This is a genomic window from Marinobacter sp. (assembly GCF_014859525.1).
Classification (GTDB): Bacteria; Pseudomonadota; Gammaproteobacteria; order Pseudomonadales; family Oleiphilaceae; genus Marinobacter.
The window spans coordinates 1-57,671 of the sequence record NZ_JACUUB010000005.1 but is presented as its reverse complement, the minus strand read 5'-3'; the positions used below and the strand labels follow the sequence as shown (position 1 = coordinate 57,671).

Below are 57,671 nucleotides of genomic sequence, written 5' to 3'. Positions count from 1 at the left end.
TGATGGAAGTCCGTGAAGACTATATCGCCAAGATCGAAGCTGCTGATTCCCAGCAGGAAGCTCAGGAACTTCAGATGGAAGCCAACGATCATATGGTGTCTGTTATTGAGGATGCCGGTATGGACATCCCCACCTACAACGCCATCGCTACGGCTTACAGCAGCGACCCCGAAGTACGGAACCGTATTGACGCCCTGATGTAAATCCCGAGCCAATCCGGTTCGTCCTTCAGCCCCGCACAGAGCGGGGCTTTTTTATGTTTGAAAGAGCGGTCTCAACATACGCGAGGATCCACCAACGGCATCATCTTGTGTTACCGTTTCAGATAAAGAAAACGCACCCTTTGCACTTCTGTTCCGGAGCGGAGCCCGTCAGTCATGATCAAAATACACCACGGCCTATGGCCCGCGCTGGCGATGCTGGCGCTGCTACTTTCCGGATGCTCTGAGGACACGCCTTCATCCGACCAGAGCAAGGCTCAGACCGGCGCTGACAAATACCCGACCACTTGGCGTTTCGCGCTGGAAGAAATCGAAGGCAGCGTACAGCATCTTTACGCAGAGGCCTTCCGGGAGCATATCGAAAAAGTATCCGAAGGCCGCATTGTGGTCGATGTATTTCCGTACGGCTCCCTGGGCACATCCACACAGCTTACAGAGCTGGCCCGCAATGGTTCGATCAACCTGGCCTTTGCTTCTCCCGGCCACCTGGCCGACAACGTACCCGAAGCCGGGTTGTTCAACCTTCACTTTCTGCTCCCGGATAACCCCGAAGAAACACGAGACCTGCTACAGGACCCGGCGTTTATCTCCCATTTTCAGCAGCCGTACCGGGAGGCCGGCTTGCAGCTGCTCGGGTTTGTTTCTGAGGGCTGGATGACCTGGACCGCCAACCAGCCGCTCCGCTCTCTGGATCAGTTTCAGGGCCTGCGCATTCGCACCATGACCTCCACCATGGCGGCAGAAAGCTACCGAGCCTATGGTGCCGAGCCGGTTCAGACGCCTTTTTCCCAAGTCTACAGTGATCTGCAACTGCGAAAAATTGACGGTCAGACCAACCCTGTCTTCGCCGTTGAGGAAATGGACTTTAATGAAGTACAGTCCACATTAACCATGGGCCGGGCGTCGCAGTTTGTGGCTTCGGTTGTGGCAAACGATGACTGGTACGACGAACTTCCGGAGCAGGAGCGCACCTGGTTGAACCAGACCATCAGGGACTTGGCAGAACACGCCTGGAAAAGCCAGGAAAGGCTGAATCAGCAGCGTCTCGAACGCATGGTAGAGAAAGCCGATATTCAGGTCATTCGCCTGAACGATGAAGAGCGTGAGCGCTTCCGGCAGGCCAGCTTGCCCGTGCGGGAGCGCTTTCTTGAGATGACCGGAGCACAAGGCCAGGTGTTGCTGGATTACGTTGAAAACTGGCCTCAGCCCTAAACCGGCTTGGTCACCCGTTTTGACACCATACGCACCCCCTCATTGGCACAGACCGCGGCTGCGCGAGCGGTAAGGTCGGAAATAAAGCAACTTTGCTCTTTCGGTTCCAATGGGTAGGCTTTTAGACGGTAACGCATTGCATCATCCGTCGCAGACACGGTCACGATCACCGGCTGATAGGTTTTGGTCAGCGGGCAGGTGAACACCGCATCCCGAAAAAGATTCTGCATTCGCGCCACATCGTGATTCGGGTCAAGAAACAACTCGGCAACACACATCAGGTTGTCTGTGCCGTCGTTACCATTGGCCAGTAGTGTGGTCCACAACAAGCTGTGGGGAATGACCACCACGGTGTCATCCAGCGTGACCATTTCCGCAGCTCGGGTGCCGATCGAGCGCACCTCGCCATACTGACCGTTCACCTCAATCCAGTCTCCGGGACGGTAGGGCATCTCATAAAGCGTGACGATCCCGGCAATCAGGCTATTGGCGTAATCCTTGAACGCAAAACCCAGGGCCAGGCCCAGTGCCCCGAAGACGGCCACCATGTTCTCAAACGACGGCTCTACCAGAATCGGCACCACCGTCACGATGGTCAGAACAATGATCAACAATCTCAAAAGCGGCACGGAGGCGAGCAGATACCGCCGGATCTTGCCGCTCAGTTTGCTGGCAAACGCCGGTATCAGCTTCTGGACCAGCATGATCAGCAACCACGCGACAACCACCACTACCAGTGCCTCCAGCAGGGCGTCCGTGGTGATGGATGAGAAGGTATCTTTAAAACCAAAACCGTCCATTGTGCTCTCCTAGAAGCCGTCCACCGGATAACCGCAATCCTGCAGATGTTTACGCACGGCCGGGTAGCCCAGCGGCGTCACTTCATACGTCCCAGACGCCTGATTCAGGTTGACCAGATCTGCCCGCAAAAGCTTGGCCAGCGTCAGGCAGACTTCCTGTTCTGGCAAGCTGGTAACCAGGTGCAACTGCTCCGTGGTGAGGCCGCCATGCAACAGCAGAGCATGCAGAACATGACCGGGTTGCCGGCCCACACTGTGGGGCGCCGAAGGCAGGCTCAGTTGATCCAATGCCACCACCCAGCATTGTCGCCCTGCAATAATGGCAGGCTCTTTCTCTTCTTGCTCACCGTCTTTTTCAGGCCTCGCTCGCAAGGTACGCTGCCAGATGGCCAGGGCAACACCCCGATTGCCCCTGGCCAGCGTGGCAAGGTCTTGGGTAAAGCTGCTGTATTTAACGGTGGTTTTTCCCTCTGGGGCGGGCAATACATACAGCCCGTCGTGGGTCATTCTTGCAGCTACTTTGTGCCCTTCCCGATCGGACGCCAGGTAGTCAAACCAGCGGGTCATTTGCTCTCCGGTGAGCGGGGCCAACGTATAGGGCACCAAACTTAGCTCCGGCAGGTACTGAACCCAGAATTGCCAGCACCAACTGGAGCAGCCAACAACACCATTGCCGGCTTTATCCAGAGCTATCCGGGCAAAAAACTCCCGCAACAGGTTCAGCCCCGACTGATGGCGCAACCAGAAGTCCGCCAACTCCGGCACCACCCAATCACCACCCGCCAACTGCTCATTCCACCACGCCGCTGCATCCTGCTCTGTCATAAACAGGTTATCCGGTGGCGTCAGTTTCCGGCGTTGGCTGTGACGCAACGCCTCCGCCACTCCGGAAAATGGCGGGGCCACCAACAAACTCACGTTGCGGCGCTGCGTGCCAGCCTGCTGGAGCTGACACAACTGCTCGTTAAGTGCCGTTGCCAGCAGACCGGGATCAGGCTCTGGCGCAAACGCCCGCAGTTTTTCACCCGCCAGCACCGGCAAGTCATCCAGACTCTGGAAAGCCTGCTCTTCCGGGCTGACCCCAACCCGAAGCTGCATCACAATATCATTCAAGGCGCCCCTAACGGATTTCCGCACCGAGGTTTCCGGGGTCTTCCACTGGTCCAGTAATATCAATCCGCCGGGCAGATAAGGATGATCCTGAGCCGTTTCGTTCGTCAATGCTGCCACTCCCACCAATTCATTCCGGAACCAACCAGGTCTGGGATGCCGTCAGCCCAAGCCTGGCGCTTCCCTGCAGATCTTTCATCATAGCCTCAAACCGTGATTCAAACCCCCAGGGAGGGTTCACCACCAGCATGCCGGAGCCCACCATGCCGCGTTCAGGCGGCTCATCAAGCATCACCTCGCTGCGCAGTATCTTGCGCACAGAGCCTTGCTCCAGAGCATCAATCAGTCGTTTTTCCAGCCCACTGGTGAGTATGGGATACCAGATAAGATAGACCCCATGGCGGCACTTCTGCCACGCCCGCACCAGGGTATCTGCCACCTGAGCGTAGTCGTCCTTGATTTCATAGGAGGGGTCAATCAGGGTCAGCAATCGGGGCTGGGCTGGCGGCAACCGTTTCAGCAGGCCTTGCAGGCCATCTTGCTGCATCACCCGAACACCCGCCCCGACCGCCCAGGTTTCGAGGCTGCGCCCTTCAGACGGATGCAACTCAAAGGCGGTGACGGCATCGCCGGGCCGCGCAAGCTCGGCCAACCAGGCGGGCGACCCGGGATAGCTCTGCAACTGGCTACCATCAACCGTATGCCGGCTCAGAGTATCCAGCATGAGCTGCCAGTCTGCCGACGCCAGGCTTTGGCGAACCCGCCACAGCCGATGAATGCCGCCATCGGCCTCGGCGGTTTTTCTGGCACGCTCACTGGTCAAATCATAGAGCGCGCTGCCGGCATGGGTATCAAAACAGGCGATCGGCGATTGTTTTGCCTGCATCATGGTCAGCGCCAACGTTAACGCGGCGTGTTTCTGGACATCGGCATAGTTTCCAGCGTGGAAGGCATGAAGGTAACTCAGCATATCGGGCTCCTGATCTCAGGTGCTCATTAGGCATGACTCGCTGAAGACAGGCAACCTCCTCAGCGCGACGCTGGCGTCTGCGTGATGTTGAATAGCCACTGGGCCTGCTATGCTTGCCGCCGACGCCCGAGGAGGATGCATGTTGTCCAGCCAGAACCAAACCAAAATCGACCGCCTTTACGGCCTGATTGCCAACGAAGAAGACGCCAGAATCTGCAAAGACATTCCCGACGAAGCCTGCCGGGAAGTGCCAAGAAATTTCTTCCTGATTTTGGCCGCCAATGTGCTAACCAAGCTGGGTGATTTACTGATCAGTCCTAAAACCGTGCTGGCCTGGATGATGAGCGCGGTTGGCGCACCTGCACTGGTCGCCTGGCTGGTGCCAATCCGGGAATCCGGCTCTATGATTCCGCAAATGGTGATCGGCGCCTGGGTTCGGCGCAAAGCGGTGCGCAAATGGTTCTGGACGCTCGGCAGCTTTGGCCAGGCGGTCAGCGTGGTGGGCATGGCGGCCAGCGTGTGGTTTCTGGAAGGTTACGCCGCGGGCCTTGGCATTGTGGCAGGCCTGATCGGATTCTCCCTGGCCCGGGGGTTCTGTTCCGTGGCGATGAAGGATGTGCAGGGCAAATGCATTCCCAAAACCCGGCGTGGCCGTCTCTCCGGACTGGCCACCACCCTTGGCGGTTCCCTCACGGTGGCCATGACCGCGCTCTTGTTCTGGGATCGCGGCGACCCAACCCTTGGCTTCTATACTTTGTTGCTGTTACTGGCGGCGTTGCTGTGGATCCTTGCCGGACTGCTGTTTGCGGGAGTTGAGGAGTTGCCCGGCGAAACCGGCGGCGGCAACAATGCCATGACCGAGGCCATCCAAAGCCTGTCCCTGCTGCGGGATGATGCGCCCTTCAGACATTTTGTCGTCACCCGTGCGCTGCTGCTCTGTTCCGCTCTGGCGTCGCCCTACTTTGTGGTGCTTGCCCAGCGGGAGTCTGATGCTGGCTGGATGCTGGGCGTGTTCTTGCTGGCCAGCAGCCTGGCCAGTTCAGTCAGTGCCAGTTTCTGGGGCTGGGCGGCAGATACCTCTAGCCGCAGAGTGATCATTCGGGGGGCGACCATGGCCAGCCTGATTTGCCTGCTGGTCGGAACAGCCGCGCTGGTGTTCGGCACCGGGGTTGGCGGCGCCTGGTTCTATCCGATTGCGTTCTTTGTTCTGAGCATTGCCCATGCCGGCGTGCGCCTGGGGCGAAAAACCTATCTGGTGGACATGGCGGGCGGCAACAAACGCACCGACTACACCGCCGTCAGCAATACGGTGATCGGGGTTCTGCTACTGATTACCGGTGGCCTGACCGCGGCTTTGTCGCTGATTTCAGACATTGCGGTCATTATTGTACTTGGCTTGATGGGCCTGGCCGGCACCCTCAGTGCCGTGCGGTTGAGAGAGGTCACTGCTGACTGACCGTCGGCCACGGCCCATTACTCGGGAGCCTTGCCGTCATTCAGGGCCAGGGCACCTTTGACGATGCGATAAATAACCCAGATGGCCATACCCAGAAGAATAAACCAGCCGATGATCAGCGCCAGAGTAATCGTGCCGATCACCAACCACAGCAGGCCGATCCAGAAGGTACGGATTTGCCAGCGAAAATGGGGCTCAATCCAGGTGCCGCGAACCTCGTCCAGTTTGACGTAGTTGATGATCACCCCGACCAACGCTGTGATCCCGCCAAGGAAGAACGAAAGCCCCTGGAGAATGTAAACGAGAATGGCCAAATTACGGGCAGGGCCGGCCCCCTGCGGCTTGTTCTGCTCAGATTCGACGGGAATAAACTCGGGTTCAGCCACACGCGACTCCTTTAGGCAAAACCCGAAGCATAGCAGCCAACCTCAGTGCCCGGAAGGCCGGTAACCAACCCGGAAACCACCCCAGTGCTTGCCATTAACATAAATGGGCACAGACAGGTCGTGCATGATTTCACCGGTATCTCGCCGATAGGTTTGTAGCAGCATATCCTGGGTGTGGCTGCCGCAGCGAATACCCGTGCGATCATTGAACAGGCGCTTGCTTCGGCTTTTCACCAGATCCACTTCCGGGTTACCAGTGGGCGGGTGAGCAAAATCCCGGTTGTGGGTTGGCACGTAGCCGTCCGGGGCGCAGGCAATGGAGAACACCACCGCATCGTGGGAATTCTTGATGCTCTCCTGCACCGTTGGCAACACCTGATCGGTAAAGCGGTCGAAGGCGCTGCTGTATTGCTGGGGGTCGGTATTCGGAATCGGGTTACGTTTCTTGTCAAACAACGCCGACTCGCTGAGTTTGCCGTCTTGAATGGCCTGCGCAAACAGCTTGCCGATCTGTTGTGCGCCGGCCTGGGCCTGATCATAGAAGGACCGGTGATAGCTCTGGCGGCTGTTCAGTGCGAAAGCCGCATTGGCGTTTTCTGCCAACTCCATCAGCGTGGCCGCCTGACCCGCCAGTGACGCCACACTGCTGTCGCTCTCGGCCATGTGATCGCGCACCGATTCGATGGCCGAGAACACCTGCGCCAGACTCTGCTCGTTGGCCTGGTCAATCTCCGCAATGCGGGCGACCTGTTGCTGCACCCGGTCGGACTGGTCACGAATCAAGTCCAGCTGGGCCCCCACACTCTCCACCGACTCCAGGCCCTGCTCCACCGAGCGGGCCAGGTCTTCAATGCGGGCAACGATCCGTGAGGTATCGCCCTGAATCTCCTGCAGGGTTTCTGACACCTCGCCGGTCGCCTGGGCAGTCCGCCCGGCCAGCTGACGAACCTCATCGGCCACAACCGCGAAGCCCCTGCCCTGATCACCAGCCCGGGCGGCTTCGATGGCCGCATTCAGCGCCAGCAGGTTGGTCTGCTCGGCGATGCCCTGGATGGTACTGGTCACGCCCTGAATCCTGGTGGATTTTTCATTGAGCGCCTGGATCAGGCTCAGGTTTTCAGCCGACTGCTGATGCACAATCCGCACACTGTCAATCGCAGACACCAGCGCCTGGCGCCCCTCCACACTTACTTCCCGGTTTTGCAGAGCCATCGTCGCGGCATTGGTGGCCTGCTCGGAGGATTCCCGGACAGACTCGGTGATCTTGCCGGCGTAATCGGCCATCTGGGCGGTTTCTTCCACCTGGCGGTCCAGGCGCTTTTTCACCTGATCAGCGGCATAGGACACTTCGGCGGCCGAAATCGCATTCTTGTCTGCGCTACCAGACAGGGTTTCCACCAACGCCTTGCCAGCACGGGCATGCTCCAGCAACTGCTGGCACTGCACGCTCAAAGGGTGGTCATCCGGAAGTGAGCCGTCGTTCAACCCGGCAATGCCTTTCTCGGTCGGTTCCAGCACGCGCACGATCAGATAGCCCGCCGCCACCGCGAGGCCAAGCACCAGGCCGATCAACAGTGACGCCGTATCCAGCCCTAACAACGGAGCCACCCACAGGCAGACGATGGCAAGCGCAACGGCAATGCCCACCCCCCAAAGAATTGCAGCGCGATCGAGTAAACCCATGGTGCCCTCTTCTTTATCATTGCGTACGCAAACATTTTGTTATTTAAGGCCAGCGTTGAGAGTAAAGAATTGATACAGGTTAATAACTGCTACTTTAGTGGATTCTGGATGCCACTATTGTCCTCTTGACCGGGTTATCGGCATTTTTAACGAAAACTGTAGCAAAAAACCCGCGCCACAAGGGCGCGGGTTTTCGGGCGAGAGGCCTGACGGAGCGTTAGCTGCCGATCTTGCCACCGTCATCCTTGGTGATCACCACCGTGGCAGAGCGCGGAATGTTGTTTCCGCCAAACGGCCAGCTGCTGTTGAAGTTACCCGCCGCAAACGCTTCGGGTGTGGTCGTTGCACCCGGGTGCTGCACGTTCATGAACATGGTGCGCTGATCGGGCGTGGTGATCACACCGGTGATTTCCTGCCCAACAGGCCCGGTCAGGAAGCGGCGCAGAACACCGTTCGCCGGATCGGCCGCCAGCATCTGGTTGTTACCAAACTCTGCGAACTCACGCTGATTCTGCGAGCCCTCACCGATGTCGGTCTGAATCCAGAGGCGGGCATCGGCGTCAAACCAGAGACCGTCCGGATTGACGAACTTCTGATCTTCATCCAGACCCGCCTGATTGAACTCAGAATCATCCTGCGGTCCGCACAACAGGAAGATATCCCAGCTGAACGATGTCGCAGTACCAGACTCATTACCTTCCTGCCAGCGAATGATATGCCCCCAGCGATTGTCAACACGGGGGTTGGCGGTATCCGCTTCGGTGCGGCGGGTGTTGTTGGTGAGGGCAAAATACACTTCCCGTGTTGTCGGGTGAACAGCGCCCCACTCTGCACGGTCCATCTTGGTGGCACCGACGGCATCGGCAGACTCGCGGGTACGAACCAGAACGTCAGCCTGACTGGTAAACCCGTTCGCCGGCGTCAGTGCACCCAGGCCAAATACCAGCGGGAGCCACTGGCCGGAACCATCTTCATCAAACTGGGCAACATACAGGGTGCCAGAGTCCAGCAAATGGCCGCCCGCCGTCGCCGCATGGTAAGGCTGGGCACTGACGAACTTGTAGATGTATTCGAAGCGGGCATCGTCACCGGAGTAACAGACAACCGGCTGGCCTTCAACAGCAGGAGCAAACACAACACCCTCGTGGGCGAACCGGCCCAGGGCTGTGCGTTTTACAGGCTTGTAACTGGTGTTGTAAGGATCGACCTCCACCATCCAGCCAAAGCAGTTCGGCTCGTTACGGAAATCGTCCGTTGCCGTCGTGCCAGTGGGCGTAACGTTAAAGCGGGTGTACTGCTCTTCGCCGCTTTCCGCCTGCTCCCAGGCGTAGCGCGTTGTGCCGGAGGCGCGAACGCCGTAACGGCTTTGCGCCACTGTGCGCTCGGTATTCACAAAATACCCGGCCCAGTTTTCTTCAGACATCAGGTAGGTATTCCACGGCGTCACCCCGTGGGCGCAATTGTTCAGGGTGCCACGGGTTTCAGTGCCGGCCGGGCTGTACTTGGTTTTAACATAATCGGAGCCGCGAACAGGCCCGGACAGCTCCATCGGGGTCAAAGCAGTGATTCGGCGGTTGAAGGCATCGCCGGGGATACGCGCCCACTCGCCGGCGGCATCTTTACGGACACGGTAGATGGACACGCCATGCGCGTTCATCTCGCGGAGTACCTGGTCCGTCTCGCGGGTGTTGTCATCATTAATCGGGAAGGTACCCCGGCCAAACGCCTGCCCCTGAGCCGCCTGATGCATGTAACGAGGCTCAATGTACTCATGGTTCAGCACCAGCAGGCCGTCTTCAGAGCTGTCTTCGATCGGGAAGTAGTGCAACCCGTCGTGATGCGAGCCGATCTGGGCAGCCTGATCCGCTCCAGTGTTATTTAATGAAAATTCCGGGAAGTTTCCGTTATTGGCAAGAATCGGATCCCCCCAGGCACCGATGGCCTTGGTCGAGTAACCCTCCGGCACAACGATTGAATCGCCCTCACCGATCGGCACCGCCCGGAAACCGATCAGATCTGCCCCGCCATTGCCGCCTTCGGCACCCACTGTGCTGCCGGATGAACTGGAGCCACCGCATCCGGTGAGGGCCGCGCCGCCAAAGATGCCCGCCACCGCCGCAGCCAGGCCGCCTTTCAACACACCACGGCGTGCCAGACGGGCTTCAAGAATTGAACCGAAGGTGCGGTTATCAGATATATTGCACTCAGGTTCGTAGTTGGGATCCTGATGCACGGGGTTCAGGTTACGTTCGTCCATGGTTTTTCTCTCTTCGCGAGTTGTGGTTTGGAAACCCGATGGTCGAACATCTTCATTGCGGTTGATTGACGGTTGTGTGGCAAATACAGGTCATGTTTGTGACAACGATTGCAAAGACCCTGTCACATACAGACAGGAAAATGCGAACCACTAAAGCCCGGCCAACATTTCAGGAGTTTTCATGAATCTACGCGCTGGCATGCCATTCCCGGATTTCGTATTACCGGCGGTCAATGGCGTAAATGCCCTGTTCTATGAACAGTACTGCGGGAAACCCGCCTTGCTTGTTTTCAGTAGTTCTCCTGGGAGCTTTGGAGACCTTGAAAAAGTGAACAGCGCCCATCTGAATGTCATAGTGTTTGGTAAATCCTGTGCGGACCCGAACGGCAGAGTCATCATTCATGCACCTGAGCGCCTCAGTGACAGGTTGCGCAGCAATGACCCCTTGTCAACAACAGCCGTGTTACTCGACTCTTCGCTCAGAGTGGAACAGATAATTAACAGGCCTTCGCCCGAGTATCTCGCTGATCTCGCAACAGAAGTGCTGCCTACAAACAACGTTGGTCGCACAGTAACGAGCACTGCGCCGGTTCTGATCGAGGATTCCATCATTGAGCCGGGCATGGCCCGGGAACTGATTAGTGTGCACCAATCTGAAAACTTCCAGAGCGGGATGGATCGCGGTCTCGGGGGCGAGCAGCAGCTCAAAGTTGACGCCCGTCTGAAGTCCCGCTGGGACCACCCGCTAACGGATCAAACCTTGGTGAGAGAGCTGAATAATGAACTGACTGAACGGTTGATACCCATCATTACCCGGACCTTCCATTTCAGGCCATCACAATTTGAAGGCTATAAAATCGTGGCTTATAGGTCGAGCGATAACGGTCGTTTCGAGCTGCATAGGGACAATGTTGCCAAGGCAGTCAGGCACCGGCGGCTGGCATTGTCGGTCAACTTGAATGCTGAATTTGAAGGTGGCGAATTGATTTTTCCAGAATACTCAACCGATCGTTACCGACCTGGCACAGGAAGCGCTATCGTATTTTCAGGGTCTCTATTGCACGGAGTAAACCCGGTAACAGCCGGGGTCAGGTATGCGCTTATCACCTTCTTGTGGTGAGTCAAACGCGACAGGCAGCGAGCCGGCAGGATCGGCAAGGCACACAGGTACCCTGCCCACCAGTGTCCCGTAACTTACCGGGTCATGTCCTCATAGCCCTCTTCCATGGCATCACCGGCGTCATCAGCCGCTTCACCCATTTCTTCGCCGGCATCTTCAGCGCCGTCCTTCATATCCTCCCAGGCGCCCTGGTCCTGGCCGGTTGCATCTTCCCAGGTATCTTTGGCGGCATCGGCGGCATCATCCATCATTTTACCGGCGTTCTCGCCAGCCTGCTCAAAGTCGGCACCTTCGTCGCTGTCAGAGCTGCAAGCTGCCAAACCCAGAGTGGCAACCAAAGCCAGGGCACTTAACGTGAGCTTGTTCATAACATATCCCTCTGTTCATCAATGTTTACAGCTCACAAAGAGTAGAGCTGATCACAGGTTAATGGCAATTACCTGCTGATTACTCTTTGGTTAGCCGCTGCCCATCCACCATGATCACATGCTCTACACCCACCATCTTGCCTTTCCCTATAACCAGAAAATCGTGCCCGGCCCGGCTCAGGATGTCCCGGATCACTTCGTGCACTACACAAATCTGGCCGGCAGAATCCTGATAAACAATCTCAGCAATGCGCTGTGAGCCCGCATACTCGCGAAGCATATTCTGCACCGACCAACAGACAGTAGACGGCGAGGAATCGGAGGCGCTCATAATGTCTTCCCTGCTTTTTGTTTGGGAGAAGTCTGGACCACAAATGCCAGTATCGCCACCGAGTGGACGACTTTGACAGGCTCGCTTTGTCATTAGAGGCCAGAGTAGCTTCCACTTTTGATCTTCTGTTGAATTGCCAGATTGTCCGACATAAATTGAAAGAACAATAACTCACATGCACAACGGAGAGCCTGCCATGAACGCCAAAGTGAACGAGCCCAAGCGCTCACTCAAAGTCGATGAGCCCGTCAGCGAGGCGAGTTCCGGTAGCGACGCCGCTCAAACCACCTGGAAAGATCCCAAGCGTTATCTGTGGCTACTCGGCCCCGCTCTGCCTGGTATCGGCTTAGCCGCGCTCACCGGCTATGCCATTGCACCGAAAAAACTGAAAGCGCTGGCCTGGACCGGACCGGCGCTGGTACACGGTGTCATTCCTGCCCTCGACCGCGCCATCGGTGAGGACCAAAGCAATCCGCCGGAATCAGCGGTGCGGTCACTGGAGCAGGACAAGTATTACGATCGCATCGTGAAGGCCTTCATTCCCACCCAATACGCGATGACCGTACTGGGCGCCTGGCTGGCCAGCCGCAAGAACACCCCCCTTGAAGACAAGATCGGGCTCACCCTGACCGTGGGTGCCATTAACGGGGTGGGCATCAACACCGCCCATGAGCTGGGCCACAAATCGAACAAGTTCAACAAGCTGATGGCGATGGCGGCGTTGGCGCCGACTGGCTACACCCATTTTGTGGTGGAGCATAATTTCGGCCATCACAAGCGAGTGGCGACGCCGGAAGATCCGGCCAGCAGCCGGATGGGCGAGAGTTTCTGGAAGTTTCTGCCGCGTACGGTGTTTGGCGGCATGAAGTCGTCGGTAAAGATCGAGAAGGCGCGACTTGAGCGCAGGGGTAAGAGCTTCTGGAGTCTGGAAAACGAGTTGCTGCAGGGCTGGGCCATGAGTGCCGGGTTCTTTGGCGCGACCACGCTGCTGTGCGGTCCACGTGCGGTACCGTTCCTGGCGGCGCAGGCGGTTTACGGCGCCAGCTTGCTGGAGAGTGTGAACTACATTGAGCACTACGGTTTGCTGCGTCAGAAGGATAAGGCGGGCAAGTATGAGCGTACGCAACCGGAGCACAGCTGGAACAGCAATCATGTGGTGACCAATCTGTTCCTGTATCAGTTACAGCGGCATTCGGACCATCATGCGCATCCGACCCGGAGTTATCAGGCCTTGAGGCATTTTGAGAATGCGCCGCAGTTGCCGGGTGGCTATGCGTCGATGCTGTTGCCGGCGTACTTGCCGCAGTGGTGGTACGAGACGATGGATAAGCGGGTGATTGATCACTACGAGGGAGATCTGACGAAGATCAACTGGGATCCGGATCGCAGGGAGGAGCTGATGGCCAGGTACGCGGACTACGCTGCAGGCGTGGCGGCTGAGGCTGCTGCCCGTAAAGTAGGACAGAAGACGGAATCTGAGGCTGCCTGAAATCTGACTATGGCGGTGACTTGACTGCCGACCCCAGCCTTCTGGTTTTGGTGCCGGCAGCCGACCGGGGAACCCCTCCCGGGAGACGCCGTGAACCCATCCCTGGGGGCTTGAGCGCAGCATCCCTGCTGCGCACACTCCCGGGAGGGGTTCCCCGGCCGTCCGCTTCGAGCCGCGCTGAAATAGTCAGCTGCACGCGTCTGAAGCCAGCAGCAAAGTCTACAGACCGCCGCACCTACCACGGCATTCGGACTGTGCTGCCCTCTACTTTCCTTTGAACACCGCCTCTCTTCTTTCCAGAAACGACTGAATCCCTTCTTTGACGTCTTCACTGGCCATCACCGGACGAAGATCCGGGAACAGGCTCTGCTTGGCGGCTTCCTGGCCTTCGCTGACGGCGATTTTTGACGACTTCAGGCTGCCTTGAACGCCCAGAGGTGCGGCTTTGGCGATTTTCTCGGCAATTTCCAGGGCTTTGCTGAGCTGTTCGCCGGGCTCAACGAGCTCCTGAATCAGGCCCCATTGATAGGCTTGTTCGGCGGTCCATTCGTCGCCGGTGAGCAGGTAACGCTGGGCGTTGCCCCAGCCGATTTCCCGCTGCAGGCGGATAGTGGCGCCGCCGCAGGCGAAGATGCCACGTTTGACTTCCAGCTGGGCGAAGCGGGTACCTTTGGCGGCTACGCGGATGTCGGTATTGAGCATCATTTCGACACCGCAGGTGAAGCAGATGCCCTGAGCGGCGAAGACGACGGGTTTGGTGAGGCTGTCACCAGTGATGTCGAAGGGGTCGAGTTCGCCGTCGCCGGGCTCGATGCCTTTACCGTTGGCGAATACGCCGGCCCAGTCATCCAGTTGCAGGCCGCTGGTGAAGTGGTCGCCGTTGGCGTACATCACGGCCACGCGCAGTTCCGGGTCGTTCTGGAGTTGATAGTAAGCTGCGGCGATTTCGTGGTACATGGCCCGGTTCATGGCGTTCATTTTTTCCGGGCGGTTCAGGCCGATCAGCAGGATGTGGCCTTGTTTTTCTATGTTTACCAGTGACATGCACTTTTCCTCTTAATACGGCCCTAGCCTGTCTATGTGGGTGCAGGCATGGTCAACGGGGAGGTCTTTCCAGGACACGCCCACGAGTACGTCCCTGTAGGCTCGTTTCGGGCCGTCCATGGCCCTCAACGGTCCTGGAAAGACCTCCCCATTGCCCATGCTCGGACTTATGCAGAAATACCGTTCAAAAAAACTTGCTCTCCCGTCCCCTAAGGATTCTACGACCGGCGGCCAGCACATTGCCTGGGCGCGAGCGGCTGGGAGCCCTTCCAGGGACCGTCTGTGGCCATGGATGGCCACAGCCGAGCGCACAGGGACGTGCTCGTAGCGTGTCCCTGGAAGGGCTCCCAGCCGATTGCGCCATCACCAATATTCGCAGGCTAGGGCCGGAAGAGCACCGAAACTAAAACCAATCGGCCTTCATGTTCAGGCACGTATCATCTTGATTCCGGAGCAAAACCAGATCCTGGGCGACGGTCGGCAGCTCCCAGTGGAAGAAGTACTGGGCGGCCTGGAGTTTGCCCTGGTAGAAGTTGCGTTCGCTGTCGCTATTGGCAGAAGCCAACGCATTGGCTGCCGCGTTGGCCTGGCGCAACCACATCCAGGCGACGATGATGTGGCCGAACAGGTGCAGGTAGCAGCTGGCGTTGGCCAGGGTTTTGTCCACTTCGCCGCCCATCAGGGATTTGCCCAGGCTCTGGGTAACTTTGACGGCCTGTTGCAGGGTTTCGCTGAGAGACAGCGCCCACTGCTGGCAGCGGTCGGTGGTGGCGGCTTGCAGGTCGACCTGCATTTCCTGCATCAACAGTTGCAGACCGTGGCTCTGGTCCTGCCAGATTTTGCGACCGAGCAGGTCAAGCGCCTGGATGCCGTTGGTGCCCTCGTGGATGGGGTTCAGGCGGTTGTCACGCCAGCATTGTTCGACCGGATATTCGCGGGTGTAGCCGGCGCCGCCATAGACCTGGATTGCCAGGTCGTTAGCCTTGAGACCAAATTCGGAAGGCCAGGCTTTGATCACGGGCGTGAGCAGGTCCAGCAGCTTGCCGGCTTCCATCCGCTTCTGCTCATCCGGGTGGGTGTGCTGCTCGTCCATCAGGCGTGCGCCATACAGGCACAGGGCCAGGCCGCCTTCGCTGTAGGCTTTCTGGGCCAGCAGCATTCGGCGCACGTCGGCGTGGTCGATGATGGGCACTTGCGGGCTTTCCGGGTCTTTTTCGCTGGCTTTGCGGCCCTGCAGGCGGTCTTTGGCGTACTCCAGGCTGTGCATGTAACCACGGTAGCCGATCACGGCGGCGCCGAAACCGACCCCGATGCGGGCTTCGTTCATCATCTGGAACATGTATTTCAGGCCTTGATGGGGCTCGCCCACCAGATAGCCGTGGCAGGGAGCGTCGTCGCCAAAGCTCAGGGCGGTGGAGGTGGTGCCACGGTAGCCCAATTTATGGATCAGACCGGCGAGGCTGACGCCGTTGCGTTCGCCCGGGTTGCCGTTGTCGTCCACGTGGAACTTCGGGACGATGAACAGGGAGATACCTTTAACCCCGGCCGGTGCGCCTTTGATTTTGGCCAGCACCATGTGAACGATGTTTTCGGTGATGCTCTGCTCGCCGCCGGAGATGTAGATTTTGGCGCCTTTGATCAGGTAGTGGCCGTCGTCTGAAGGTGTGGCGGAGGTGCGGATGTCGGCCAGGCTGGAGCCGGCATGGGGCTCAGTCAGAGCCATGGTGCCGCTGTAGCGGCCGCTGAGCATGTGCGGCAAAAATCGGGTTTTCTGTTCCTCGTTGCCGAACACGCGAATCAGGTTGGCAGCGGCGGTGGTCAGGAATGGATAGCCTGCGGTGCCGGGGTTGGCGGCGGTGAAGAAGCCGTTACAGGCCGCCATGACGGATTCCGGTAGTTGCATGCCGCCCAGATCGTAATCGTAGCGGCCAGCGAGGAAGCCGGCTTCGGCGTAGGCGTCGAAGGCTTTCTTGACGTCCGGGAGCATGTCGACCTGGCCATTGACGAACTTGGGTTCGTCTTTGTCGGCGGCGCTGTTGTGGTTGGCGAATTTTTCTTTCGCCATTTTGTCGGCGGTTTCGATGACAGCGTCGAAGGTTTCTTTGCTGTGCTCGCTGAAACGCTCACGCTGGGTGAGGGTTTCGGTGTCCATAACCTCGTACAGTTGGAATTCGAGGTCGCGGCGGTCGATCAGGGTGTCGGTCATTCTGGCTCTCCTGTTTATTGGCCCTAGCCTCTCACAACCACTACACTGGTTGGAATTGTCATTTCTGACTTATTCTTGGTGAAAATCGCCAGCATAATATGATCGGCCACCCGGGGCCTGCTGCGGGGCGCTGGTTCCGGGAGACGCCGTGAACCCATCCATGGGGGCTTGAGCGCAGCTTCCCTGCTGCGCACACTCCCGGAACCACCGCCCCGCAGCAGCCCCCTATTCTGGCGCTAGCTGTTCAGCATTGGAGGAACGCCACGTTGAAAACCGTCACCATCATCGGCTTTAACGGCGCCCTGGCCAGCGCGATTACGGGAGTAATCGATCTGTTTAGGATGGCAGGGGTCACCTGGGCGCGGATTCATGGGCAGCAGCCTCAGGTTTATTTCAGAACTCGCCTGCTGACAGAGGCTGGCGAGCCGTGTCGGTGTATCAACGGGCTGACGTTGCTGGCAGACGGCTCCTGGCGGGAGGCCGACGCGTTCGGGGTTGACGATTTGGTGATCATTCCAACGATCGGTGCACCCATTGATCACACTTTGGCGAGCAATTCAGAGTTGATTCGGTGGCTTGAGCAATTTCACGGTGCCGGCGACGGCGGGGTTAGGGTGGCCAGCAACTGTACCGGCGCGTTTCTGCTGGCGGCAGCGGGGTTGCTGGATGGTCGCCAGGCGACGACGCATTGGGGCTTTAGCAATCCGTTTCGGGAGCAGTTTCCGGCGGTGGATCTACAACCTCAAAAACTGGTAACGGTGGATGGGCCGGTTGCCTGCGCAGGGGGCGGCATGGCTTGGTGGGACCTTGGAGTGTATCTGGTGGAGCGGCTTGCAGGCCCGCAGGTGGCCCGGGAGCTGGCGAAAGCGTTTGTGATTGATGCCGGGCGAACCAGTCAGGCGCCCTACAGCGCCCTGCAGGCCAGGCGCTACCACTCGGACAGCCCGATTCTCAAGGTTCAGGATTGGCTTGATATTCACTTCAGTCAGCCTGTGACACTGCCGTCTTTAGCCACGCTGAGCGGGCTGACGGAGCGCTCTTTGATTCGCCGGTTCAAAGAGGCCACTGGCGATACACCCACAGGTTACCTGCAAACGCTTCGAATTGAGGCAGCTCGCCAGCATCTGGAAAATTCACGGGTGTCAGTGGAGGAGATCACCCGCCTGGTGGGCTATGAAGACGTCAGTTCTTTCAGCCGTCTGTTCCGGAAGCACACCGGTATGGCGCCCGGTGTGTACCGGTCCAGGTTCGGGCGCTGACATATGACTGTACGATAGATTCAGAGTGTCGCCGCCACTTCTGTGCCTTGCCGGATGGCACGTTTGGCATCGAGTTCTTCTGCGAGATCCGCACCACCGATCAGGTGTGCTTTAACGCCTGACTCAGCAAGTTGATCATAGAGTTCCCGGAAAGGTTCCTGGCCGGCGCAGATGATCACATTATCCACCGGTAACACCCTGCTTTCCTGAGCTTTACCGTTTTTGTCCGTCAGTGTGATGTGCAAGCCTTCGTCATCAATACGGTCGTAGCTGCAACCTTTCAGCATTTCAACGTCGCGGTGTTTCAGGCTGCTACGGTGAACCCAGCCCGAGGTCTTGCCCAAGCCACCACCAACCTTGCCGGTTTTCCTCTGCATCAGATAGATCTTGCGCGGCGATGGGGTCGGCTCCCGCTCAGCCAGGCCGCCAGGACCGTCAAAGGTTGAACTAACCCCCCACTCTGCCTGCCAGGCCGCAACACTGGCTTGTTCACCCTCCGGATGCTGGCTGAAATCATGGGTCAGGAATTCGCTGACATCAAAACCAATACCACCAGCGCCAATCACGGCCACTGTCTTTCCGACCGGTTTGTTGTGACGAAGTACGTCGAGATAACCCAGTACTTTCGGATGGTCTATGCCTTCTATCTTTGGTGTTCTTGGTTTTACACCGGTAGCGATGACGACATCGTCGAATCCTTGTGCCGCCAGTGCAGCTGCGTCAATACGAGTACTGAGCTTCAGTTCAATATCCAACAACTCGATCTGACGCTGGAAGTAACGCAGTGTTTCGTAGAATTCTTCTTTGCCCGGAATACGCTTGGCGTAGTTGAACTGCCCGCCGATTTTCTCATCAGCTTCGAACAGGGTCACTTTATGGCCCCGTTTTGCCGCAGTTGTTGCCGCTGCCAGACCGGCAGGTCCCGCCCCGACAACGGCGACGCGCCTAACCACCGGCGCGACCGTCAGCACCAGCTCAGTCTCGTGGCAGGCCCGGGGATTGACCAGGCAAGAGGCCCGTTTAGCCTGGAAAACATGATCCAGGCAGGCCTGGTTGCAGGCGATGCAGGTATTGATTTCATCACTGCGACCTTGCTCTGCCTTACGAACGAATTCGCTATCGGCCAGCAGGGGCCTGGCCATGGAAACCATGTCGGCTTTGCCAGAGGCAAGAATCTCTTCGCCTTTCTCCGGGGTATTGATGCGATTGGTGGTGCAGATCGGGATGCCCACCTCGCCATAGAACTTGGCGGTCACGTCGGCAAACCCGCCGCGAGGCACCGAGGTCACAATGGTGGGCACCCTGGCCTCATGCCAGCCAATGCCGGTGTTGATAATCGTGGCCCCCGCCTGCTCGATGGCCTTACCCAATGTGACAACCTGGTCCCAGGTTTGGCCGCCTTCTACCAGATCGAGCATGGACAGCCGGTAGATGATAATGAATTCTGGCCCGACCGCCTCGCGCATGCGCCGAACGATTTCTACCGGTAAGCGCATCCGGTTTTCAAAGGGCCCACCCCATTTATCGGTGCGTTTGTTGGTGCGCTCGCACAGGAACTGATTGATAAAGTAGCCTTCGGAGCCCATGACTTCAACGCCGTCGTAGCCCGCAAATTTTGCCAGTTTGGCGGCGCTGACAAAATCGTTTATCTGCCGTTCAACACCTTTTGTCGAGAGGGCCCGGGCCTTGAACGGGCTGATCGGTGCCTTGGTTGCCGAGGCAGACACAATCAACGGCTGATAACCGTAACGCCCGGCATGCAGCAACTGCATGCAGATCTTTCCACCAGCTTCATGGACAGCGCCCGTTACATGGCGATGCAGCAGCGCGGTACCCCGGTTGTTCATGGTCGACGCGAGTGGCGCCAACTGACCTACAAGATTGGGCGAGTATCCACCGGTGACCATGAGCCCAACGCCACCCTCAGCTCTTTCCGCAAAATAGCGGGCAAACTTGTGAATATTCCAGAAGCGATCCTCAAGACCCGTGTGCATTGAACCCATAAGCACCCGATTTTTAAGTTCGGTAAAGCCAAGGTCGAGAGGTTTCAGCAAGTGGGGGTATGTAGAAGCCATGTCAGAAGTCGCCAGGGGTTGATGAATATGTGCACAAGAAGATTAACACAACCCGCTACGACCAAGGTATAACCTGCCATAAACCCGGGTGTCCTGGCGCCTGCATCCGCAACACCTTACGCAGCACGGTTTGCCTTGCCTTTGGCCAATCTGTCAGATAGTCTTTCTGGCACCTTTAAAGGTATAGATCATAGATATTGCCTATCAATCAATATCCTGCACCACGGTGACAGCATATCGCTGCGGTGCCAAAACGGAGCTTTGACGCACATGCTATTGGCTGTGTTATCCGGCTTTTTGCTGGCGATTGTCGTTCCCCTGCTGCATCGGGTTGCGGGCAAATACATTGGTTGGTTGCTGGCCCTTCTTCCTGCAGGACTCGCGGTTTATTTCAGCACGTTTCTGTCGCAGGTACAGGACGGGCCGCTTCTGCTGGAATACCAATGGCTGCCCGGGCTCGGTATTTCCCTCAACTTTCTGGTTGATGGCCTCTCCCTGACTTTTGCTCTGCTGATCAGCGGGATTGGTACCTTTATCCTGATCTATGCAGGCTCGTACCTTGCCGGGCACAAATACCTGGCTCGGTTTTTTGTCATCATGCTGTCGTTCATGGCGTCGATGCTCGGGCTGGTGCTGTCAGATAATCTCATTACCCTTTTCGTGTTCTGGGAACTGACCAGCATTACCTCTTACATGCTGATCGGTTTCAATCATGAAGACCTGGAAGCCCGCAAGTGCGCGCTGCAAGGCTTATTTGTCACGGTTGCCGGTGGTTTGGCACTGATGGCCGGCCTGATCATGCTGGCCATCATGACCGGCAGTTATTCGCTGTCTGCCATTCTGGCCTCAAGCGATCCAATCCATCAGCACGTCTTCTACACCGGTGCCGTGTTGTGCCTGTTGGCCGGCGCATTTACCAAGTCGGCCCAGGTTCCGTTCCATTTCTGGCTACCCAACGCCATGGCTGCACCGACGCCGGTCTCTGCGTTTCTGCACTCGGCTACCATGGTCAAGGCCGGCATCTATCTGATGGCACGCCTGAACCCGACTCTGGGCGAGGGTGAGTTGTGGACCATGATGCTGATGGGCTTTGGTGCGGTCACCATGTTGACCGGTGCCTGGTTCGCGTTCAGCAGCACCGGCATCAAAAAGGTTCTGGCTTATTCCACGGTCATGGCGCTGGGCACATTGACGATGTTGATCGGCGTCGGCACCGAGTTGGCCATGACGGCGTTTATTTGCTTTCTTGTTGCCCATTCCTTGTACAAGGGCGCGCTGTTTATGCTTGCCGGTGCCCTCGACCATGAAACCGGCACTAAAGACATTACTCGCATGGGCGGCCTGCGCAAATCCATGCCGGTGACCGCCACCATTGCAGTCTTTGCTGCTCTGTCTCTTGCAGGCCTGCCGCCACTGTTCGGGTTTATCGCGAAAGAATTGATGCTGGAGTCCTTGCTCGAAGCCCCACTCTGGAGCAGCCTGCTTGTGATAGCGACGGTAGCGTCTGCGATGCTGATCGTGGGTGTGGCCGGACTCGTCGCCATCAAACCGTTCTTTGGCGCACCCGGCGACACGCCCAAAGCGCCCCATGAAGCACCGCTTGGCATGCTGGTTGGGCCCGCGATACTGACCATCATTGCGCTGGCGTTTGGCCTTATGCCGTTCATTCCGGAGAATGCCCTGCTGCAGGCAGCGGTTGCTTCTGTTTACGGCGCACCGGTGGATTTCAATCTGGCACTCTGGCACGGCATCAACAAGCCCTTGCTGCTCTCCGCCCTGAGCCTCATCGTTGGCTTTTTGCTTTTCCGCGCCTGGCCGCGCATTCAACCAACGCTCCATGCGCTCAACTATGCCGGTAGCCGCGTTGGGCCCGAGGCTGGCTACTTCAAATTCATGGAGTGGATAACCGTAGTTGCCAGCTGGCAGACCCGGATGTTGCAGAACGGTGTGTTAGGTCTGTATATGCTCGTTTTGCTTGCGGTTACTTTTGGGTTGGCCGGCTACACCATGTTCTCGCATTACGGTGTGCACTTCACGCTCAACCTGGCTGACAGCCATTTTTACGAATGGGGCATAGCGTTGTTGCTGGTTGCCTCAGCGGTGTTCGCCAGCAGCACCCACTCCCGGCTTGGTTCGGTAGCCTCAATGGGCGTTCTGGGTTTCGGGGTTGCGCTGACGTTTATTCTGTTCAGTGCGCCGGACCTGGGTATCACCCAGCTTCTGGTGGAAACTTTGACGGTTATTCTGCTCGTCCTCGTATTGTTCAAGCTACCCGAATTCGTCAACCTGTCAACGCCGTTCCAGCGCTATCGTGACCTCGCGGTTGCCATCTTTTCAGGGGTTACCATCACGCTGATCATGTTGGCCGTCCTGGACATTCAGTACTTTGAGACCATATCGACCTATTACGTGGAGAACAGTGCAGCGCTGGCCTATGGCCGGAACATTGTGAACGTGATTCTGGTGGACTTCCGGGCGCTGGATACCCTCGGTGAGATCTTTGTACTGTCACTCGCTGCGATGGGCGTGCTTTCCATGCTGAAACTGAAAGCGGAGGATCAGCACAAGCCATGAAGTCCAACACCATGATTCTGCACACTGCAGCCTTGCTGATTATGCCGCTGCAGCTGATGTTCTCAATCTTCCTGTTGCTCCGGGGTCACGACGAGCCGGGTGGCGGTTTTATCGGCGGGCTGGTCGCTGCCGGTGCCTTCGTTCTCTATGCCTTCGCTTTTGGTGCTGAAGCAACCCGCCGGATTCTGAGAGTTGGCCCCAGAGACCTGCTTGGGGCCGGGCTCCTGCTGGGCCTGGCGTCAACATTGCCAGCCTTGTTTTCTGGCCAGCCTATGCTCACCGCACACTGGTGGGACCTTCCGCTGCCGGGGGGCGATTACCTCAAGCTGTCAACACCGCTGATTTTTGACATTGGTGTCTACCTTGCGGTGTTGGGCACCATCACAAGCTTTGTCATCGGCCTGATGGAAGCAGAAGAATGATCCATTTTGCAGAACAAACACCCGGAGGATCTCTATGGAGAGCCTGATGGCCTATGTGGTGGGCATTATGTTCACCGCTGCCTTCTACATGATGCTCAGGCGCTCGATCGTCAAGCTGGTCATTGGTTTGATGATCCTGAGTAACGCGGCCAACCTGCTGATATTCGTCGTATCTGGCATGACGCGCGGCGCGCCCCCGCTAATACCGGAAGGTGCCAGCGGCCCGGTCGGCATCGTTGCCGACCCGCTGCCTCAGGCACTGATTCTTACGGCTATTGTTATCGCCTTTGGCGTACTGGCCTTCGCTGTGGTTCTTATCCGCCGCGCCTATGAAGTGGTGGGAACCGATGACCTGGACCAAATGAAGGATACGGACACTTGAGCCCGGAACTGATTCTTCCTGTACTGATCCCTCTGACCGCCGGCGCCCTGTCACTGTCGCTTTGGCGCTCGGTTCGCTATCAGCGCCTGCTTGCCGTATTGGCCAATGGTTTACTGCTCTGGAGCGGTATCTGGCTGTTGATGTCAACCACGGAGCATGGCTTTATCACCATGCAAATGGGTAGCTGGCCAGCTCCCTTCAGTATTGTCTTTGTGTCGGACGTTCTGGCCGCCATTATGATTGTACTGACCGGGATCATTGGGTTGGCGATCGCTATCTACTCTCTGGCCTCGACCCCACGCGGGCACGAAAAATTCGGCTATTACCCATTGATGCACTTGCTGTTGGCGGGCGTTGCCGGCTCGTTCCTGACCGGCGACATTTTCAACCTCTTTGTCTGGTTTGAGGTCATGCTGCTGGCATCTTTTGCTCTGCTGACCCTCGGCGGTGAACGAGCTCAGATGGAAGGTGCCATCAAATACGTCACCCTGAACCTGTTTTCATCGGCAATCTTCCTGTCTGCAGTAGGCCTGCTCTACGGTATGGTGGGCACTTTGAATATGGCGGACATTGCCCAGAAAGTCAGTCAGGTTGAAGATACCGGCATGATTACCGTGGTGGCCATGATGTTTATGGTCTCCTTCGGTATCAAAGCGGCCGCTTTTCCTCTGTTCTTTTGGCTTCCTGCCTCTTACCACACGCCACAAGTGGCCGTATCCGCGCTGTTTGCAGGCCTGCTGACCAAGGTCGGGGTGTATGCCCTGTTCCGGATGTTCACCCTGATCTTCAACCAGGATGTCGAGTACACCCACAACATTCTGTTGTGGGCCGCAACTCTGACCATGCTGACCGGCGTGCTGGGCGCGGCTGCTCAGTTCGAGTTTCGGCGAATCCTGTCGTTTCACATCGTCAGCCAGATCGGCTATATGATGCTGGGCCTGGCCCTTTACACACCGCTCGCCATCATTGGCGGGGTGTTCTACATCATGCACCACATCATCGTTAAAACGAATCTGTTCCTGGTTAGCGGGTTCACTTATCGTCTATTGGGCAGCTATGAACTTAAAGACCTCGGCGGCGTTTACAAGTACCGCCCGCTGCTGGCGATTTTGTTCCTGATACCTGCGCTCTCGCTCGCTGGCATCCCGCCCCTGTCGGGCTTCTTTGCCAAATTCGTGATCATCCGCGCGGCTCTGGAAGCAGAGGCCTATCTGGTCACGTTTGTCGCCTTGCTGGTAGGCCTGCTCACGCTCTACTCCATGATCAAGATCTGGGCCGAAGTGTTCTGGAAGAAAATTCCCGATCACGTGCAAAATACCGAAGAACTCAAGGGTAAGCTGAACGAGAAGCACGCCTGGGCCTATTATGTCCCAATGGTGGGCCTGGCCATCTGCACGCTGATCATCGGCCTTTATGGTCAACCTATCTATGAGCTGGCAGAGATGTCTGCCAAACAGCTAATGAACCCGCAGCTGTACATCGAGGCGGTGCTGGGAGGTGATCAGCCATGATCGGATTTTTCTGGAACGTCTGCCTGGCACTGGCCTGGGTCGCGTTGAGCGGATCGTTTACCGCCTGGAACCTGCTTGCCGGCCTGATCTTCGGCTATCTGGCGCTGATGGTACTGCAGAAGCATGTTCCGGCACTCAAGGGGTATTCGCGCCGGCTGCCCAGGCTGATTTCGTTTTCCTTGTTCTTTATCAAAGAACTGGTCAAGGCGAACTTCCGGGTTGCTTATGACGTCGCCACGCCGGTCTGGTACATGAAACCGGGCGTAATCGCGTTTGAAATGGAAGCGCACAGTGACGCCGAGATCATGTTCCTGAGCAGCTTCATCTCGCTGACGCCCGGCACACTGAGCCTGGACGTCTCCGATGACCGGCGGGTTCTCTATATTCATGCCATGTTCCTGCAGGATGAGGAGCAGTTGCGCAAGGATCTCAAGGAGCTTGAGTTCCGGATTCTGAAGATCATGCGCTGAGGAGCTGAAACGTGCTGAATGTTGTGATCAATATTGTCTATTTCATGCTGTCGGTGGCGCTGCTGTTTGCGTTTATCCGGCTGACCAAAGGGCCATCCTTGCCCGACCGCGTGGTATCTCTGGAACTGATTGCCTCCATCGTGGTCGGTTATGTAGGGGTCCATGCCATCGACACCGGGGTGTCGAGCCTGCTGGACGTCGCCATTGTTATTGCACTGACGGCGTTTTTGACCGCCGTTGGTTTTGCCCGATTCCTGGAGCGAGGAGGACGCAAAAGTGAGTGAGCTGATCGTTGCCATACTGCTCCTGACCGGTGCCGGCTTTATGATTTTGGCCTCCGTTGGCATTCTTCGGCTTCCGGACCTGCCAACTCGAATGCACGCCTCCACCAAAGCCGGCGCCATGGGCGCGATGATGACCATGGCTGGCGTAGCCGTTCACTTTGCAGACGTGGTCGTGTTTGCCCGGGCATTCGCCATCGTGATTTTTATCCTGATCACAGCCCCCATCGCGGCTCATGTTATTGGCCGGGCTGGTTATTTCCTTGGCACACCGCTGTGGGAAGGCACGGTAAAGGATGAACTCAAAGACAACTACGATGAAAAAACTCACAAACTACACAGCGGCTTTGAGCCCGCTCCAGAAAGCGTCATCCCGCCCCCGCACAAAAAGCGTGGTGAGGATGACGAGCTTTGAATCAATAAAAACAACCACTCAACAAGACGTCGAAGAGGTGTAAACCATGGCACAAACCCGCATTCTGCAAGCGGCCGATAACGCACACCAATACCCCCTTCTGATCAAACAGCTCCTGTTGTCCGGGCCTCGTTACAATCCCGACCAGGAAATCGTCTATTCCAACCGCAGCAAGTACACCTACACCGATCTGGTGGATCGTATCCATCGCCTGGCCAATGCCCTGACCGACGCCGGTGTGAAAGCCGGTGATACGGTGGCGGTGATGGACTGGGACACCCCACGCTATCTGGAGTGCTTCTTCGCCATTCCGATGATTGGCGCCATTCTGCACACGGTTAACGTACGGCTGTCGCCCGAACAGATTGTGTACACCATGAACCACGCCGAGGACGACGTGGTGCTGGTGCACGATGACTTCCTGCCGATCATCGAGGGCGTCAAAGACGAGATCAAGACCGTCAAGACCTGGATTCAGCTGACCGACAACGACACCGCAAAAGCGACGTCGGTTGATACTATCGGCCACTACGAAGCCTTGCTGGAGAAAGCCGACAACCAGTTCGATTTCCCGGACTTTGACGAAAACAGCGTTGCCACCACCTTTTACACCACCGGCACCACCGGCAACCCGAAAGGCGTGTACTTCAGCCACCGCCAGCTGGTGCTGCACACCCTGGTGATGACCGGCACTGTGGCCTCGTTCGATGAAATGCCGCTAATGCGCTCGTCGTCGGTGTACATGCCGCTGACTCCGATGTTCCATGTTCATGCCTGGGGCGTGCCTTACGCAGCTACCATGATGGGCATCAAGCAGGTCTACCCCGGCCGTTACGAACCGGAACTGCTGGTCGACCTGCTAAAAGAACACAAAGTCACTTTCTCGCACTGCGTACCCACCATCATGCAGATGATGATGGCTACCGAGTCCATTAAAACCGCCGACCTGAGCAACTGGCATGTTCTGATCGGTGGTAGCGCGCTCACCAAAGGCCTGTGTGACGCCGGGGCAAAGCTCGGCATCAAGATGTATACCGCTTACGGTATGTCTGAAACCTGCCCACTGCTGAGCGCCTCTCACCTCAAGCCGGAAGATATGGAACTGCCCCTGGAACAACAGACGGCGATCCGGGTGAAAACGGGCATCGCGGCGCCGCTGGTTGAACTGGAAATTGTAGATCCCGATGGCAATCCGGTAGCCCACGACGGAGAAGCCAAAGGCGAAGTGGTTGCTCGCTCACCCTGGTTGACCCAGAGCTACTTTAAAGAACCGGAGAAAGGCGAAGAGCTGTGGCAGGGCGGCTGGTTGCACACCGGCGATGTGGCCTCGATGGAGCCGAACAGCACCCTGACCATCAAAGACCGCATCAAGGATGTGATCAAAACCGGCGGCGAGTGGCTGTCGTCTCTGGATCTGGAAAACCTGATCAGCCAGCATCCGGCCGTCGCCGGTGCCGCTGTGGTCGGTGTGCCGGACGAGAAATGGGGTGAGCGGCCTTACGCCCTGATCACCTTGAAGCCGGGCGAGGACGTATCGCTGAAGGATATCCAGGAGCACCTGAGCAAGTTCGTCGAGAGTGGCGACATCAACAAGTGGGCCATTCCCGAACAAATCGACTTTGTTGAGGACATTCCGAAGACCAGTGTTGGCAAGATCAACAAGAAACTGATTCGGGATCAGTTGCAGTAAACCAATGCGCTGCCACTCGGTTAAGGCCGGGTGGCAATAACGTCAAGCTCAACCATTAATTCAGGCAGCGCCAGTGCGGACACACCGACAGTGGTGTCCGCAGGCCAAGGTTTTTTGAAGTATCGCTCCCGCATCTTCATAACACTGTCAAAGTGGGCCATGTCTGTGAGATACACGGTTATCTTAAAAATTCGATCGACTCCCGATCCTGCCGCATTCAGTGCCCGCTCAATGTTCGCCATAGCCTGATTTATTTGGGCATCAATATCCCCGACGCCTCTGATCTGGCCGTGCTGATCAAGTGCGGCCTGCCCCGAGAGAAAAACCAGATTACCCACACAATGGCCCTGGCCAATGAGAAAATTTTCAAATGGATCAGATTCAAGGAAAATCGGTTCTGTTCCAATAGTCATCGCATTCTCCCAATCAATCGTTGCCTATGGAGCGAGCGTTAGCGTTGATCTGTTTCAACCGTCGCCATAGCGTAGTCTGGCTTATTCCAAGATATTCTGAGGCTTTTAGCCTGTTCCCACCAAATTGCTCAAGAACCTTCAGGATTGCTTCCTGTTCTATACTCTGAAGGTGCCCAACCTCACTATGTTGAGAGCTGCCACAATCTGGAGTCTTGAATAACTCTGGCGCGAGACTTTGCAGCTGTGATGCAAACTGCTCGGTGGATGAATAAAGAGTGGATGACACCAACAACCGCTCCATCAGATTTTCGAGCTGGCGTACATTGCCCGGCCATCGATAGCGCTTGAACCGTGAAACCAGAACATCTGCGAGTGCATCCTCATCAACGTTGATTCCGTACTGCCTGCCATGGGTCTGAATAAAGTAACGGGTTAGCGGTTCAACGTCCTCCAAACGTTCCCGTAATGGTGGCAGATTCACAATAAACACATTGAGCCGATAATAGAGATCTTCCCGAAATCGACCCTCACGAACCTCCTCCAGGAGATCATGATTGCAGGCAGCCACAAACTTGATGTTGAGGGAAATGGAACGATGAGAACCCACTGGCCGCACTTCTCGCTCCTGCAACACCCTGAGCAGCTTTGCCTGCTGCGGCACCGGCAGGGAGTTAATTTCATCCATGAAAAAAGTGCCATTGTTGGCCGTTTCCAGCAAGCCGGATTTTCCGCCACTCCGTGAACTGGTAAAAGCGCCGTCAGCGTAACCAAACAGTTCAGACTCAAACAGCTCGCTGGGTATCGCCGCGCAGTTAATGGCAACAAACGGCCCCTCACTGTTTGCGCTGGACTCGTGAATCAGTCGGGCCGCAAGTTCTTTGCCCGTCCCCGTCTCCCCCCTGAGCAGCACCGCCCCAGGGGTTGCACCGTAGACCTGAAGGAAATGGGCCGCCTCTGCCATTCGCTCCGACCTGAAAATCAGCCCAGATGCCTTGCCACCAGCGCTGGATTTCCTCTCAGGCGCCGGGGTGATGGCGTACAGATGACCAATTCGTTTGCCGTCAATTTCAAACGGCGTTTTTTGAACGCGGCATAGCCGCTCTCCTAATGGAATTCCCTCGGCTATCGTGTCCGACGTTTGCATAAACCGGCCATCCAGGAAGCGATCAATGCGTTTATTACGGGCAAGCCCCTTTACCAGGCTCAGGGCACTTCGGTTGAATCCGATAACCTGTTCAGCCCGGTTGGTGATGATCGTCGGGGTACTTGCGTTATCCATCAGGAACTGTATAAATGCCCGGCGCTCATTTTCGCGTTTGTGTTCACCGGCCACAGCGATGGCCTTTTGAACCATAAGTCGACAAGACTCCCGGGAGTAGACCATGATAAACGGCAGTCCCTCCTGTTCAGCCAGATCACAGATGAAACTGGAGCCGATGACCACACCAACACCGTCTTTTTCAACTCCATGGAAAGTCTCCCTTGCCTCCTCAGCCGTCTGGTAGGTTCGGTGAACAATATCGACACCTTCAACGTAGTCGAGGAATTCAGTCCAGGTACTCTGATGCTCATAGGTCAGCAGGAGGATCTTCTTGCTGATCTGGCGGGCTTTCAGAACGGCGTTAACCAAATCGGATTGCCGAAGCCCCAGCGGTACAACCGGGACGGGCATCGTGTCCTTCAGATAGTGCGCGTTGGCGCCTGCGCTGATGAACACATCCACCGCATCGTGCTCGACCAGGCGCCGGGCAGACATCAAGGCATCGTTGAAAATGCTGTCGATGATGATGATCTCGGCAATGGACTGGAATTCCGGAATCAGGGAATGAACCATTTTGCTAAGCTTGGAGTTGCCTATCAGGCACACCTTAACCCGATCCGCTTCGGCGTTATTGAATTCCAATATTCCCTCCCCGCTTCCGTTCTAATCAAAAACCCAGGGCTCCAGCCCACGGCGTTTTGCCTCGTAGGCCCGAATAGATTCAGAATGGGTAAGCGTGCGACCTATCTCATCAAGACCGCTCAGGAGGTTCTCACGCCGCCCCGGTTCAACCACGAAACGCAACGTCGTCCTCGGAGTGTGAATGTGGCACTGCTCCAGATCCACCGTCAGTTCCAGGCCGCCCATGCCACTGGCCAACTCGAACAACTCGTCAATGGTTGATTCATCGAGTATTACTGGAAGCACGCCATTGTTAAAGCAGTTATTGAAGAAAATATCACCAAAACTGCTGGCCAGAACCACACGAATTCCAAAATCCTTCAGGGCCCAGACAGCATGCTCTCGGGACGAGCCACAGCCAAAGTTGGCTCGAGCTAGCAGGATGGAACCTCGATTGTAGGGCGCCTGATTGAGAATAAACGCCGGGTCCGGACGACGCCCGGAAACGGGTATCTCCACATCTCCCGGGTCCAGATAACGCTCGTCATCAAACAGGAAGTCTCCGAACCCTGTTTTCTCCAGCATTTTGAGATACTGTTTGGGCAGTATTGCATCGGTGTCCACGTTCGACCGGTCGAAAGGAAGAACCAGACCCGTGTGTGTCTTGAATGCCTCCATACTAAATCTCCCTCACATCGGTTAGTTCGCCGGCTAACGCAGCAGCAGCCGCCATCAGGGGGCTCATCAGATGCGTCCGCCCTCCTTTGCCTTGCCGACCTTCAAAATTCCGGTTTGAGGTTGAGGCGCATCGCTCGCCCGAGTTAAGACGATCGTCGTTCATGCCCAGGCACATCGAGCACCCTGCCGATCGCCACTCGAAACCGGCATCCTGAAAAATCACATCCAGCCCCTCGCGCTCTGCCTGCAAGCGGACCTGACCGGAACCGGGAACAATCAACGCCTGTTGTACAGACCGATGTACCTTGTGCCCCTTAACCAGATTGGCAACTGACCTCAGATCCTCCATTCGGGCATTGGTGCAAGAACCGATGAATACCTTGTCGATCGCTACACCTTTTAACGACTGGCCTGGCGAAAGCCCCATGTAGTCCAGAGCGCGCCTGGCCGATTCCCGCTGTTCCGGGGCCAGCTCAGACAAAACAGGCGCCTTGCCGTCGATGCCGGTAACCATCTCCGGCGACGTACCCCAGGTAACCTGTGGTACCAGAGAGTCCACCTGGAAATACTCCTCCCTATGAAACTCGGCGTCTGTGTCCGATACCAGCGTGCGCCAATACCCACGAGCCTGTTCAAGACGCTCTCCCACGGGTGCATGGGGGCGCCCTTCAACAAACTGTTCGGTAACCCGATCGTAAGCTATCAAGCCGGCCCGAGCTCCGGCCTCAATGCTCATGTTGCAGATGGTCATGCGCCCTTCCATAGATAAATTTCGGATAGCATCACCAGAGTATTCAACCGCGTAACCGGTTCCACCGGCAGTGCCGATGCGACCGATCAGAGCCAGGATCAGGTCTTTGGGCGTTACACCAAAACCGGGCAGCCCCTCGAAAACCACCCGCATATTTTTCTGCTTCTGGGTTCTTAGGGTCTGCGTGGCGAGAACATGCTCCACTTCACTGGTACCTATGCCCATCGCCAGAGTCGCGAAGGCTCCGTGAGTGGAGGTATGGGAATCTCCGCAAACTAGCGTCATGCCCGGCAGCGTATAGCCCTGCTCTGGTCCCACGACATGCACGATCCCTTGTCGGGCATCCTCCAGTTCGATAAGCGGTATTCCAAATTCCTCACAATTAAGCGACAGCATTTCAACCTGCTTCCGTGCCACTTTATCGGCGATTCCGGCAATTCCAAGCTCCCGCTTGCGGGTTGGCACGGCATGATCCGGTACCGCTAGATTGGCGGGGATTCTCCAGGGTTTCCTGCCGGCCGCGCGAAGCCCCGAGAATGCCTGGGGCGTAGTTACTTCATGCAACAAATGACGGTCTATATAAAGCAAGGCTGAACCGTCAGACAGCTCATCCACCAGATGCCGCTGCCAGAGCTTGTCGTAAAGCGTAAGTGCAGCCATTTTGTTGTCCTCATTGTTGGCGTTGCACCGAAGCCTGAACAGTTTCCCAGTCAAGCCATTGATAAAGTTCTTCGCCCCTGTCGGCAGCCAGGCGGTAGCCGCACCAGCTGTCGAGTCTGCCTCCCTGCAGTGGTTCTATGATGCAGTGGGGCCGGGCGCAATCGGTCGGTGACAGCCCGGCCTGTCGAAGAAGCATTCGGCTTTGCTCCAGGTTTTCCCGGGCTTGGCTCTGAAGGCGCTCATCCGCCTTGCTCAGACCCGCGACGTTTTGTCTGAAGCCTTGAACATAAAGCTCCCGGTAATTGGCGCAAACCTGCGGTTGCGACGCCAGGGATTGCACGAAAGCCGCAAAGTTTGCTCCCTCGTATCGAGTTGGCGCTGTAACGCAGGCTTCCAGCAACAGCGCCAGACCGACTGTAAAAACTCTGATCGAAAGATTACTTGAGCTTGCGGATGGTTTCCTCGAGCGAGAGAACATCAACATATTTAAGCTCCAGATCTTTGAGGTTGGCCTCATGAGCGTCCAGGTCCCGGTCACCGACCGCTTCACGGGGCACGATCGTGCGGTATTCATGCTGCAAACACCCTAGCGCCGTCGCACGGACGCAACCACTGGTGGTCAGACCGGTTACCACTACACCATCCACGCCAGCCTCGCGAAGCCTTTCATCGAGGTCCGTCTTGAAAAACCCGCTGGGCCAGTGCTTTACGATCACGGGCTCCCCTTCCTCTGGAGCAACCCTTGGGTCAATGTCTTCAAGCCCGGAGCCCGCTTCAAGCACGTTCAGCTCGGGCAATTTCTCCCGGAATATCCGGGCCTGATCCGGTGAGCTGTAGGCAACGGTGGTGAAAAACACCGGCAAGCCCTGCTCGCGAAAAATCGCGAGCAGGTGTTGGTTGGCTTCGATAACGGAGTTGGCTTCCGAGGCCAGAGGGCTCCGGCTCGGATCAGTGAACCCAATACTCATATCAACAACCACCAGTGCATATTTCTCAGCCCGGGTGATGCTTCTCGATTGCAGCGGCATCAGGCACCTCCCTGGTTGGCCCAAACAGGCGTTGCCGGCGCCGGCAACCCGGTCTCAGCCTCACACCGGGCCTTTATTTCCTCGATGGTACCGCCACGAGCAAACAGGGCATCGCCATCGCGGCTGCCAGCCATCTCGGTACGTAGCGCACTGGTGGCCGCCTCGTCAATTGCACCTTTTGCGTCCAGTACCACACCGTAGCGGCGAGCACCCTCAACGCTAACCAGGCCTTTAACCACATCGGTTGCCACCGCAGATGGATCGCGCTCCAGGGGATTTCCCCAACCACCACCACCCCAAGTGTCGAAGATGACCAGGTCGCCCTTTTCCACTTTGATATTATCGCACTTGGAGGGTAGCACCCGGTGTTCGCCACTGGACTTTATCAGTTCCTTCCGGCTGCGCATGCCAGGGTCACCGCCGTTTACACCCCAGGGGTAGGTCAGCCAGCGATCGTCATGGATAGAAATCTCGCCGTCGGCCAACAATCGATAGCCCATGCGGATACCGTTACCGCCGCGGTGGTTGCCAGCGCCGCCGGAATCAATGATGGTTTCGTAAGTTTCGATGCGAAGCGGGAAGTAGGCCTCCACGAATTCATTCGGTACGTTGGTGAAGCCTGGCCAGAGACTGTGACCGTCCGGACCGTCGCCAATCGGCCGACCGGGAATGCCACCAAAACCAATCTGGAACAACTGGAACCATTCACCCTTATGGTCGTAGCCGGAGTACATAAAGTGCGGTGAATCCGAGAAGCCCGCGGCGCTCATGGCGTCCGGTGTGCCCTGGCCGAGCAGGCCACCCATCACGTCAAATATCCTGCCCAGAAGATGGGTCCGACAGGACAGTGCAGCCGGAAAGTTCGGTTTGAGGATGCTGCCCTGGGGTATGTGCACTTCTACCAGATCATAGAAGCCGTCGTTGAAAAGGATCGACGGATCAAACAGGTTGATGGTGAAAGCCCCGAAGAACATCTTGAACATCTCCTCGTTGAGGTAGAAGTTCACCGATGACGGCGCCTGGGGGTCGGTGCCCTCGAAGTCAAAGATCGCTTTGTCACCTTCCCGCCACATGGTGCAACGGATTGTATAAGGACCAAGACCCGCGCCATCATCGCAGATGTAGTCTTCGAAAGAGCGTTTGTCCTCTGGCACCACGTTGCGGATAATTTCCCGCATCGCGATGTAATTACGCTCAAGCATCATACCCAGGGAGCTGCTGAAGATATCGTCACCAAAGCGCTCGGCCAACTCAACACATCTGCGCCCAGCAGTTCTGCACGAGGCTACGATCGCGTTGAAATCCGAACGGTTCCACCGTGGCATTCTGACGTTATGAAGGATCAACTCCAGCACGTCATGGTTCAGTTCGCCCTTCTTGTAAATCTTCAGCGGTGGGATGCGGATACCCTCCTCGAAGATAGTCTGGGCGTCTGTAGGCAAGCTGCCCGGCACCTTGCCGCCAACGTCGGACATGTGGCCAAACATGGCAGCCCAGTTGATCAGGCGCCCATCCTTGAAGATCGGCACCAGCACCAGCCAGTCCGGCAAGTGGCTCACGGCGCCATTACACATATATGGGTCATTGGTGAGGAAGATATCCCCTTCTTCGATATCGCCATTGTATGACTGGATGAAGCCAGTGATGAAGGAGCCGAACTGCCCGACCACCATCTTGCCTTCATGATTGGCAATCATCGGAAAGGCATCACCCTGCTCCCGGATGCCCGGTGACATGGCCGTCCGGATCAGGACCGCATCCATCTCGTTGCGGGCGTTCGCCATGGCGTTCTCGATGATATCGAGGGTGACAGTATCCACGTCGACCTTTTGCAACGGGGTGCTGTTTGGCTGAATGATATTCGCAGGCATACGATTACTCCTTGCCCTGGCGGCCGACAGGTACAATTAACAGGTTACCCACCTTATCCACTTCAGCCTGATAGCCAGGGAAGACGACAGTGGTGGAATCCATTTCGGTCACGATGGCCGGCCCCGGCACAACGTGGCTCGGGCAAAGCCGTTCGCGGTCGTAAAGCGTGGCGTTATGGTCATCGCCATTGAAGTAAATCAGGCTTTCACCGGTGATCGCCTGCGCCAGATCAGTCGCCTCGGCTGCCCACTCCTTTTCGACAATATTCGGTCGCGGTGCCCGTGCAATAGCGCGCAGGTTCACCAGCTCGTGCTCTTCGTCAAGTGAAAAGCTGAATAGCTGCTCGTGCTCAGCGTCAAAAGCGCTCTTGAGAAGGTCAAGACCCTGCTCCCGAAGTGCAGCGGGCAACACATCCTGAGTCAGCAGCAGTGCCTGTCCCTGATAGCGTACGTCCGCCTGCCAGGTGATTGCCTGCTGATCAGCCGGAATATCCTGCTCCTCGAGGGACGCGGTAACCTGGCGGGTAAGCCCTTCGAGGATGCTAACAACACCCTCTTTCTCAAGCTGGGAGAATCCCTTTATCAGGGACCGGGACGCCTCGTCCTTCACACGAGTAGTTGCGTCACCATAGGCACAGAGCACACCCGGAGATGGCGGCACAATCACCGGCCAGGCATCCATCAGAATGCCCAGGGCATTGGCATGCAAGGGACCTGCGCCTCCAAATCCGCACAAGGCGAATTCTCGCGGATCATATCCCTGCTCTACTGAGATCAGGCGCAGAGCCCCGAACATGTGCTCATTAGCAATACGGACAATTCCCTCCGCCGCTTCTTTCAGCGGCACACCCATGGCATCCGCCACTTTCTGGACCGCAGCCTCGGCCAGATCCTTGCGTATCTCCATGTCGCCGCCAAGCTTCTGGTTGGCAGGAAGGTAGCCCAACACCACGTTAGCGTCGGTCACCGTGGGCTGTTCACCGCCCTTGTTGTAGGCCGCCGGACCCGGCTCGGCGCCGGCGCTGGCCGGGCCCACACGGAGCGCCTTGGTCAGTTCCGGCACGAATGCGATAGAGCCACCGCCCGCGCCCACGGTGCGGACATCAACCGAGGGTGCGCGAACGGCCACATCGCCAACGCGCGTTTCCCGGCGCAGTCGCGCGTGATTGTCTTCGATGAGAGCTACATCCGTGGAGGTACCGCCAACATCAAAGGTCAGTACCTTGTCAAAGCCGCCTCGAGAACAGAACCAGATGGCACCGGCCACACCTCCGGCGGGGCCGGAAAGCAGCAGGTTGACCGGCGTATAAGAGGCCGAATCACAGGTCGCGAGACCACCATCGGAGCGCAGGATTGAGAGCTGCACGTCGTCCGCCAGGCGAGATTTGATTTCCGCCTCCAGATGGTCCAGATAGCTGGACACTTCGGGGCGAACAAAGCTGTTCACCACCGTTGTCTCCGTGCGCTCATACTCCTGCATTTCCGGAACGACCCGGGAAGACAGTGACACAGGAATATCGGGCATCACCTCCGCCGCAATTTCGGCAATCCGCTCTTCATGGATGCCGCTGGCGTATGCATTAATCAGCGACACCGTCAGAGCCTCGATGCCGGCGGCCCGAAGCTGCTCAAGCTTTGCCCGGATATCGGCCTCGTCCAACGGTGTAACAACCTCACCACTGGCGCTTAAACGCTCGATCGCCTCCACGGTGTGCTCCAGAGGGGCCAATAGCGGCTGCTTCTTGAATATCACCCAGCCGCCCAGGCCGCCCGGCACAAACGAGCGAGCAATGTGTAGAACCTGCTTATAGCCCTGAGTGGTCACCAGACCGACTTTCGCACCTTTCTGGGTGAGGATCGCGTTGGTGGCAACCGTGGTGCCGTGCATCACAGAGCGGATCTGCTTCGGGTCGATGCCCGAGGTGCGGCAGATCTTCTCGATCCCGTTCAGAACCCCAACGGACGAATCCGATGGGGTTGAGGGGACCTTGGCGGTATAAGTTGCGCCAGTATCATCGTTGATTAGAAGCAAGTCCGTGAAGGTCCCGCCCACATCAACCCCTAGTCGAAAGCTCATACGTATCTCCTGACTTCTCTAAAGGATAGGGCTGGCTTCAGCGAACCGCTGCCTGCTCAAGCTCACGCAAACTGATGGAGTTTCCATTAAAACCATCGGTGTTCAATTTGGCGCTGGGCGCCAGAACAAAGATGGTCGCGTGACGGCGCTGATAATCGATGGTGAAGCCTGCATTGGAGACAATACCCCGGTCGCCATCCTCGGTCTCGATGGTGCGCAGGTTGTAGTTCATCCACTTCCAGAACTCGCCTTTACGATCGTAAACGTCTGCCATGTAAAACCGCGGGAACTGGGTATCCATATACATGACTTTTTTGCTGTACGGATGCTCAGGGGGAGCGACAGCCTCAATTACCCATACTTCGCGGGGCTCCCACTCGTCTTTGGGGTTCCAATACGGTGCCTGGTCAAGATCCACTATCGGGTACTGCGCATTCCCTCTCTCACTTTTATCCCAAGCGGTTGACTGGCTATTGGCAACGACCAAAACCTTTCTTTTCTCCAGAAGCCGGTACTCTGGATACCAGGTAGGATGCGCGTTGAAAATCTCGATATCGTCATTCAGCTGGTCGGTGCCACCAATAGGATCCATCCAGGTGCCACCAGACAAGCGGCGGGTACGACGAACAGATTTGATGTAAGCCCAGCTGTCATCCAGCTTTGGGCTGTCATAGCGGATGGTGAACAAGCCCAATCCACGGATATCTGCCGGATACGTTGCATACAGCAATTGCTTCCACAGAATGTCACCGTCGCCCTCTACGGTACTGGCCTCGCCCAGGCGGCCCTTCATGTAATAACGGCGAAGTACCCACTCCTGGGTCCGCTCTAGCCCCCGACGGTCGTCCACAAACAGATAGGCAAACTCTGGGTAATCCTGGAAATTCTTCGTTGGCTGAGCAACGTGGTGATTCCAGATCAGCTTCTCTGCCGCATGCTCGGTGGTCTCATCGACGTTCGGAAACGGCATGCCAGCTTGCCAGCCTTCCATCATCCGCGTATCCGGGTTAAAACTGACGCTACCGGAGTACTGCTCGGTCGCCGACAGGTAGTCGGCACCCAGTTTGATGGGCTCCGGATCTTTCAAGGTAATCACCAAGCCCTCGTCCCGGATCAATTGCTTTTGCCGATCGGTCAGCAGAGCGTCCAGGCTGTCCCCATGAAACGTATCTGACAGACGTTGTTCCAGGTTACTGGCGTTAATGGTATCACCGGCAGTGAGCTCGGCAGCGGACAACACGCCCGTGCTGGCTACAAAACCGACTGCCAAAGCAAGACATTTTGCGGAAGTCATTGTTTTCATTGTCGCTCTCCTCATCATCTCAGAACTGATACGTCAACCGGGCGACTAACTGGTCGTTACCGGAGAAGTAGCCAAAGAGGTTTGTGTCGTTAAAGCCTTGAAGTGGACGGTCCTGATCCTTCTCGTGGAAGAAAATGTCAGCTTCGAGGCGGATGCGAATATGGTCGCCATAAGCCATTTCAACCGCAGGGATAATGAAGCCGCCGCCGTACGTCAGATCAGAGCCAATCGCCAGGGATGGGTTGATCTGGTCGTTTGCATAGTTGGTAGCCAGAACAGCCGTTATAATGCTGCTGAATTCTTTTGTTTCACCACCAAAACCCGCGAGGTTGACTAACTGTTCTTCCTTTTTGAAATCGGTTATCCAATTATTGAATAACTGAACCGTGAAGAACGATGGACGGCTGGTGCCCAGAACACCCTGAAGGTCAAGCTGCTTGTCGATGCGGAACATTGAGCGGAACAGATTCTTCTCTTCAATGCCACAAAAACCGGGGAAGAAGCCGCAGCCCGCCCCACCATTGGCATTGCTAGCAATACCCACGTTGTATGGTGCGTTGGGAATAAATGCGAGCTCTGTGCTGAAGACCAGATCAGGTCCCGCGAAGTAGTTATTGGCAGTCACGCCAAAGACATCAATGAAGGGGAAAATAAACTCGCCGGCCTCGGTCGCCCCACCCTGATAGACACCTTTGTAAGGTCCGGTTTGCAGCTGCGGCTGCCCAGGATTGATTGCCGGATTCGGATTCGCCACCGGGTTGGGATTCGGGCCATGGAACCAACCAACAGAATAGCCCCAGTCACCTGCCAGACCACTCCAGCGGAGACCAAACGAGTCATCGTCCATGTCCGCGTCCGGATGATCGTAGTTGTACCTTACGTTCGCCCCGAAAGGCGCAGAGGCAAACGTTATGCCCTTGTTCGGATTATTCGCCCAGCGACCACCCTCAACGTCGTAATTGTTTCCCCGGTCTTTGCCGTCATTGAGCTGCCCGGGAATGTAGAGCAACTGAAGGCTGCCATTTAGGTCAAAAAACTGCTGCGTAAGGTTGACCATGTTCAGTGGTTTGCGGAGCTCTTCGTTTTCCGGCTCCAGGAATGAACGCCAGCGGAAATCGTATCCATGGACAACATCCAGCAACTGGAAGAAGTCAGTCTCGCCCCATACCACTTGCTGACGCCCGATTTTCAGGTTTGTTGATTGGGTCAGATCACCCTGTATCCAAAATTCCCGCAACTCTTCATCGTTATAAACGTCGTCGCGCAGGTTAACAGCGGAGCCGCTAGCCCCGCCTGTGGCTGCCCACTCATCCATAACATCTTGCAGGTCTCTGCCGTAATCCGTTGGCGATTCGCGGGAAATGCGCCCAGTTAATTTGGTACGCCAGCTACCAAAATCCCGGTAGAGGTCGAGCTTTGCAACCGTGCGAGCCATTGAAAGATCGTAACGATAGTCATCGCGCTGCTGTCCGTCCGGACCTATCAATGTAGGATTTTCCAGATTCCAGGAGAGGTACTGGCGAAGGTAACCGCTCACTTCCCAGTCTTTTGTCAGCCAATTATCTTCACTGGCAAACACGCCCTGCGAAGCACTCGCAGACGCCGCCAAGACACCAGCCGCCAAAAGCCCTCGTTGCCAGGGACGGCCAACCATTGCCACAGTCTTGTTTTCTTTTTTCATGTTGGTATCCATCATCAGTGGGTGGATTGCGCCAGCCGTTCCGTCCGGTGATCGGATTCGGCCGTCTGGGGGCGGTCACCAAAGATGAACTTCGGCTTCAGCACCCGAACCAGGGATGGCATCACGAACAGCGAAGTAAACGCCGAAACGAGCAGCCACAGCCCAATTAAGGTTCCCATCTCTGCCTGAAACCGCAGCGAAGACAGGGACCAGAGTAAAACGCCAGCCGCAAGGGTCACAGACGTAAGGAGCACGCCGCGGCCGGCAGAAAACAGGGATTGACGAATCGCGTCCATAGGGTCCGCCTCAGGATCTTTTTCCAGGTATTCCTTTACTGAATCGACGATATAAAAGGCATAGTCCACGCCGAGACCGATACCGAGCGCCACCACTGGCAGCGTGCTGATACTCATACCTATGCCCTGCCACGCCATGAAGGCGAAGGTGACAACATTGGAGATCAGTACCGGCACGATGAAGAAGATGCCACTGGCCGATGATCTATAGACACCAAGACAGCACAGGATGACCACCAGGAGTGCGAGGGCGATGGCCTCAATCTGGTCAGACAAGAGAATCTCGTTTACTGCCGCAATAATCCCCAGCGAACCGCCTGCGAGCCGGACACTCACGCCCTCAAGAGGGTTTTCATCGATGTACCGGCCAATCTGGTAGGTAGCCTGTCGCAAGGTTTCACCTTGGCGATCACGGAAAAACAGGATGACCGAACCATTCTGGAACAGCGGGTCCGCGAACTGAGCCAGATCATCAGGAGCAGCACCCTGCATGTAAAAGCTGATCAGCTCACCGTTCTCAATTTGTGTGGCACCCAGTTCGCCATATCTGGGGTTGCCCTCGTACAAGTTACGACGCACATCCACCACGATGTCTGCCAGCGAAACACTGCCCCCGACTTGCGGCAAACGCTCCATGCGACGCTGGAAACCCTGCATCCAGGCCAGAACATCCGGCCGCTTGAGCGCATCTTGCTCTTCGCCCTCAAGAACGATGAACATCTGCTCTGTTCCGGGGTAGTTAGCATTTATCAGCGCGCTGTCACGGTTGAAATCCGAGTCTTCCCACAGTATCGGTGAGCCGGTTGTTGCGTCGCCAATGGTCAGATCCGTCGCTTTGAACACAAGACCGCTTACCAGCACCAATGTGACTGGCAGCACAACGAACCGGGCGCGAGTCTCCACCACTTTGACGGCAAGGGACAGGACCGCTGTGAGCAGAAATCGCAAGTTAAGCGGGTGCGCATTTCGCAGCGGCGCCTTTACCCAGCTCAGCATGACCGGGGTAAGGATCATCGCCGAGAAACCTATCGTCATCACCCAGATAGCACCAATGATTGACACCTTTTGGAGCAACGGAATCGGGGTCAGAACCACGCAAAGAATGGCACCGGCGTCCGACACCAACCCCAAAAGACCAGGCCGAAACAGCTCTTTCATGGTTTGCTCTGCGGCCTTTCGGGGTTGCACGCCCTCGCCATCACAGAGGTCATCAAATCGGGTGATCAACTGCACGGCATGACTGAAGCACCGAGCGGTGATGATGAACGCCACCACGATGACCAGAGGATCGAAATTGAACCCGAGCAACACACCAATACCCAACGCCCAGATTGTGGACACGACACCACTGAGCAACGGGAGCAACGTGCCCCGCCAGGTCCTGTTCAACAGGAACAGCGCAAACAGCATCGCCCCCAACGAGAGCAGAGCAATCATCACGGTCTCGTCGAGATAGAAGTCTACCCAGCCATATAGAACCGGCTCACCCACCACGTGATGAGTCACCATGTCCGCTATGGGTGAGGCATCAAGAATCGCTTGAACCTGAGGAAATATGCGGCTGTAATCGACCAGATGATCGTAGAAGTCCATCTGGATCAACGTCGAGGAGAGGTCAGGCTCGACGTAAATGCCATACACCAGCGGGTTGTTGATAATCGCTTCACGCAGGGACTCAATACCCGCCTGGGTTTGAGGTACATCCGGCCACATCAGCGGCACGCTTTCGATGCCCATTGATGACGCGCTCACCGACTTGAGTTTGCGGGACGCAAGAGAAACCACCTGAAAGGGATTTACTCCGCGAACCTTGGCGAGTTCCCTGGTAATACGGTGAACCTCTTCCAGAATCGGCCCGGTCAAAATATCACCCTCACGGGCCTGGACCAGAATCGAAACCTTGTTGGTACCGCCAAATGTGTCTTTGTAGCTCTCGTGGACATCCACGTATTCGTGGTTGCTCGGCACCATGTCGCTAAACACAGTCCGGACATCAATTTTCAGCAAGGTCAGCGCCATGAGCAACGTGCTGACAAAAATCAGGATAGACACCCACACCCGGTGACGTATGCAGAACTCGGACAAAGATCGGGCAAATGTACTGATCATTTTTAAATATCCCCTACCATATCGTCAGGCCAAACCTGCCAATCACCACCGGAAAGCAAACCTATGGTCTGGCCTGCGACCACGACACCATCGCCCGAGGGCAAAAGGCGGGCGTGATAGCCGTTCGCAAAATTATGGGGTTGGATAAGCTCCCAAAGGGCACCATCTTCAGAGCCGAGAAGCACACCGCCGTTGCCGGTCGCCAGCCAGCGTCCGTCATCACGAATGACGTCGTACAAATGCTCATTGGTGGGAGAGCTGACGGGCTGCCATGTAGCACCGCTGTCCAGGCTCTGGAAAATCACACCGCCGTTACCAACGATGATTCCCTGATCACCGTAAAACTCCACTGAACGCAGGCTCTCCTGCCCAAGCTCAACGCTGTCCCAGGACCGGCCTCCATCACGGGAGTGATAAAGCGTTCCAAACTCCGCCGTTATCCACAGATCACCGCTTATAGCCCGGGTGATGTCGTTTAAAGCCACGTCGCCTTCAATACTGAGTTTTTCCCATTCCTCAGCCCGATGATCAGAGCGGAAAATCGCACCCATCTCGCCAATCGCCCAGAAATGGCCATCTATCCACGCGAGTTTGATGAGCTTTCCGGCAATCTCCGAAACCGGCAACTGCAACGATTTCCATTCTTCGTCGCGGTGTTTACGAAAGGTCCATCCAGCGTTACCAACAGCCACAACGGTGCCGTTATCAGCCGACGCTATGCCCTGCAGATTGACCACCTCCGGCATCTCATGACGGCGCCAGTTTTCGAGCGTTTTACCAGCCTCGAGCACAAGACCGTTGTTACCGGCAAACCAGTAGTGCCCTGAATCGGAAACGCTGACATCGTAGAATAGGTCGCGGGGCTCGTTCAGAGGTTGTGGCAGTGGCAGCGGCTCAACACTTGGCCTGATAAAAGCTGCGGCGTAAGCCAGTCCCCCGACGATGGCCCAAGGCGCCAGCTGAGCAGCGACTCTCATCACCTTAGCTACCATGACGAATGTCTCCTCGTAGCTTGGTATACTGCTGGCTTAACCAACGAAAACTCTTACCCCCAAGAGGCACGCTGGTGAGCTCTTCCGCCAGCTTGACCACAGGCACCAGATCGAGGGGGTCAATGCCCGTGTCATAGCCCATGCTATTCAGCAAGAGCACGACATCTTCGGTGGCGACATTGCCAGTCGCTCCCGGAGAGAAAGGGCATCCACCCAGACCGCCGATAGACGAATCAAACTCGAGCACTCCGCGACCCACTGCGGCGGTAATATTTGCCAGGGCCATGCCTCGGGTGTCATGGAAGTGGCAGGACAGCTTTTCTGCACCAACGTGAGGGATAACGAGGTCGAGCAGGCGTTGAACGTGGGCCGGGTTCGCAGCACCAATTGTATCGGCGATGATGATTTTGGTAGCGCCGGCGGCATTCATCTGACTGGCGTAACGGGCAACGACTTCTGGATCCACAAGTCCTTCAAACGGGCATTCAAAAGCCACCGCCAGGTAGGCTTGAACATCCACACCTTCGTTCCGACCGCGCTCCACAACTGCACCACAAACTGATGCGGTCTCGTCCAGCGACATCCGAATGTTTTTCTGATTCATCGTGTCGGTCACCGAGAGCACCACGTTGACCACTTTCGCACCGGCCGCTGTCGCCAGCTGGTAACCCTTCATATTCGGTACAAGCCCGGCGTAGCGAACCCGCTCTTTTGCAGGCAACCGGGCAAACAATTCTGCAGTACCCGCCATCTGCGGCACCGCTTTGGGCGACACAAAGCTGCCGGCTTCAATATTGTTCAATCCAGCCCCGACCAGAGCCTCGATAAGACGCGCGCGCGCATCAACGGTCAGAGTTTTACCCTGACTCTGGAGGCCATCTCTTGGCCCGACCTCATTAACTCGAATGTTCATATCATTCCCCCCAACCAATGGCCTGAATCGCTTTTAGCTCTGCAATTCGCTGATCGCTGTAGCCAAGTGACCGCAAGACTTCTTCGGTGTGCTGCCCAAGAAGAGGAGGGGCGGTGAACGACTCGGATGAATCAATACTGAGCTTGATCGGGTTGCCTGGCGCCTTGACGGCGCCGCCGTCCGCTTGCGGAATGTCGACCACCATATTGCGAAACAGAACTTGCGGGTCGCTCAGGGCGTCTGAGAATTTGTTGACGGGCGCACAGGGGATGCGCGCACTGGATAGACGCTCTACCCAGTGTTCTGTGGTGTCCGTTTTCAGAAGTTCGGTGAGAATGCCATTAATTTTGTGCTTGTCTGCGAAACGGCCCGGCTGGGTTCTGTACTTTGAGTCCCGGAGCTCATCAATGCCAAGCAGCTCTACCAGATTGTCCCAAAAACTATCAAAAATAACGGCGATAATGACAAAACCGTTGCTTGTTCTGTAAGCATCGTATGGCACGTGAACAAAGTGACCATTGCCAATGGGCGTCGGGTTGTCACCGCTGAGAAAGTACATGGTGGCCATGTAATTCAACATACTGATCTGGCAGTCGAGCATCGAAATATCGACATGCTGGCCGTAACCATTAACGGTTCGGGAATGCAGCGCAGCAAGAATGCCCATTACGGCAAACATGCCGCCACCCAAATCACCGATAGGAATGCCAGCTCGGGCCGGATGCTCTTCGTCGTGACCGGTAATGGACATTCCACCGCCGATACCTTGAACAACCTGGTCAAAGGCTGGTCGCTGGAAATTAGGTCCGGCTTGGCCAAAACCGGTCACGGAACAAGTGATAATCTGCGGATTAATCTTGGCGAGATGCTCGTGGTCAATTTTGAGCTTGGCCGGTACACCGGCGGAGAAATTATCGAGAACAACGTCGGCGTTTTTGACCAGGTCGTAGAAGGTGGCAAGACCATCTTCTGACTTGAGATCGATACAGACGCTTTTCTTATTTCGATTCAGGGTGATGAAGTAGGCGCCCTGGCCGTTGTGGGAGTTTCGTGGATCTTTGGCGAGGAGTGAGCGTGTGCCCTCTCCTTTCAGCGGCTCGACCTTGATGGAGTCTGCACCCATATCTGCCAGCAGCATGCCCGCGTATGGGCCAGACAGCATATGCGTCAAATCGATGATCCGAACGCCTTCCAGTGGTTTAGTCATAATCAGTCAGCACACGGTTGTTGTATTGATGTATTTGTACATAAACGCGATGGAGCGTTTTCAACCTACAACGCAAAGCGGGTGCCAACTATCAAAATAATTCCAGATAACCATTCAAGAGACTGAAAAATAGGGATTATTGCGTACGCACAAACCATTACAGGCGATCCGTCAACTCACCCAAAAACATTCATTTTGAAATTTTGAATTTCATTTTGAAATATTATTGGACGACTATGACGTATCAACGGGTTCACAAGATTAAAGAGAAGGAAGGGAAAGGAAGGCGGTCGAAAAGCCAAATTAGCAGATCAGGGACGAACCCTGATCCCGATCATAAGCGCATCGTGTCACAATCCGGAAAACGTAAAGTCCACCTCAGGCTTTCGCCCGCCAAGGATATCGGCCAGGGCCGCTGCGGAGCCGCAGGAGTGGGTCCAGCCCAGGGTGCCGTGCCCGGTATTCAGGTACAGGTTGGCAAAATGGCTTTTGCCAACATAGGGCACATTGGACGGTGTGGTCGGCCGCAGTCCGGTCCAGAACTCTGCCTGATCCCACTGGCCCGCCTCCGGCATGATTTCCGCCGCCCGGCGGACAATCGCCCGGCACCGGGTATAATTCAGGTCACGGGTATAACCATTCAGTTCAGCCGTTCCAGCCACTCTTATGCGGTCACCCAACCTTGAGTACACCAACTTGTATTCGTCATCCGTCAAACTGACGTTAAACGCCGCATCCTGATTTTTTACCGGCACGGTAATCGAATACCCCTTGGCCGGATAGATATTCAGGAACAGCCCAAGCCTGCGGGCCAGAATGGCGCTGAAGCTGCCAAGGCTCAGCACATAATTGTCGGCCCGCAACGTCTGATGTTTGCCCTCGCTGAGAACCTGGACACCCAGTATTCGGTCGCCAGTACGATCAAAATCCAGCACTTCCGTCCCGTAGACAAACTGCACGCCCGCTTTTTCACAATGGCGAGCGAGCGCTTGGGTGAACTTCCGAGCATCGCCGCTCTCATCGTCGGCAGTGTAGGTCGCTCCGACAATGCGATGGCGTATCGGCGCCAGCGCCGGCTCCCGTTGCACAGCTTGATCAGCATCAATCACCTGCCGATCACAGCCCTGACTTCGCATGATACGGGCGGGTTCCAGGGCGGCGTCGAATTCCGCGGGATTGGTGTAAAAATGCAGAATACCTTTCTCAAGATGGTCGTAGTCAAGATCCATCTCTTTGCGTAAGGCCTGCAATTGGGCTCGGCTGTAAGTGCCCAGATTCACCATCTGGCGGATGTTATGGGCGGCTTTAGCCGAGGTGCACTGCGTCAGGAAAGACAGTGCCCAGCGCCACTGGTACGGATCCAGTCGTGGACGGAACAGCAAGGGAGCATCCGGCTGAAAAAGCCACTTCAGCACCTTCAAAGGCGCGGAGGGATTGGCCCAGGGCTCTGCGTGAGATACCGAAATCTGACCACCATTGGCATAACTGGTTTCCAGGCCGGACATGCTTTGGCGATCAATCACCGTTACCTGATGGCCCTGCGCCTGAAGATACCAGGCCGTCGTAACGCCAACGACCCCGGCCCCCAGTACCAGTACATGCATACCTGCTCCCCTCAACAATTGTGTTTAGTTACACGTCAGCCGCCGGACCGTTTTACCGTCCAGCCTTTCTGCTCCAGCAGCGGCACCAGAAGGTCTCTCTGATCGCCTTGAATCTCCACCACGCCGTCTTTTACTGTACCACCTGTGCCGCATTTGGCTTTTAGCAGTTTGGCGTAGGCCTTCAGTTCTTTATCATCCAGGGGGATCCCGGCAATCAGCGTAACGCCTTTGCCCTTTCGGCCTTTGGTTTCCCGACTGACCCGAACAACACCATCACCCGCCGGCCGTTCCGCTTGCCCGCAAGTACACTCGGCAACCGGGTTCCGGCACTGCGGGCACATACGGCCCTGTTCCGTGGAAAAGACCAGGCCACCTTCTCGTTTCTTCATGCCCATGACGCGAATCCTGTCTGATAATCAGTTCAGGCCCGGAGGGTATTTGGAAAACATTTCCGCGACAACCTCATCGATCAACTTGCGCCGCGTTTCCGGAGACTGGTTTTCGTTAAGGTAGCGTCGACTGGCGGCACGCCAGATGACTTCAGAACTTCTACGATCGGCCAGTTCGACCACCAGTTTACCTTCGGTGATTTCCCGGACTGGTGGCGGGGCCGACACGCCCCAACCGAAATTTCCACGGCCAAAGCCCAGCCCAAGCCCAACACCAACCTGCTCCAGTCGTTCTTCTGGCACTATTTGCCAGCTCACCAACAAATCGGCCTCCCTATCCGGCATTTGCCGCAGAGCCTTACGATTAAGTTCTCTCTCAACCGCTGTTCGCACCCGCGCGTCGTCCAGTGATGTGATTTCAGAGTCCTTTTGCGAAGGCGCGTAAGCCCAGCTGGTGTAATTACCAAAGACCGTCGCAGAGTTGTAATCCGTCACAACATTACTGGCACATCCTGCCAATACGGCGACCATGGCAGCAATAAATAGAACACGCATAGGTTTTCTCCCGTCATGGAGGTTCTTTTCTTCAGTATACGCCCAGCGGCAGCGGTTCGGTTCGCCACGCGAGTCAGCTTTCAAAACGGTAATCCAGCTTCTGGGCGTCACAGAAGGCTGTGAATTCACTTTGTCTGATTTCCGGCAAAGACACCAGAACATCCACCTTTGCGCTGTAGCCAATTGATTCGATATTTCCCTCGTGCCCCTCACACCAGTGCCTCAGCGGCTGTTCATCGGCAAAGCCCAACACTACCCGGGCCTGAACACGGGCGTGCCGAACGACACGACCCACCTCAGAGAGCACGCTTTCAGCCGCACCGGCATAGGCACGAACCAAGCCACCGGCACCCAACTTGATGCCGCCGAAATAACGGATCACGATCACCAGGACATCGCCCATGTCTTTATGCTGGATAACACTCAGGATGGGCTTGCCGGCCGTGCCTGAAGGCTCGCCATCGTCGTTCATCGCTGCTTCTGAGGCCGAACCCGGCCGGCCAATCTGGTAGCCCCAGCAAACATGCCGGGCATCCGGGTAATCCTGATGCGCTTCAGCTACCCGCTCTCGCACTTCTTCACGACTACTGACCGGAAACACACGCGCAATAAAACGGCTCTTCTTCACTTCCGTTTCACGCTCAAGGTATCCTGCAGGAACCGGGTAATCTTTGCTCATGAGGCACCCTATGACATCCGACGATAACGACAACCACACACCTGGCACTGCCAGCCCCGCAAAAATCCGGAAAGCCGCCTGCGGCATTCGGTTTGATGAAGATGAGCTGCAAGAGGGCATCGACTTTTCAGCCGCGGCTGAACTCAAACCCGATGACAAACCTCCCGGGCAAGAGCCAACGCCAGCAGCGGCCACCCCACCCTCAGCCTCCGATGAAAATCGGTAGCTGAATGGAGACCTGCAAGCCGCCATCACTCCTATTGTGAGCGGCAATGGTTCCATCGTGTGCATTGATAATATCCCGGGCAATCGCCAAGCCAAGACCCCAGCCCGAACCACCCCGGGACTGATCCGCACGGAAGAACGGCTCGAACAGATGATCCAACAGGTCATCCGGCGCGCCCGGGCCTTCATCGGCAATGGCCACTTCAATTCGGCCCGGCACTACCGACAAAGATACCTGTATGGATTTACCCGGTGGCGTATGGTCCAGAGCATTCTGCAACACGTTATCGAAAGCCCGCTGCAAGAGCCCTGCGTCGCCGAGTACTGAGAGGGTTTTGGTATTATCGCCAGCCATGAGCTTACAATCTACATCCTGGTGCTCGGCATAATCAGCGGCATCACCCAGTACCCGATTGATCAACGCCAGGGGCCTGACCGGCTCTCGTTCTATCGAGCCGCCGTTTTCCGAGACTCGGTACAGAGTCAGAATCTGACCGGTCATCGTCTCCATTCGTTCGTTCTGGCGCAAGATGCTCTCCATCAGCGCGGCATCCGCACCCGCGTCACTTGCCAGCTCGATCGCCACTCGCTGCCGGGCCAGCGGCGTTCTCAAATCGTGAGAAATATCCCGTAACAGGTGGTTCTGACGCTCCAATAACTGGCACAGGCGATCCGTCATGGCGTTAAAAGCGGTCGCCAATAGCCCCACTTCATCACGGCGATGAGCAATACGGTTGGTTACCCGCAATCGAGTGTCACCCTCGGCAATGGCGCGGGCAGTGCCTTCCATATGCCGCAGCGGCCGGGACACAAACCGTGCGATCCACCAGCAAGCGAGGGAGATCAGGATAAACGCCAGCCCGAGCTCAAAAAACCGGAACAACCGGGGGTCCAACCAACCATCGCCGCCCATACGGGGCCAGGCCACCAGTTGGTAGCCCTCATCCAGATCAATCACCGCCGGTTTGTTCGGGTACCATCCTGACTGAATACGCTCGCGGATGTGACGCGGCAAACGGTGCTCCCCCTGCTCCTTCTCGATCAGCATCAGATGCAGATCAAGGCGCTCGCCTTCGGCACGCAAGAATCGCCAGGCATCGCCCCTGCTTTGCTGTTCGCGCAGGTTTACCGCCTCACTCGCCAGCTCATGCAGGCCTACTTGTCGTTCAATGGCCTGCCGCTCACGGTCCAGCAGGTAGCGTGTGGCAAGGTTGGCGGCAACCACGGTGATCGCCATGGCTAACCAGATCGACAAAAAGATGCGCCAGAATAAAGGGAACATAAAGCGCTTCATACCGCTGGCACCCGGTAGCTGTAGCCCAGCCCCCTGATCGTTTCAATTCTGGGCGGGTCATCGTTGCCGAGTTTTTTACGCAGGTTACTGATGTGCATATCCAGCGTGCGGTCATAGGCCTCAAGTCTGCGCCCGAGGGCCCACTGCATCAGGTCGGTTTTACGCACGACACTGCCGGCGTGCGCCAGCAACACCTGTAACACCTCGTATTCGGTCGCTGTGAGCTCGACCGGCGTATCGTGCTGATAGATCCGCCGTTGCTCCGGCTCCACCCGCAGATCGCCATAGGTTCGGTTGGCGTCTACGTCGGTCTTCTGGTCCCAGGCAATCCGGCGTAAGAGTGCCTGCAGCCGCGCAACCAGTTCGCGGGGGTTGCAGGGCTTGGGAATGTAATCGTCGGCGCCCACTTCAAAGCCGACAATCCGGTCGGTCTCATCACCGCGGGCGGTCAGCAAAATCACCGGCAGATGGGTCTGGCTCCTGAGCTCACGCAGTACATCCAGACCATTGATGTCGGGTAACATGATATCCAGAACCACAATGTCGCAATCCTGCCCCAACGCCAGCGCCAGGCCATCCTGACCGTTGGCCGCTTCGCGCACGGTAAAACCCTGATTGGAGAGGTATCTGGCCAGCAGCTCTCTCAGCTCGTCATCGTCCTCAATCAACAGTACCCGGTTCTGCATAATGGTTTCTCGTTCGTTATCCTCCACCAGTCTAACATGGCCAGTAACCTGTTCTGAGCCGGCAACTTTTTTCTTTACCGAACCTTTACACCACCCTGACACCATCAGACGCGGCTCAGGCGTGGCATCGGAATCCGTGAAACCTTCAGAAAAAGACGCAACAGCACTGCGCTGACATCGAGAAGTGATCACAAGGCGGGTTCTGTCGTATGGTATGTAGGTCGTTAACAGAGTCTGAATCCCATCATGTCAGAACCCGCTTCATTCGAGATTACCCTGGAAACCTGCGCCAGCGTTGCTGATATTCCTCAGCAGGACTGGCAACGACTGGCCGGTTGCAGCAGTCCTTTCCTGCGTTATGAGTTCTTTCAGGCTCTCGAAAGCTCGGGCTGCACCGTTCCAGAAACGGGATGGACGCCCAGCCATCTGATTTTCCGGATAAACGGCGAAATCTGTGGCCTGGCACCCGGCTACCTGAAAACCCATTCCATGGGTGAGTACGTGTTCGACTGGAGTTGGGCCGACGCATACCAGCGTCATGGCCTGCCCTACTACCCCAAACTCCTGATCGCTGTGCCGTTTACACCGTCTCAAGGTTCCAGGTTGCTTTTCAGCGATGCGCTCCGAGCGCAATTAACCCCCCAAATACTCAACGACCTGCTGACCCGACTGACCACACAGGTCGGTGCTCACTCCTGGCATCTATTGTTCCCGAACAAGGCCGATCAGGCCCTGCTGCATCATGACCAGGAATTGCACCGCATCGGCTGCCAGTTCCACTGGCACAACCGGGACTACCAGAGTTTTGATAATTTCCTCGGGGTGCTCACCTCTCGCAAACGCAAATCCATTCGCAAAGAACGGCGCCAAGTCGCAGACCAGGGCATCCGTTTTCGCCACGTTCACGGGCGGGATATCTCAGATCAGGCACTGTCAGCCTTTTACGTTTTTTATCAAGCCACGTATCTGAAACGGGGCCGGCCGCCCTACCTGAACAAACAATTCTTCGAACAGCTCAGAGAAGCCATGCCGGAGCATCTGCATCTGATTTTGGCGGTGCAAGAGGGCGAGATGATTGCCGGAGCACTGTTCCTGGCGGGTGAAGATACACTCTACGGCCGTTACTGGGGGTGCCTGGAAGAATACAACCACCTGCATTTTGAAACCTGCTACTACCAGGGCATTGAACTTGCGCTGGCGTTGGGACTCCAACACTTCGACGCCGGCGCCCAGGGCGAGCACAAGCTGGTGCGCGGGTTTGAACCCACCATAACTCACTCCTGGCATGGCATTCTGCACCCCGGGTTTCGGGAGGCTGTCGAAAGCTTCACTCATGAAGAAGCGAGCCATGTGGTAAGTTACTTTGACGACGCGCAATCAGCCCTGCCGTTCCGACAGCAGGAGCAGGATTAACTTTTATCATGTAAAACCAGGAAAGGAAGTCGACGGAGGTCGAACGCCATGGACACAGGCCAGCTTTGGAACCTTTTGACACTGAACAACCTGCCGCTTTTGCTTGCGGCCGCAGCGCTTCTGTTTGCCCTGATTGCCATCGTACTCATTGCGGGCGCCCGGCGCCGCCATCAGGAACAGATCACCACTCTGCGTGAGCGGGCCGATTGGCTCTGCCGAGAAGTGGACGACATCCGGGTAGTGCAGTTTAACCGGACCAGCCAATCGGGAACGCAGAACCAGGGCTCCTCGGCTCTGGATGGAGCCCGTTACCGGTCGGAAAAAGAAGCCTATGACAAGATCTGGCCCCAGGTTTGGCAACTGTACGAACGCCTCGGTATGTTCCTCAGAGCGGTCGAGGCCGGTGAAGCCGCCGGGGAGTTGCGACTGGAAGCCCGGCACGCGGCGCTCGAAGCCCGTAGCCTGATGAACCGGAATCGTCCATTTTGCAGCGAAGTGGTCGAGAGCCTGACCACGCGACTGATTGACACCGAAATCAAGGCGCACCTGGCCGCCTGCCAGCACCTGGACCTGCTGAAAGACGTCTCCAACGAATCGTCCAGCCACGACCGACGCGTGCTTCAGGACAAATGCCAGAGCCTGCATGAGGGCGACGCCCGGGATCTGATCAATCAACTGGCCGCCTCCATTCGCCAGCGAACCCTGAGAGCGTCGTGACGGTCTGCACCAGCATGTTCGTCAGAGTCTAGCGAACTCCAGATAACGACTGGCCGCCTGTTTCTTTTCATCCTGACTGTTCAGCAAATGCTGGCGAAGCCGGTCGATGATGCTGAAGTAGGCGTCCAGCGGCGATTTCTTCTTGCTCTGCCCTTTTGAGGCGTTGATAAAATCCTGCTGTTTTTTGCGGATCTCGTCGAGCTTCTCCAATGCATTCTGCATGGCTTCAATGCGGGCATTCACGGGACCGGAGCTGTCAGCGTTACTATTGGAACTCGCGTTACCATTCGAATTACCATTGCCATTGCCACCGCGAAAGCCGAGCGAAGTCATCTCCGCTGGAGCCTTTTCCGTGTTCTGTTCAGCCAGATCCAGTTCCTCCAGAGTCCGTACCTCACCATCGGTCGTCAGGTAAATGCCGGAAGCTTTGATCTGGCCGAGCGGAACACCTTGCGGGTTGGTCAGGGTGAAGCGGTCCTCCGTGCTGCCCACGTACAACGCCTGCACGCCCACCTCATCCAGTGACCGCAAAGCACCGCCACCGTCGGCGGTTTGTACCCAGACCGACAGGGATTTGAACACGTCGTCGTTAGCGTCGATCCAGAGGTTGCCGTCATCATCGTATTTGGCCAGTTCACTGAAACCGGAGCCGGTTTGGGGGCCGAATAATTCGGAGCCGTCGTCCACTTTACCGTTACCATTGCGGTCGAACACCAGGTAGCCACTGCCCGCCCCCAGGCTGGCAAACTGGCTGGTCTGGCCGTCGCCGTTCATATCAAACTCGAACAACGTGTCAGTCAACCGCGCGGTGGAAGCGCCGAAGTTGATCACCAGTGGATCGGTCAGCGGGCGTTCCTGAATCTGTATCAGCTCAGAGTATTCATAGGTTCTGGATTGGGACTGACGCAGCGACAAGGTGAAATCAATGGTTTCGCCGTTCTGCAAACTGATGCTGCCGGTGGAGGCAAAGCTGCGGCTTTCACTCTCTGAGTAGAACATGTATTTACCTGCGGTGACCGACAAGCTGCCTTGGGATTCGCCCACGGCATCGCCACCCAGTGCCACACGGCTGATGGTCAGGGCCTGCTGGCCCAACAGAAACAAGTCTGCGGATTTTTCAATCAGTTCGGCGCTGGTAAAGGTAGCAGAACGGTTATCCCCGTTAACCTGGCTTGCGCTGCTGAACGCCAGTTGTTCCTGGCTGCTGTAGCGATACGCCGCCTGCCGGAACAAAGACAGTTCGGTGGCACCGGCCTGCAAACCCTGCTGAGGCAAGCCACCATTTTGCTGAGTGATGCGCAGCTGGCTGCTGTCCACCGCCGATACCTGGCGGGTGCTGTTCTGAAACAGGGAAATCTGACTGGATGAAATCATGGTGCTCACGCCTCAACTGACCTTGTTGATGTATCGGCCAGAAAGCAGAAAACTTGAACGATTTTTAATCAGCCAAAATCAGGCGTTTATTAAAAATAGCGCACCACGGCCGCCGCCAGAAGACCCATGGCAATGGCCGGCAACGGTTTTCGGATCACCAGCATCGCGACACCCGTCGCGACCAGTGCGGCCAGCGCACCCAGATCGCCGGATACTGCCATAGGCACAATAATGGCAATCAGGACCGAGCTGGCCATGGTATTGATAAAGCTTTCAATCCGGGGGCTGATGCGCAGGAACGACATGATGAACACGCCACCAAAGCGGGTCACCAAAGTGGTCAGGGTCATGATCGCAATCAGCCCGAGCACGCCCAGGGTCGTGGTTTCAATGGCCATGGTCGCCCTCCGCCTCTGGCCTTTTTTCTTGAGGCTTTGGTTCCAGCCAGAATAAACCGATTACGCCACCGGCAAGCGCGCCTGCGACCACATGCATGTTGGGCGGCAACCACTTCCAGGCCGCCAGCGAGGCCACGCCGGCAACCAGCCAGGCCACCAGCACCCGCGGCGATTTCTTGCCACCCAACGCCATGGCAAACAGGAAGCAACCCAGCACCATATCCAGACCCAAAGCTTTCGGATTCTGGAGCAAGCCGCCAAAGTAAACCCCGAGGCCGGTACCGATGATCCACGTCAACCAAAGCACCAGCCCACCGCCCAGTATGACCTCCAGGTTACGCCGGCCATTCTGATAATCCTGGGCCGATACCGCCCAGTTGGCATCGGTCAGCAACAACAGCAGTCCGTAACGCCGGCCTGTTGGCACGTCTTTCAGCATCGGATACAGCGACGCGCCCATCAGCAGGTGTCGGGAATTAATAGCAAACACCACGGCCATCATCGGCAGCACCGAAACCTCTGTACCCCACATATCCACCACTGCAAACTGGGCGGCACCGGCAAACACAGTGGTACTCATAAGTATTGCTTCGAGCGGCGACAGGCCCTTCTGGATCGCCGCCAAACCAAAGGCAGCACCAAACGCCACCACAAACAATGAGATAGGCAATAGGCGGAAAAACTCGAGGCGCACGTTGCGCGACTGAAACTGATATGGGTAGGCAGGCATCTATAGAACTTATGACGTAACGCACAAAAACGCGAATAGGTATTAACCGTGACCCGGCAAATTTTTATGCTAAAAGCTCAAGCAGTTACATGAGCTAATCATGTTTATGAGCACGGAGAACGAGCTATTCCTGTCACCCGCCCTATTCAATCTTTGGTTGGTGACCGTGCGCTTCATTACCCCGATTGAGTTTTTAACCCGGTTTTACAACCTTGACCGAACTCTGTCCCTTTATAACCGGTCGAGAGATCACCCTTTACCGTAAAGTTGACCTTGTAGAACAATGAATCAAAGAGGTCAGACCATGTCAGCAGTAACCGCATCATTCCCCGTACGCCGTCAGGATTTCGGTTTTGAAGAAGTTCCACGGCACTGGGTCGACAGTGACCCATTTATGACCCACCTGTTCAATGCACTCTCTGCCTTGTTTCCTGATGGCGAGCGTTTCTTCGTAGACAGCGTGCGCGCAGTGCGCGATCAGATTAATGATCCGCAATTACAGAAAGACATAAGCGCGTTCATCGGCCAGGAAGCCATGCATGCCAAAGAGCATGGTCACTTCAACGAAGGCGCGATCAATCAGGGTTTTGACATAAAGAAGCTGGAACGCTGGACTCGCGGTTTTCTGTCGGCAAAAAACCTGCCGCTGCTGAACAACAAACGGGCACATTTGGCCGCGACCGTCGCTCTTGAACACTTCACAGGCATCCTGTCTGCCCAACTGCTCAAGCGTGAAGACCTGGTCAACGCCATCGACCCCTCCATGCGCACTCTGTGGGCATGGCACTGCGTTGAAGAGAACGAACACAAAGCGGTGGCCTTCGACACCTATGAGACGCTCTATGACAAGAGCGTGGTCGACTACGCCATCCGCATGGGTACCATGGCAATGATCACCGCGCTGATCATGGTGGCCATCCATTCCTTCATCGTGGAATTGATGCGCGAAGACAAGCAACTACTCAACCTGCGCTCCTGGGCCAAAGGCCTGAATCGGGTGTGGGGACCTAAAGGCCTGTTTACCGCGATCATTCCGGAGTACCTGGATTACTTCAAACCAGGCTTCCACCCCTGGCAGCACGACACCGAATTCCTGCTGCACAAATGGCGCAAGCAACTGGGCTTTTCCTGAGATTTTCTGCTACACCCCGATCTGCTTTGACCACCAAAGCGAGGCCTTCAGGGTCTCACTTTGGTGGTTATTGTTTGCAAATCATCAGCCGGGCTTGCGGGCGACGTAGACCGTGTTGAACGATTCCTTGTTCTGAAACGGATTGAAGAAGCTGACAACGTGGCAGTCGACATCAATGAACACGTCGCGCAAGACGGCCATAAACTCGTCGTCTTCGCCTTCATTCGACCACATGGCAAACACGCCACGAGGCTTGAGTTGCCGGGCCATCAGGGTAATGTTTTCGGTGCTGTAGAAGCTGGCGCTGGAATCGTGCAACAAAGCCCGGGGCGAGTGGTCGATGTCGAGCAGGATGGCATCGAATTGCTTGCCGGGCGATTCGGGATCAAACCCGCCGGTTTGCGGATCGGCAATGGCGAGGTCGAAGAAGCTGCCGTGAATGTAACGATTGCGCGGATCGGCATTGAGGTCTTTGCCCAGCGGCACGAGTTCTTGCTGATGCCAGCCGATGACCGGTTGCAAGTATTCCACCACGAGCAATTCGCTGACACGCTGATGCTTGAGAGCTGCCACGGCGGTGTAGCCAAGGCCGAGTCCGCCCACAACGACACTGAGGTTGTCGCCGTCGGTTTCACCCAGGCCGATGTCTGAAAGAGCCACTTCGGCATCGACAAACATACTGGACATGAGGAACTCTTCACCCAGCTTCACTTCGTAGATATCCCGGTCACCCAGTGCCGGAATCTTCCGGCGGCGCAGCGTGATTTCCCCGATCACCGAGGGCTGGCTGTCAATTTGTTCGAAAAGCAGTCCCACAATTTTACTCCCTTAAACTCAATTGCCCTTTGCCTCAATTCGGGCGATATCGCCTGTGGGGGACAG

Annotated in this window: 53 protein-coding genes (1 of these 53 running past the window's edge); 18 read left to right on the top strand and 35 right to left on the bottom strand. The window is 56.5% G+C overall.

What is annotated here, in order from left to right:
• Together IBX51_RS02795 and dctP are read left to right on the top strand one after the other, a co-directional pair.
• On the top strand, positions 1-203 hold the 3' portion of the coding sequence (locus tag IBX51_RS02795; RefSeq protein ID WP_291828496.1) for a DUF4168 domain-containing protein. 193 nt of this gene lie to the left of the window's left edge; the window shows 203 of its 396 coding nt (coding positions 194-396); its start codon lies beyond the left edge, outside the window; the stop codon is at positions 201-203.
• Positions 204-377: 174 nt separating this feature from the next.
• Entirely contained in the window at positions 378-1,433 is a 1,056-nt protein-coding gene (gene dctP, locus IBX51_RS02790; RefSeq protein ID WP_291828495.1) for a TRAP transporter substrate-binding protein DctP, read from the top strand.
• On the opposite strand, the gene IBX51_RS02785 is transcribed toward dctP, so the two are convergent.
• Genes IBX51_RS02785 through IBX51_RS02775 form a run of 3 tightly spaced genes read right to left on the bottom strand, consistent with a single transcriptional unit; the run spans position 1,430 to position 4,313 of the window.
• The gene (locus IBX51_RS02785) at positions 1,430-2,233 is read right to left on the bottom strand and encodes a mechanosensitive ion channel domain-containing protein (RefSeq protein WP_291828493.1); all 804 of its coding nucleotides are present in this window, start codon (positions 2,231-2,233) and stop codon (positions 1,430-1,432) included. The two genes, dctP and IBX51_RS02785, sit on opposite strands and share 4 nt — an antisense overlap.
• 9 nt (positions 2,234-2,242) lie before the next feature.
• Positions 2,243-3,454 (bottom strand): hypothetical protein, encoded by a 1,212-nt coding sequence (locus tag IBX51_RS02780; protein WP_291828491.1) that lies wholly within the window; start codon positions 3,452-3,454, stop codon positions 2,243-2,245.
• 19 nt (positions 3,455-3,473) lie between these two features.
• Positions 3,474-4,313 carry a 23S rRNA (adenine(2030)-N(6))-methyltransferase RlmJ gene (locus IBX51_RS02775; protein ID WP_291828489.1) on the bottom strand — a complete coding sequence of 280 codons (840 nt, stop codon included), beginning with the start codon at positions 4,311-4,313 and terminating at the stop codon, positions 3,474-3,476.
• 139 nt (positions 4,314-4,452) lie between these two features.
• On the opposite strand from IBX51_RS02775, the gene IBX51_RS02770 reads away from it, so the two are divergent.
• The gene (locus IBX51_RS02770) at positions 4,453-5,769 is read left to right on the top strand and encodes an MFS transporter (protein WP_291828487.1); all 1,317 of its coding nucleotides are present in this window, start codon (positions 4,453-4,455) and stop codon (positions 5,767-5,769) included.
• 17 nt (positions 5,770-5,786) lie between these two features.
• Here IBX51_RS02770 and IBX51_RS02765 read toward each other — a convergent pair whose 3' ends face one another.
• The 3 genes from IBX51_RS02765 to IBX51_RS02755 form a co-directional block, all read right to left on the bottom strand.
• Entirely contained in the window at positions 5,787-6,155 is a 369-nt protein-coding gene (locus IBX51_RS02765) for a hypothetical protein (RefSeq protein ID WP_291828485.1), read from the bottom strand.
• 42 nt (positions 6,156-6,197) lie between these two features.
• Complete coding sequence (locus IBX51_RS02760; protein ID WP_291828483.1) at positions 6,198-7,838, bottom strand: methyl-accepting chemotaxis protein; 1,641 nt, start codon at positions 7,836-7,838, stop codon at positions 6,198-6,200.
• 217 nt (positions 7,839-8,055) lie between these two features.
• On the bottom strand, positions 8,056-10,095 hold the full coding sequence (locus IBX51_RS02755; protein ID WP_291828481.1) for a PhoX family phosphatase: 2,040 nt from the start codon (positions 10,093-10,095) through the stop codon (positions 8,056-8,058).
• Positions 10,096-10,276: 181 nt separating this feature from the next.
• Here IBX51_RS02755 and IBX51_RS02750 point away from each other — a divergent pair, with 181 nt between their 5' ends.
• On the top strand, positions 10,277-11,215 hold the full coding sequence (locus IBX51_RS02750) for a 2OG-Fe(II) oxygenase (RefSeq protein ID WP_291828479.1): 939 nt from the start codon (positions 10,277-10,279) through the stop codon (positions 11,213-11,215).
• Between the two features lie 74 nt (positions 11,216-11,289).
• Here the strand turns inward: IBX51_RS02750 and IBX51_RS02745 are convergent, their stop codons facing one another.
• Together IBX51_RS02745 and IBX51_RS02740 are read right to left on the bottom strand one after the other, a co-directional pair.
• Complete coding sequence (locus tag IBX51_RS02745; protein WP_291828477.1) at positions 11,290-11,583, bottom strand: hypothetical protein; 294 nt, start codon at positions 11,581-11,583, stop codon at positions 11,290-11,292.
• Positions 11,584-11,662: 79 nt separating this feature from the next.
• Positions 11,663-11,914, bottom strand: a complete 252-nt coding sequence (locus IBX51_RS02740; protein ID WP_291828475.1) for a hypothetical protein — start codon at positions 11,912-11,914, stop codon at positions 11,663-11,665.
• Positions 11,915-12,110: 196 nt separating this feature from the next.
• Here IBX51_RS02740 and IBX51_RS02735 point away from each other — a divergent pair, with 196 nt between their 5' ends.
• Complete coding sequence (locus IBX51_RS02735) at positions 12,111-13,403, top strand: alkane 1-monooxygenase (protein WP_291828473.1); 1,293 nt, start codon at positions 12,111-12,113, stop codon at positions 13,401-13,403.
• Positions 13,404-13,667: 264 nt separating this feature from the next.
• Here the strand turns inward: IBX51_RS02735 and IBX51_RS02730 are convergent, their stop codons facing one another.
• Together IBX51_RS02730 and IBX51_RS02725 are read right to left on the bottom strand one after the other, a co-directional pair.
• Positions 13,668-14,447, bottom strand: a complete 780-nt coding sequence (locus IBX51_RS02730; RefSeq protein ID WP_291828471.1) for a crotonase/enoyl-CoA hydratase family protein — start codon at positions 14,445-14,447, stop codon at positions 13,668-13,670.
• Between the two features lie 403 nt (positions 14,448-14,850).
• Complete coding sequence (locus IBX51_RS02725) at positions 14,851-16,653, bottom strand: acyl-CoA dehydrogenase (protein WP_291828469.1); 1,803 nt, start codon at positions 16,651-16,653, stop codon at positions 14,851-14,853.
• Positions 16,654-16,919: 266 nt separating this feature from the next.
• Between IBX51_RS02725 and IBX51_RS02720 the strand changes: the two genes are divergently transcribed.
• Positions 16,920-17,912, top strand: coding sequence for a GlxA family transcriptional regulator (locus tag IBX51_RS02720; RefSeq protein WP_291828468.1), 993 nt, complete (start codon positions 16,920-16,922; stop codon positions 17,910-17,912).
• A 20-nt stretch (positions 17,913-17,932) separates the two neighbouring features.
• On the opposite strand, the gene IBX51_RS02715 is transcribed toward IBX51_RS02720, so the two are convergent.
• Entirely contained in the window at positions 17,933-19,987 is a 2,055-nt protein-coding gene (locus IBX51_RS02715) for an NADPH-dependent 2,4-dienoyl-CoA reductase (protein ID WP_291828466.1), read from the bottom strand.
• A gap of 270 nt (positions 19,988-20,257) precedes the next feature.
• On the opposite strand from IBX51_RS02715, the gene IBX51_RS02710 reads away from it, so the two are divergent.
• From IBX51_RS02710 to IBX51_RS02675, 8 genes are read left to right on the top strand one after another with little or no spacing between them, the layout of a single operon-like run.
• On the top strand, positions 20,258-22,561 hold the full coding sequence (locus IBX51_RS02710; RefSeq protein WP_291828464.1) for a putative monovalent cation/H+ antiporter subunit A: 2,304 nt from the start codon (positions 20,258-20,260) through the stop codon (positions 22,559-22,561).
• A complete protein-coding gene (locus IBX51_RS02705; protein ID WP_291828462.1) occupies positions 22,558-22,983 on the top strand; it encodes a Na+/H+ antiporter subunit B in 426 nt (141 codons plus the stop codon). The genes IBX51_RS02710 and IBX51_RS02705 overlap by 4 nt, the downstream gene beginning before the upstream one ends.
• Positions 22,984-23,017: 34 nt before the next feature.
• Complete coding sequence (locus tag IBX51_RS02700) at positions 23,018-23,365, top strand: Na+/H+ antiporter subunit C (RefSeq protein WP_291828460.1); 348 nt, start codon at positions 23,018-23,020, stop codon at positions 23,363-23,365.
• Positions 23,362-24,876: a Na+/H+ antiporter subunit D gene (locus IBX51_RS02695; protein ID WP_291828459.1), complete on the top strand. Its 1,515-nt coding sequence runs from the start codon at positions 23,362-23,364 to the stop codon at positions 24,874-24,876. Before IBX51_RS02700 ends, IBX51_RS02695 begins: the two co-directional genes overlap by 4 nt.
• A complete protein-coding gene (locus IBX51_RS02690) occupies positions 24,873-25,346 on the top strand; it encodes a Na+/H+ antiporter subunit E (protein WP_291828457.1) in 474 nt (157 codons plus the stop codon). Before IBX51_RS02695 ends, IBX51_RS02690 begins: the two co-directional genes overlap by 4 nt.
• 11 nt (positions 25,347-25,357) lie before the next feature.
• On the top strand, positions 25,358-25,630 hold the full coding sequence (locus IBX51_RS02685) for a monovalent cation/H+ antiporter complex subunit F (protein ID WP_291828456.1): 273 nt from the start codon (positions 25,358-25,360) through the stop codon (positions 25,628-25,630).
• On the top strand, positions 25,623-26,042 hold the full coding sequence (mnhG, locus tag IBX51_RS02680; protein WP_291828454.1) for a monovalent cation/H(+) antiporter subunit G: 420 nt from the start codon (positions 25,623-25,625) through the stop codon (positions 26,040-26,042). The genes IBX51_RS02685 and mnhG overlap by 8 nt, the downstream gene beginning before the upstream one ends.
• A 46-nt stretch (positions 26,043-26,088) precedes the next feature.
• Positions 26,089-27,732 (top strand): fatty acid--CoA ligase, encoded by a 1,644-nt coding sequence (locus IBX51_RS02675; RefSeq protein WP_291828453.1) that lies wholly within the window; start codon positions 26,089-26,091, stop codon positions 27,730-27,732.
• A 20-nt stretch (positions 27,733-27,752) separates the two neighbouring features.
• Here the strand turns inward: IBX51_RS02675 and IBX51_RS02670 are convergent, their stop codons facing one another.
• From IBX51_RS02670 to IBX51_RS02585, 18 genes are all read right to left on the bottom strand, one after another.
• Entirely contained in the window at positions 27,753-28,145 is a 393-nt protein-coding gene (locus tag IBX51_RS02670) for a RidA family protein (RefSeq protein ID WP_291828451.1), read from the bottom strand.
• Between the two features lie 13 nt (positions 28,146-28,158).
• The gene (locus IBX51_RS02665) at positions 28,159-30,048 is read right to left on the bottom strand and encodes a sigma 54-interacting transcriptional regulator (protein WP_291828449.1); all 1,890 of its coding nucleotides are present in this window, start codon (positions 30,046-30,048) and stop codon (positions 28,159-28,161) included.
• 21 nt (positions 30,049-30,069) lie between these two features.
• Positions 30,070-30,705 carry a 3-isopropylmalate dehydratase small subunit gene (gene leuD / locus IBX51_RS02660; protein WP_291828447.1) on the bottom strand — a complete coding sequence of 212 codons (636 nt, stop codon included), beginning with the start codon at positions 30,703-30,705 and terminating at the stop codon, positions 30,070-30,072.
• A gap of 1 nt (position 30,706) precedes the next feature.
• The gene (gene leuC / locus IBX51_RS02655) at positions 30,707-32,116 is read right to left on the bottom strand and encodes a 3-isopropylmalate dehydratase large subunit (protein WP_291828445.1); all 1,410 of its coding nucleotides are present in this window, start codon (positions 32,114-32,116) and stop codon (positions 30,707-30,709) included.
• Positions 32,117-32,126: 10 nt separating this feature from the next.
• The gene (locus tag IBX51_RS02650) at positions 32,127-32,456 is read right to left on the bottom strand and encodes an isopropylmalate isomerase (RefSeq protein ID WP_291828443.1); all 330 of its coding nucleotides are present in this window, start codon (positions 32,454-32,456) and stop codon (positions 32,127-32,129) included.
• A 97-nt stretch (positions 32,457-32,553) separates the two neighbouring features.
• Positions 32,554-33,144 (bottom strand): isochorismatase family protein, encoded by a 591-nt coding sequence (locus IBX51_RS02645; protein WP_291828442.1) that lies wholly within the window; start codon positions 33,142-33,144, stop codon positions 32,554-32,556.
• Positions 33,144-35,015, bottom strand: a complete 1,872-nt coding sequence (locus IBX51_RS02640; RefSeq protein WP_291828441.1) for a hydantoinase B/oxoprolinase family protein — start codon at positions 35,013-35,015, stop codon at positions 33,144-33,146. The genes IBX51_RS02645 and IBX51_RS02640 overlap by 1 nt, the downstream gene beginning before the upstream one ends.
• A 4-nt stretch (positions 35,016-35,019) precedes the next feature.
• Entirely contained in the window at positions 35,020-37,092 is a 2,073-nt protein-coding gene (locus tag IBX51_RS02635) for a hydantoinase/oxoprolinase family protein (RefSeq protein ID WP_291828439.1), read from the bottom strand.
• 37 nt (positions 37,093-37,129) lie between these two features.
• A complete protein-coding gene (locus IBX51_RS02630) occupies positions 37,130-38,395 on the bottom strand; it encodes a DUF1329 domain-containing protein (protein ID WP_291828437.1) in 1,266 nt (421 codons plus the stop codon).
• Positions 38,396-38,414: 19 nt separating this feature from the next.
• Entirely contained in the window at positions 38,415-40,076 is a 1,662-nt protein-coding gene (locus tag IBX51_RS02625) for a DUF1302 family protein (protein WP_291828435.1), read from the bottom strand.
• 14 nt (positions 40,077-40,090) lie between these two features.
• Positions 40,091-42,481 (bottom strand): efflux RND transporter permease subunit, encoded by a 2,391-nt coding sequence (locus IBX51_RS02620; protein ID WP_291828433.1) that lies wholly within the window; start codon positions 42,479-42,481, stop codon positions 40,091-40,093.
• Between the two features lie 2 nt (positions 42,482-42,483).
• Entirely contained in the window at positions 42,484-43,473 is a 990-nt protein-coding gene (locus IBX51_RS02615; protein WP_291828431.1) for a YCF48-related protein, read from the bottom strand.
• On the bottom strand, positions 43,463-44,386 hold the full coding sequence (locus IBX51_RS02610; protein WP_291828429.1) for a hydroxymethylglutaryl-CoA lyase: 924 nt from the start codon (positions 44,384-44,386) through the stop codon (positions 43,463-43,465). The genes IBX51_RS02615 and IBX51_RS02610 overlap by 11 nt, the downstream gene beginning before the upstream one ends.
• Position 44,387: 1 nt before the next feature.
• Positions 44,388-45,593, bottom strand: coding sequence for a CaiB/BaiF CoA-transferase family protein (locus IBX51_RS02605; protein ID WP_291828427.1), 1,206 nt, complete (start codon positions 45,591-45,593; stop codon positions 44,388-44,390).
• A gap of 350 nt (positions 45,594-45,943) precedes the next feature.
• The gene (locus IBX51_RS02600; RefSeq protein WP_291828425.1) at positions 45,944-47,197 is read right to left on the bottom strand and encodes a D-amino acid dehydrogenase; all 1,254 of its coding nucleotides are present in this window, start codon (positions 47,195-47,197) and stop codon (positions 45,944-45,946) included.
• A gap of 35 nt (positions 47,198-47,232) precedes the next feature.
• Complete coding sequence (locus IBX51_RS02595) at positions 47,233-47,592, bottom strand: translation initiation factor Sui1 (protein ID WP_291828424.1); 360 nt, start codon at positions 47,590-47,592, stop codon at positions 47,233-47,235.
• 21 nt (positions 47,593-47,613) lie between these two features.
• The gene (locus IBX51_RS02590) at positions 47,614-48,141 is read right to left on the bottom strand and encodes a DUF4136 domain-containing protein (RefSeq protein WP_291828422.1); all 528 of its coding nucleotides are present in this window, start codon (positions 48,139-48,141) and stop codon (positions 47,614-47,616) included.
• A 73-nt stretch (positions 48,142-48,214) separates the two neighbouring features.
• Positions 48,215-48,820, bottom strand: coding sequence for a YigZ family protein (locus IBX51_RS02585; protein WP_291828420.1), 606 nt, complete (start codon positions 48,818-48,820; stop codon positions 48,215-48,217).
• 10 nt (positions 48,821-48,830) lie between these two features.
• Here IBX51_RS02585 and IBX51_RS02580 point away from each other — a divergent pair, with 10 nt between their 5' ends.
• Positions 48,831-49,046, top strand: coding sequence for a hypothetical protein (locus IBX51_RS02580; RefSeq protein ID WP_291828418.1), 216 nt, complete (start codon positions 48,831-48,833; stop codon positions 49,044-49,046).
• On the opposite strand, the gene IBX51_RS02575 is transcribed toward IBX51_RS02580, so the two are convergent.
• Together IBX51_RS02575 and IBX51_RS02570 are read right to left on the bottom strand one after the other, a co-directional pair.
• The gene (locus IBX51_RS02575) at positions 49,023-50,339 is read right to left on the bottom strand and encodes a HAMP domain-containing sensor histidine kinase (RefSeq protein WP_291828416.1); all 1,317 of its coding nucleotides are present in this window, start codon (positions 50,337-50,339) and stop codon (positions 49,023-49,025) included. The genes IBX51_RS02580 and IBX51_RS02575 overlap by 24 nt on opposite strands.
• On the bottom strand, positions 50,336-51,025 hold the full coding sequence (locus IBX51_RS02570) for a response regulator transcription factor (RefSeq protein WP_291828547.1): 690 nt from the start codon (positions 51,023-51,025) through the stop codon (positions 50,336-50,338). Before IBX51_RS02570 ends, IBX51_RS02575 begins: the two co-directional genes overlap by 4 nt.
• Positions 51,026-51,271: 246 nt before the next feature.
• On the opposite strand from IBX51_RS02570, the gene IBX51_RS02565 reads away from it, so the two are divergent.
• Both IBX51_RS02565 and IBX51_RS02560 read left to right on the top strand, forming a co-directional pair.
• A complete protein-coding gene (locus IBX51_RS02565) occupies positions 51,272-52,438 on the top strand; it encodes a GNAT family N-acetyltransferase (protein WP_291828414.1) in 1,167 nt (388 codons plus the stop codon).
• A 48-nt stretch (positions 52,439-52,486) separates the two neighbouring features.
• A complete protein-coding gene (locus IBX51_RS02560; RefSeq protein ID WP_291828412.1) occupies positions 52,487-53,155 on the top strand; it encodes a hypothetical protein in 669 nt (222 codons plus the stop codon).
• Positions 53,156-53,176: 21 nt separating this feature from the next.
• On the opposite strand, the gene IBX51_RS02555 is transcribed toward IBX51_RS02560, so the two are convergent.
• The 3 genes from IBX51_RS02555 to IBX51_RS02545 all read right to left on the bottom strand — a co-directional run bounded on the left by IBX51_RS02555 (position 53,177) and on the right by IBX51_RS02545 (position 55,657).
• The gene (locus tag IBX51_RS02555) at positions 53,177-54,529 is read right to left on the bottom strand and encodes a hypothetical protein (RefSeq protein ID WP_291828410.1); all 1,353 of its coding nucleotides are present in this window, start codon (positions 54,527-54,529) and stop codon (positions 53,177-53,179) included.
• A gap of 89 nt (positions 54,530-54,618) precedes the next feature.
• Positions 54,619-54,927: an AzlD family protein gene (locus tag IBX51_RS02550; RefSeq protein ID WP_291828408.1), complete on the bottom strand. Its 309-nt coding sequence runs from the start codon at positions 54,925-54,927 to the stop codon at positions 54,619-54,621.
• Entirely contained in the window at positions 54,917-55,657 is a 741-nt protein-coding gene (locus IBX51_RS02545; RefSeq protein ID WP_291828407.1) for an AzlC family ABC transporter permease, read from the bottom strand. The genes IBX51_RS02550 and IBX51_RS02545 overlap by 11 nt, the downstream gene beginning before the upstream one ends.
• A 304-nt stretch (positions 55,658-55,961) precedes the next feature.
• Between IBX51_RS02545 and IBX51_RS02540 the strand changes: the two genes are divergently transcribed.
• A complete protein-coding gene (locus IBX51_RS02540) occupies positions 55,962-56,789 on the top strand; it encodes a metal-dependent hydrolase (RefSeq protein ID WP_291828404.1) in 828 nt (275 codons plus the stop codon).
• Between the two features lie 84 nt (positions 56,790-56,873).
• Here IBX51_RS02540 and IBX51_RS02535 read toward each other — a convergent pair whose 3' ends face one another.
• Entirely contained in the window at positions 56,874-57,605 is a 732-nt protein-coding gene (locus IBX51_RS02535) for a spermidine synthase (protein WP_291828402.1), read from the bottom strand.
• Positions 57,606-57,671: the final 66 nt, after the last annotated feature.

Excerpts from the sequence above, each read along its gene's own strand:
- IBX51_RS02710 (WP_291828464.1), top strand. The coding sequence starts at position 20,258 with ATGCTATTGGCTGTGTTATCCGGCTTTTTGCTGGCGATTGTCGTTCCC.
- IBX51_RS02730 (WP_291828471.1), bottom strand. The coding sequence starts at position 14,447 with ATGTCACTGGTAAACATAGAAAAACAAGGCCACATCCTGCTGATCGGC.
- IBX51_RS02550 (WP_291828408.1), bottom strand. The coding sequence starts at position 54,927 with ATGGCCATTGAAACCACGACCCTGGGCGTGCTCGGGCTGATTGCGATC.
- IBX51_RS02725 (WP_291828469.1), bottom strand. The coding sequence starts at position 16,653 with ATGACCGACACCCTGATCGACCGCCGCGACCTCGAATTCCAACTGTAC.
- IBX51_RS02595 (WP_291828424.1), bottom strand. The coding sequence starts at position 47,592 with ATGGGCATGAAGAAACGAGAAGGTGGCCTGGTCTTTTCCACGGAACAG.
- IBX51_RS02630 (WP_291828437.1), bottom strand. The coding sequence starts at position 38,395 with ATGAAAACAATGACTTCCGCAAAATGTCTTGCTTTGGCAGTCGGTTTT.
- IBX51_RS02700 (WP_291828460.1), top strand. The coding sequence starts at position 23,018 with ATGGAGAGCCTGATGGCCTATGTGGTGGGCATTATGTTCACCGCTGCC.
- leuD (WP_291828447.1), bottom strand. The coding sequence starts at position 30,705 with ATGGAGGCATTCAAGACACACACGGGTCTGGTTCTTCCTTTCGACCGG.
- IBX51_RS02600 (WP_291828425.1), bottom strand. The coding sequence starts at position 47,197 with ATGCATGTACTGGTACTGGGGGCCGGGGTCGTTGGCGTTACGACGGCC.
- IBX51_RS02620 (WP_291828433.1), bottom strand. The coding sequence starts at position 42,481 with ATGATCAGTACATTTGCCCGATCTTTGTCCGAGTTCTGCATACGTCAC.
- IBX51_RS02755 (WP_291828481.1), bottom strand. The coding sequence starts at position 10,095 with ATGGACGAACGTAACCTGAACCCCGTGCATCAGGATCCCAACTACGAA.
- IBX51_RS02750 (WP_291828479.1), top strand. The coding sequence starts at position 10,277 with ATGAATCTACGCGCTGGCATGCCATTCCCGGATTTCGTATTACCGGCG.
- IBX51_RS02670 (WP_291828451.1), bottom strand. The coding sequence starts at position 28,145 with ATGACTATTGGAACAGAACCGATTTTCCTTGAATCTGATCCATTTGAA.
- IBX51_RS02605 (WP_291828427.1), bottom strand. The coding sequence starts at position 45,593 with ATGACTAAACCACTGGAAGGCGTTCGGATCATCGATTTGACGCATATG.
- IBX51_RS02625 (WP_291828435.1), bottom strand. The coding sequence starts at position 40,076 with ATGAAAAAAGAAAACAAGACTGTGGCAATGGTTGGCCGTCCCTGGCAA.
- IBX51_RS02690 (WP_291828457.1), top strand. The coding sequence starts at position 24,873 with ATGATCGGATTTTTCTGGAACGTCTGCCTGGCACTGGCCTGGGTCGCG.
- IBX51_RS02645 (WP_291828442.1), bottom strand. The coding sequence starts at position 33,144 with ATGCCGCTGCAATCGAGAAGCATCACCCGGGCTGAGAAATATGCACTG.
- IBX51_RS02615 (WP_291828431.1), bottom strand. The coding sequence starts at position 43,473 with ATGGTAGCTAAGGTGATGAGAGTCGCTGCTCAGCTGGCGCCTTGGGCC.
- IBX51_RS02640 (WP_291828441.1), bottom strand. The coding sequence starts at position 35,015 with ATGCCTGCGAATATCATTCAGCCAAACAGCACCCCGTTGCAAAAGGTC.
- IBX51_RS02610 (WP_291828429.1), bottom strand. The coding sequence starts at position 44,386 with ATGAACATTCGAGTTAATGAGGTCGGGCCAAGAGATGGCCTCCAGAGT.
- dctP (WP_291828495.1), top strand. The coding sequence starts at position 378 with ATGATCAAAATACACCACGGCCTATGGCCCGCGCTGGCGATGCTGGCG.
- IBX51_RS02740 (WP_291828475.1), bottom strand. The coding sequence starts at position 11,914 with ATGAGCGCCTCCGATTCCTCGCCGTCTACTGTCTGTTGGTCGGTGCAG.
- IBX51_RS02735 (WP_291828473.1), top strand. The coding sequence starts at position 12,111 with ATGAACGCCAAAGTGAACGAGCCCAAGCGCTCACTCAAAGTCGATGAG.
- IBX51_RS02760 (WP_291828483.1), bottom strand. The coding sequence starts at position 7,838 with ATGGGTTTACTCGATCGCGCTGCAATTCTTTGGGGGGTGGGCATTGCC.
- IBX51_RS02635 (WP_291828439.1), bottom strand. The coding sequence starts at position 37,092 with ATGAGCTTTCGACTAGGGGTTGATGTGGGCGGGACCTTCACGGACTTG.
- IBX51_RS02540 (WP_291828404.1), top strand. The coding sequence starts at position 55,962 with ATGTCAGCAGTAACCGCATCATTCCCCGTACGCCGTCAGGATTTCGGT.
- IBX51_RS02570 (WP_291828547.1), bottom strand. The coding sequence starts at position 51,025 with ATGCAGAACCGGGTACTGTTGATTGAGGACGATGACGAGCTGAGAGAG.
- IBX51_RS02705 (WP_291828462.1), top strand. The coding sequence starts at position 22,558 with ATGAAGTCCAACACCATGATTCTGCACACTGCAGCCTTGCTGATTATG.
- IBX51_RS02580 (WP_291828418.1), top strand. The coding sequence starts at position 48,831 with ATGACATCCGACGATAACGACAACCACACACCTGGCACTGCCAGCCCC.
- leuC (WP_291828445.1), bottom strand. The coding sequence starts at position 32,116 with ATGGCTGCACTTACGCTTTACGACAAGCTCTGGCAGCGGCATCTGGTG.
- IBX51_RS02590 (WP_291828422.1), bottom strand. The coding sequence starts at position 48,141 with ATGCGTGTTCTATTTATTGCTGCCATGGTCGCCGTATTGGCAGGATGT.
- IBX51_RS02585 (WP_291828420.1), bottom strand. The coding sequence starts at position 48,820 with ATGAGCAAAGATTACCCGGTTCCTGCAGGATACCTTGAGCGTGAAACG.
- IBX51_RS02565 (WP_291828414.1), top strand. The coding sequence starts at position 51,272 with ATGTCAGAACCCGCTTCATTCGAGATTACCCTGGAAACCTGCGCCAGC.
- IBX51_RS02770 (WP_291828487.1), top strand. The coding sequence starts at position 4,453 with ATGTTGTCCAGCCAGAACCAAACCAAAATCGACCGCCTTTACGGCCTG.
- IBX51_RS02545 (WP_291828407.1), bottom strand. The coding sequence starts at position 55,657 with ATGCCTGCCTACCCATATCAGTTTCAGTCGCGCAACGTGCGCCTCGAG.
- IBX51_RS02745 (WP_291828477.1), bottom strand. The coding sequence starts at position 11,583 with ATGAACAAGCTCACGTTAAGTGCCCTGGCTTTGGTTGCCACTCTGGGT.
- IBX51_RS02575 (WP_291828416.1), bottom strand. The coding sequence starts at position 50,339 with ATGAAGCGCTTTATGTTCCCTTTATTCTGGCGCATCTTTTTGTCGATC.
- IBX51_RS02775 (WP_291828489.1), bottom strand. The coding sequence starts at position 4,313 with ATGCTGAGTTACCTTCATGCCTTCCACGCTGGAAACTATGCCGATGTC.
- IBX51_RS02675 (WP_291828453.1), top strand. The coding sequence starts at position 26,089 with ATGGCACAAACCCGCATTCTGCAAGCGGCCGATAACGCACACCAATAC.
- IBX51_RS02785 (WP_291828493.1), bottom strand. The coding sequence starts at position 2,233 with ATGGACGGTTTTGGTTTTAAAGATACCTTCTCATCCATCACCACGGAC.
- IBX51_RS02555 (WP_291828410.1), bottom strand. The coding sequence starts at position 54,529 with ATGATTTCATCCAGTCAGATTTCCCTGTTTCAGAACAGCACCCGCCAG.
- IBX51_RS02715 (WP_291828466.1), bottom strand. The coding sequence starts at position 19,987 with ATGGCTTCTACATACCCCCACTTGCTGAAACCTCTCGACCTTGGCTTT.
- IBX51_RS02560 (WP_291828412.1), top strand. The coding sequence starts at position 52,487 with ATGGACACAGGCCAGCTTTGGAACCTTTTGACACTGAACAACCTGCCG.